General features: G+C 52.3%; 43 protein-coding genes and 2 pseudogenes. 19 read left to right on the plus strand and 26 right to left on the minus strand.

Annotated features, from left to right (window positions below; all coding sequences use genetic code 11):
* Positions 1-246, plus strand: a pseudogene (locus DK872_RS00005) (methyl-accepting chemotaxis protein); the annotation flags it as partial.
* Positions 247-1,066: 820 nt separating this feature from the next.
* Here the strand turns inward: DK872_RS00005 and DK872_RS27805 are convergent.
* Positions 1,067-1,201, minus strand: coding sequence for a hypothetical protein (locus DK872_RS27805; protein ID WP_007374857.1), 135 nt, complete (start codon positions 1,199-1,201; stop codon positions 1,067-1,069).
* A 63-nt stretch (positions 1,202-1,264) separates the two neighbouring features.
* On the opposite strand from DK872_RS27805, the gene DK872_RS00010 reads away from it, so the two are divergent.
* Positions 1,265-1,630 carry a hypothetical protein gene (locus DK872_RS00010; RefSeq protein ID WP_035890526.1) on the plus strand — a complete coding sequence of 122 codons (366 nt, stop codon included), beginning with the start codon at positions 1,265-1,267 and terminating at the stop codon, positions 1,628-1,630.
* A 103-nt stretch (positions 1,631-1,733) separates the two neighbouring features.
* On the opposite strand, the gene DK872_RS00015 is transcribed toward DK872_RS00010, so the two are convergent.
* The gene (locus DK872_RS00015) at positions 1,734-1,994 is read right to left on the minus strand and encodes a hypothetical protein (protein WP_035890523.1); all 261 of its coding nucleotides are present in this window, start codon (positions 1,992-1,994) and stop codon (positions 1,734-1,736) included.
* A 212-nt stretch (positions 1,995-2,206) separates the two neighbouring features.
* Here DK872_RS00015 and DK872_RS00020 point away from each other — a divergent pair, with 212 nt between their 5' ends.
* Positions 2,207-3,184 (plus strand): FecR family protein, encoded by a 978-nt coding sequence (locus tag DK872_RS00020; protein WP_007374854.1) that lies wholly within the window; start codon positions 2,207-2,209, stop codon positions 3,182-3,184.
* 31 nt (positions 3,185-3,215) lie between these two features.
* On the opposite strand, the gene DK872_RS00025 is transcribed toward DK872_RS00020, so the two are convergent.
* Both DK872_RS00025 and DK872_RS00030 read right to left on the minus strand, forming a co-directional pair.
* Positions 3,216-4,964 (minus strand): ABC transporter ATP-binding protein/permease, encoded by a 1,749-nt coding sequence (locus DK872_RS00025; protein ID WP_161517837.1) that lies wholly within the window; start codon positions 4,962-4,964, stop codon positions 3,216-3,218.
* A 37-nt stretch (positions 4,965-5,001) separates the two neighbouring features.
* Complete coding sequence (locus DK872_RS00030) at positions 5,002-6,774, minus strand: ABC transporter ATP-binding protein/permease (RefSeq protein ID WP_161517838.1); 1,773 nt, start codon at positions 6,772-6,774, stop codon at positions 5,002-5,004.
* 148 nt (positions 6,775-6,922) lie between these two features.
* On the opposite strand from DK872_RS00030, the gene DK872_RS00035 reads away from it, so the two are divergent.
* Both DK872_RS00035 and DK872_RS00040 read left to right on the plus strand, forming a co-directional pair.
* Positions 6,923-9,601 carry a pitrilysin family protein gene (locus DK872_RS00035; protein WP_161517839.1) on the plus strand — a complete coding sequence of 893 codons (2,679 nt, stop codon included), beginning with the start codon at positions 6,923-6,925 and terminating at the stop codon, positions 9,599-9,601.
* A 91-nt stretch (positions 9,602-9,692) separates the two neighbouring features.
* Positions 9,693-12,290 carry a TonB-dependent receptor gene (locus DK872_RS00040; protein WP_079517990.1) on the plus strand — a complete coding sequence of 866 codons (2,598 nt, stop codon included), beginning with the start codon at positions 9,693-9,695 and terminating at the stop codon, positions 12,288-12,290.
* Between the two features lie 151 nt (positions 12,291-12,441).
* Here the strand turns inward: DK872_RS00040 and DK872_RS27810 are convergent, their stop codons facing one another.
* Positions 12,442-13,695, minus strand: coding sequence for a co-chaperone YbbN (locus tag DK872_RS27810; protein ID WP_144135601.1), 1,254 nt, complete (start codon positions 13,693-13,695; stop codon positions 12,442-12,444).
* A gap of 51 nt (positions 13,696-13,746) precedes the next feature.
* Entirely contained in the window at positions 13,747-16,449 is a 2,703-nt protein-coding gene (locus DK872_RS00050; RefSeq protein ID WP_161517840.1) for a pitrilysin family protein, read from the minus strand.
* 385 nt (positions 16,450-16,834) lie between these two features.
* Here DK872_RS00050 and exbB point away from each other — a divergent pair, with 385 nt between their 5' ends.
* Genes exbB through DK872_RS00065 form a run of 3 tightly spaced genes read left to right on the plus strand, consistent with a single transcriptional unit; the run spans position 16,835 to position 19,100 of the window.
* Positions 16,835-17,806 carry a tonB-system energizer ExbB gene (exbB, locus tag DK872_RS00055; protein WP_083596707.1) on the plus strand — a complete coding sequence of 324 codons (972 nt, stop codon included), beginning with the start codon at positions 16,835-16,837 and terminating at the stop codon, positions 17,804-17,806.
* A gap of 2 nt (positions 17,807-17,808) precedes the next feature.
* A complete protein-coding gene (gene exbD, locus DK872_RS00060; protein ID WP_161517841.1) occupies positions 17,809-18,246 on the plus strand; it encodes a TonB system transport protein ExbD in 438 nt (145 codons plus the stop codon).
* Positions 18,243-19,100, plus strand: coding sequence for an energy transducer TonB (locus DK872_RS00065; protein ID WP_035890168.1), 858 nt, complete (start codon positions 18,243-18,245; stop codon positions 19,098-19,100). Before exbD ends, DK872_RS00065 begins: the two co-directional genes overlap by 4 nt.
* A gap of 170 nt (positions 19,101-19,270) precedes the next feature.
* Here the strand turns inward: DK872_RS00065 and DK872_RS00070 are convergent, their stop codons facing one another.
* Entirely contained in the window at positions 19,271-19,777 is a 507-nt protein-coding gene (locus tag DK872_RS00070) for an RNA polymerase sigma factor (RefSeq protein WP_007374843.1), read from the minus strand.
* A gap of 240 nt (positions 19,778-20,017) precedes the next feature.
* Between DK872_RS00070 and DK872_RS00075 the strand changes: the two genes are divergently transcribed.
* Positions 20,018-20,326 (plus strand): hypothetical protein, encoded by a 309-nt coding sequence (locus DK872_RS00075; protein WP_035890166.1) that lies wholly within the window; start codon positions 20,018-20,020, stop codon positions 20,324-20,326.
* A 335-nt stretch (positions 20,327-20,661) separates the two neighbouring features.
* Here DK872_RS00075 and DK872_RS00080 read toward each other — a convergent pair whose 3' ends face one another.
* The 7 genes from DK872_RS00080 to lpxP all read right to left on the minus strand — a co-directional run bounded on the left by DK872_RS00080 (position 20,662) and on the right by lpxP (position 29,102).
* Positions 20,662-20,961, minus strand: coding sequence for a DUF1737 domain-containing protein (locus DK872_RS00080; RefSeq protein ID WP_237656144.1), 300 nt, complete (start codon positions 20,959-20,961; stop codon positions 20,662-20,664).
* A 331-nt stretch (positions 20,962-21,292) separates the two neighbouring features.
* Entirely contained in the window at positions 21,293-22,600 is a 1,308-nt protein-coding gene (locus DK872_RS27945; protein ID WP_072438677.1) for an ATP-binding protein, read from the minus strand.
* Entirely contained in the window at positions 22,597-23,328 is a 732-nt protein-coding gene (locus DK872_RS00090) for a response regulator (protein ID WP_072438675.1), read from the minus strand. The genes DK872_RS27945 and DK872_RS00090 overlap by 4 nt, the downstream gene beginning before the upstream one ends.
* Positions 23,325-26,459, minus strand: a complete 3,135-nt coding sequence (locus DK872_RS00095; protein ID WP_144135611.1) for an efflux RND transporter permease subunit — start codon at positions 26,457-26,459, stop codon at positions 23,325-23,327. The genes DK872_RS00090 and DK872_RS00095 overlap by 4 nt, the downstream gene beginning before the upstream one ends.
* On the minus strand, positions 26,452-27,483 hold the full coding sequence (locus DK872_RS00100; protein ID WP_161517842.1) for an efflux RND transporter periplasmic adaptor subunit: 1,032 nt from the start codon (positions 27,481-27,483) through the stop codon (positions 26,452-26,454). The genes DK872_RS00095 and DK872_RS00100 overlap by 8 nt, the downstream gene beginning before the upstream one ends.
* A 65-nt stretch (positions 27,484-27,548) precedes the next feature.
* A complete protein-coding gene (locus tag DK872_RS00105) occupies positions 27,549-27,803 on the minus strand; it encodes an EF-hand domain-containing protein (RefSeq protein ID WP_007374836.1) in 255 nt (84 codons plus the stop codon).
* A gap of 390 nt (positions 27,804-28,193) precedes the next feature.
* A complete protein-coding gene (gene lpxP, locus DK872_RS00110) occupies positions 28,194-29,102 on the minus strand; it encodes a kdo(2)-lipid IV(A) palmitoleoyltransferase (protein WP_161517843.1) in 909 nt (302 codons plus the stop codon).
* A gap of 674 nt (positions 29,103-29,776) precedes the next feature.
* Here lpxP and DK872_RS00115 point away from each other — a divergent pair.
* Positions 29,777-30,010, plus strand: a complete 234-nt coding sequence (locus DK872_RS00115) for a hypothetical protein (protein ID WP_007374831.1) — start codon at positions 29,777-29,779, stop codon at positions 30,008-30,010.
* A 13-nt stretch (positions 30,011-30,023) separates the two neighbouring features.
* On the opposite strand, the gene DK872_RS00120 is transcribed toward DK872_RS00115, so the two are convergent.
* From DK872_RS00120 to cspF, 3 genes are all read right to left on the minus strand, one after another.
* On the minus strand, positions 30,024-38,612 hold the full coding sequence (locus DK872_RS00120) for a GH36-type glycosyl hydrolase domain-containing protein (RefSeq protein WP_161517844.1): 8,589 nt from the start codon (positions 38,610-38,612) through the stop codon (positions 30,024-30,026).
* A 156-nt stretch (positions 38,613-38,768) separates the two neighbouring features.
* Complete coding sequence (locus DK872_RS27435) at positions 38,769-38,939, minus strand: YnfU family zinc-binding protein (protein WP_370520818.1); 171 nt, start codon at positions 38,937-38,939, stop codon at positions 38,769-38,771.
* A 75-nt stretch (positions 38,940-39,014) separates the two neighbouring features.
* Entirely contained in the window at positions 39,015-39,227 is a 213-nt protein-coding gene (cspF, locus tag DK872_RS00125) for a cold shock-like protein CspF (RefSeq protein ID WP_071532062.1), read from the minus strand.
* A 280-nt stretch (positions 39,228-39,507) separates the two neighbouring features.
* Here cspF and DK872_RS00130 point away from each other — a divergent pair, with 280 nt between their 5' ends.
* Both DK872_RS00130 and DK872_RS00135 read left to right on the plus strand, forming a co-directional pair.
* A complete protein-coding gene (locus DK872_RS00130) occupies positions 39,508-39,726 on the plus strand; it encodes a cold shock domain-containing protein (RefSeq protein WP_007374827.1) in 219 nt (72 codons plus the stop codon).
* Between the two features lie 395 nt (positions 39,727-40,121).
* Entirely contained in the window at positions 40,122-40,349 is a 228-nt protein-coding gene (locus DK872_RS00135; RefSeq protein WP_035890158.1) for a hypothetical protein, read from the plus strand.
* A gap of 442 nt (positions 40,350-40,791) precedes the next feature.
* Here DK872_RS00135 and DK872_RS00140 read toward each other — a convergent pair whose 3' ends face one another.
* From DK872_RS00140 to DK872_RS00155, 4 genes are read right to left on the minus strand one after another with little or no spacing between them, the layout of a single operon-like run.
* Positions 40,792-41,565, minus strand: a complete 774-nt coding sequence (locus DK872_RS00140; RefSeq protein WP_079518000.1) for a DmsC/YnfH family molybdoenzyme membrane anchor subunit — start codon at positions 41,563-41,565, stop codon at positions 40,792-40,794.
* A 2-nt stretch (positions 41,566-41,567) separates the two neighbouring features.
* Complete coding sequence (locus tag DK872_RS00145) at positions 41,568-42,122, minus strand: 4Fe-4S dicluster domain-containing protein (protein WP_035890156.1); 555 nt, start codon at positions 42,120-42,122, stop codon at positions 41,568-41,570.
* Entirely contained in the window at positions 42,119-44,416 is a 2,298-nt protein-coding gene (locus DK872_RS00150; RefSeq protein ID WP_161517845.1) for a molybdopterin-dependent oxidoreductase, read from the minus strand. The genes DK872_RS00145 and DK872_RS00150 overlap by 4 nt, the downstream gene beginning before the upstream one ends.
* Complete coding sequence (locus tag DK872_RS00155; RefSeq protein ID WP_202625899.1) at positions 44,409-45,044, minus strand: molecular chaperone; 636 nt, start codon at positions 45,042-45,044, stop codon at positions 44,409-44,411. The genes DK872_RS00150 and DK872_RS00155 overlap by 8 nt, the downstream gene beginning before the upstream one ends.
* 166 nt (positions 45,045-45,210) lie before the next feature.
* Here DK872_RS00155 and DK872_RS00160 point away from each other — a divergent pair.
* Both DK872_RS00160 and DK872_RS00165 read left to right on the plus strand, forming a co-directional pair.
* A pseudogene (locus DK872_RS00160) lies at positions 45,211-45,538 on the plus strand (DUF4113 domain-containing protein); the annotation flags it as partial.
* A 164-nt stretch (positions 45,539-45,702) separates the two neighbouring features.
* Positions 45,703-46,248 (plus strand): hypothetical protein, encoded by a 546-nt coding sequence (locus tag DK872_RS00165; protein ID WP_161517846.1) that lies wholly within the window; start codon positions 45,703-45,705, stop codon positions 46,246-46,248.
* A 60-nt stretch (positions 46,249-46,308) separates the two neighbouring features.
* On the opposite strand, the gene smrA is transcribed toward DK872_RS00165, so the two are convergent.
* On the minus strand, positions 46,309-46,872 hold the full coding sequence (gene smrA, locus DK872_RS00170) for a DNA endonuclease SmrA (RefSeq protein WP_007374821.1): 564 nt from the start codon (positions 46,870-46,872) through the stop codon (positions 46,309-46,311).
* A gap of 527 nt (positions 46,873-47,399) precedes the next feature.
* Here smrA and ogt point away from each other — a divergent pair.
* The 3 genes from ogt to uspE all read left to right on the plus strand — a co-directional run bounded on the left by ogt (position 47,400) and on the right by uspE (position 49,970).
* A complete protein-coding gene (gene ogt, locus DK872_RS00175; RefSeq protein WP_007374820.1) occupies positions 47,400-47,915 on the plus strand; it encodes a methylated-DNA--[protein]-cysteine S-methyltransferase in 516 nt (171 codons plus the stop codon).
* A gap of 208 nt (positions 47,916-48,123) precedes the next feature.
* Positions 48,124-48,876 carry a fumarate/nitrate reduction transcriptional regulator Fnr gene (gene fnr / locus DK872_RS00180; protein ID WP_007374819.1) on the plus strand — a complete coding sequence of 251 codons (753 nt, stop codon included), beginning with the start codon at positions 48,124-48,126 and terminating at the stop codon, positions 48,874-48,876.
* A gap of 146 nt (positions 48,877-49,022) precedes the next feature.
* Positions 49,023-49,970, plus strand: a complete 948-nt coding sequence (gene uspE, locus DK872_RS00185; protein ID WP_007374818.1) for a universal stress protein UspE — start codon at positions 49,023-49,025, stop codon at positions 49,968-49,970.
* 78 nt (positions 49,971-50,048) lie between these two features.
* Here uspE and DK872_RS00190 read toward each other — a convergent pair whose 3' ends face one another.
* The 3 genes from DK872_RS00190 to pntA form a co-directional block, all read right to left on the minus strand.
* Positions 50,049-51,158, minus strand: coding sequence for a mechanosensitive ion channel family protein (locus DK872_RS00190; protein WP_071920710.1), 1,110 nt, complete (start codon positions 51,156-51,158; stop codon positions 50,049-50,051).
* A 107-nt stretch (positions 51,159-51,265) separates the two neighbouring features.
* Complete coding sequence (gene pntB / locus DK872_RS00195) at positions 51,266-52,654, minus strand: Re/Si-specific NAD(P)(+) transhydrogenase subunit beta (RefSeq protein WP_007374816.1); 1,389 nt, start codon at positions 52,652-52,654, stop codon at positions 51,266-51,268.
* Between the two features lie 10 nt (positions 52,655-52,664).
* On the minus strand, positions 52,665-54,194 hold the full coding sequence (pntA, locus tag DK872_RS00200; protein ID WP_161517847.1) for a Re/Si-specific NAD(P)(+) transhydrogenase subunit alpha: 1,530 nt from the start codon (positions 54,192-54,194) through the stop codon (positions 52,665-52,667).
* Between the two features lie 510 nt (positions 54,195-54,704).
* On the opposite strand from pntA, the gene ydgH reads away from it, so the two are divergent.
* Positions 54,705-55,649: a DUF1471 family protein YdgH gene (ydgH, locus tag DK872_RS00205; RefSeq protein ID WP_035889269.1), complete on the plus strand. Its 945-nt coding sequence runs from the start codon at positions 54,705-54,707 to the stop codon at positions 55,647-55,649.
* Positions 55,650-55,843: 194 nt separating this feature from the next.
* Positions 55,844-57,226, plus strand: a complete 1,383-nt coding sequence (locus DK872_RS00210) for an amino acid permease (RefSeq protein ID WP_161517848.1) — start codon at positions 55,844-55,846, stop codon at positions 57,224-57,226.
* On the opposite strand, the gene DK872_RS00215 is transcribed toward DK872_RS00210, so the two are convergent.
* Entirely contained in the window at positions 57,223-57,558 is a 336-nt protein-coding gene (locus DK872_RS00215) for a GlpM family protein (protein WP_007374812.1), read from the minus strand. The two genes, DK872_RS00210 and DK872_RS00215, sit on opposite strands and share 4 nt — an antisense overlap.
* Positions 57,559-57,671: the final 113 nt, after the last annotated feature.

Here is a 57,671-nt window from a genome sequence, read left to right on the forward strand (position 1 = left end):
GCCGGAAATAATATCGACGAGATGATTGAAGCCGTGCAGCGTGTTTCGGACATTATGTCGGAAATCTCCGTCGCGACGGATGAGCAGAGCATCGGGATTAGCCAGGTCAATGAAGCCATCGTACAAATCGATTCTGTCACCCATCAGAACGCGCAACTGGTTCAGCAGGCGGTTATTGCCGCGAATGCGCTGGAAAAACAAACCCGGCGGCTCACGCAGACCGTGGCGTTCTTCACTACGGCTTGATAAAGGGGATAAAGTTGGGGCCGTTATATTACCGGCCCCGCCTTCTTCGCCGTAATTTCTGCGAAAAAATCTATGATGTGAACCACGCGCAATTACCCGAGCGTTTAATAGTACAGCGTGGCACTTTTCGCTCATATTTGGTTTAACGATTTTATTATTTCAGAAGCGAAATGCGATATTAACTCATCGCTGTGTTCGGATAGTAACGAAAAACGGGGGAGTTCGAAGATAAGACGCTCTCTGGTTGGCTCGAAATAGTCGGGAACATTCGGTCCTGTCTCTACGCAGCACTGAGCGAATCCCCATAAGATATCGAGTATTTCAACCGTAAGTAACTCATCTGCGCTATCAAGGATCTCTAATATAAATGGAAGGGCAATATATCCTGCTGGCGCCATAGAAACATGCTGATGACATAGTCCGCACCAAAGCTTATGACTGGCGGTCTTTGCTCCTCGTGATCATCAGATGCTAATTGTAATAATAGTTCAGGAACATCATTTGCGGGTCCATATGCTGTATAGGATGAATTCCAGTTTACTGCATAAATTCTGTCCTCGAGTGATGTATTATTCATCGATAATTTCCTTTACTATTAATGAGCATAGTTAATTGATTGTTCCACATTAACTATAAGTATCCCTGCAAACCGGCCCATTCACTTTTAGAGATCTTCCGACATACTAATTATGTCCCCGTGAGGAGATCGCCATGCGTAAGCCCGATTCACTGAGTTAGTTCACTGAAGCACGTTTTCGTTACATTACCCTCCCCCTTATGACGGCAATTTTAACACTTCCCGGGTTCCACTAACGGCATGTCAGCATTCCGCCATCGGAGCCATCCCCCATGATGTCAGCGCCAGAGGATGGTGCTCCTGACATTTCAGACTGACCTGCACCAGAAGATCGGAAGTGTCTGGATTATCAGTATCCAGTACGATTGAAATAGTCATTTACCGCCGTGGTAAGCATATGATGTAAAAGCCAAACACCGGCATACACACAGGTATTTTGCCATGAAAATTTTATTCAAATCCCTGCTGATCGCTGTTGTCTTATCCTCTGTCTCTGCTCATGCGGGCACCACAATCTACCATGATGGCGATACAACTTATGTGGACAGCGACAAGGGCAGCACCACTTATAAAAAAATAGGGGACAGAGTTTTCGGTAGTGATGGCAGCAACACCTACCAGGCTGGTAACAGGACCTTTAGAGAAAATAAAGACGGACCTACAATTTCATATTACGAATCTGCCGGCATAATTTTCGGAACCGATGGCAGTAGAAAGCAAACCATTGGCAAATATACTTACATTACCGACGCAAACGGCAAAACCCAGACTTGTTATGACGAGGGGCCCCGGACGTTTTGTAACTGAACACGACCGGTTGGGTTTGACCTAATCTTCCCCTGCTCCTGTGCAATAGTGCCAGGACTGACACAGACCGGCACGATGCCGGTCTGCTGCACAGGATCGTTTGCTATATCATTACCCTATACGGAAACCCGGACGGACCGGGTGCGTTCAGTTCTGCGCTTTTTGTATCGCGGAAAGGTTCTGCTGTGATGAGGGCGAATACCGTGATGTTTTTCGGTGTCGCGTTCTGTGCTGGCATCACAATCAGACCAGGTGTCCCTGGACAGCCCCAGCGCATCATTTTTCCAGGACCGCCATTCTCATCTTTCGGGCTCTGCTCTTCCGCCAGCTTCCGGACAGCGACCTTTTCCTGAACTTTTTTCATTTTGATTGATGAAAACCCCTACGTCACACGTTTCTTCATTGAATCATACTTTTCCTGGTTCGCCAGCCTTGAAATGCTGTGAATCATGCTACGATTGTGTTTTGCCAGCAGGACGCTGGATTTGTATAACATACCGTAATCAAAAAGCTTACCTGTCTGCCAAAGGGAATTACCGGATGTCCACTCAATGTAATGCTGACCGGTGCTGAGCCATGCCAGCATCCGGGTACAACACAGAGCACACGACGGAAATCAATACGCAGGCCGTAACCTGGCTGGTGCGATTGACCTCGGGTGATATCACCAGCGATGAGCTGGCCGCTTTTGAGCGCTGGCGCCGCGCCGACAGCCGCCATGAAGCCGCGTTGGTCGATGCTCGCAGTCTGTGGGTCAGCATGGGAATGTCGCTGGAAAACTACTATCAGCCGGATGCTCTAAGCGGTATATCTCCGCATGAGCAGGCACGGCGCCGCTTCTGGCGGTGGCAAATTATGCTGCCCACTGCGGGCCTGCTGTTATTCTCGGCTATAATGACCCAAAACTGGCTTTCGCGCTGGCAGTACGACCACTACACTTCCAGCGGAGAGCAGCGCATGCTGTCGCTGGATGACGGCAGCCGCATGTGGCTGGATGCTGACAGCGCGGCGGATGTGCGGGTGAATTCCGGGCAGCGCTTCGTACGCCTGGCTCGCGGTGAAGCCTTTTTTGACGTGGTACATAACCCGTTGCAGCCGTTTATCGTTGATGCTGGCGTCGGGGAGGTGAAAGTGCTGGGCACCGCCTTTGGCGTGCAGCGCGACGGTGACGGTATGGTGGTCACAGTGGAGCGTGGCAGAGTAGAACTGAGCCGCAAAGATCATCCTGATATGCAGCTCAATACCAATCAGCAAACAGAACTACACGGCGGGCAGGACAGCGTAAAAATTACCACGGTCAATGCCAGGCAGGTTCTCTCCTGGCATCAGGGGAAACTGATATTTGAAGAGCAGCCGCTGGGGACCATTCTCACCACCCTAAAGCGCTACGATAAGCGGGTGATTGTGTTTAACAGCGATCGCCTGGCCGCCATTAAGCTTAATACCATTATCGATATCAATCATCTCGACGACTGGTACGACGGTCTGCAGAAGTCTCTGCCGGTGAATATCAGCCGGGTAGGTCCGGTAGTCTGGCTGCGTGAGCGCAAGTAAGCGCTAAGGTCACAGCCTTAGCGCGCCGCTATCAGTCTCGATCCGCCATCGCCAGCTCATTCAGTTGCTCCATGGTCAGCAACTCCCAGCTTCCCCCTTCATGTAGTCGCAGCGCCTTGCGGTGAAAGCGCATTACGCTTGGCCGGTGCCCGACGCTGATCCACGCCGTTCCTGCTTCTTCCAGCAGTTGATACAGCGCCGCCTCGGTCTGCAAATCGACGGCGCTGGTAGCCTCATCCAGAAACAGATAACGCGGCTTAATCAACAGCATACGGGCGAAGGCAATTCGCTGCTGCTCGCCCAGCGAGAGCACGCGTGACCAGTCGGCAACCCGATCCAGCGGCCCGTGGCGGGCCAACAGATCACCGAGGCACACCTTTTCCAGCAGCCCCGCCAGTTCGCCGTCACTGACTGGTGACTGTGCAGCGGGATAGCATATTTGGCTACGCAGATCGCCTTCAAAGGTATAGGGGCGCTGGGGCAGGAACAGGCAGGCCCCCATCTCCAGCGGCAGCGTCACGCTACCCTGCCCGTTCTGCCACAGCCCACCGATAGCACGCAGCAGCGAGCTTTTCCCCACGCCGGTACGGCCAACGATAATCAGGCGGCTGTCTTCCGGCAACTTCAGGTTGAGGTTTTGCACCAGCGACTGCTCACCGCCGGGCGTTTTCAGGCTAACGTTGCTCAACTCAATGGTTTTACCGGGCTTCATGACCAGGTTATTTTTATCGTCGACCTGAGCTTCCTGCAACCTGAGGAAGGTTTCGTGTATTTCCGCCAGCCGCACCACGTTCGGCACGGTCTGGCTGAGTAACGGAATATAGGTGGTCAGCACCGACAGGCTGTTGAGGAGCATAGTGGCAGAGGCGGTTGCCTGCGCAATGCTGCCGTAGCTGATATCGCCACGGAAATAGACCGGAACGAGGATAATCAGCGGCAGATAATTCCACACCTGGCCAACGCCCTCGTTCATCAACTGCATATAGATGCTGTAGACATTTGCCCGCATCCGTTTGCGGATGGCGTTCAGCAGTCGGGTAATGATATGCTCCACCTCCACCGCTTCTCCGCGATAAAACGCAATGTTCTCAGCATTATTCCGCACGTGGGTCAGCCCATAGCGTAAATCAGCTTCGGCCACGGTGACATCGAAGTTTTGCTTGATGGTTGGCCGGTTGATGTAATACATCGCCACCGCCTGGAACAGCGCAAATCCGATAACCCCAAAGAACATCGGGGTGGAGATGCTCATCATGATAGTGGTCTGTATGCCCATATCCATCAGCGAACCAATAAACTGGCGGGGGAATGCGCCCACCGTGCCGCAGAAGGGTTCCACCTCCTGCTGAATACGCTGGTCAGGATTATCGATCTTCTCATCCTGCAATATATAATAATAGGCGTGACGGTAGAGATAGTTGTCCATAATGTATTCTGTCAACCAGCGCCACCAGTGCATCGCCAGCATCGAATCAATCAGCTGCTGCACCATATCCGCGCCAAAACGCAGCACGCCGAACACCGTCAACCAGGTAAACAACTCCCAGTAGAGATCGGTCCGTTTATCCACCAGCGCATTAGTGACATCGGTGGTGAGCTGGGTAAGCTTTGCTCCCGCCAGACTGAAGCCGCCCATCATCAGGCAGAGAATGCCCACAGTCAGCCAGGATTTCCAGGCATCTTTGCGGGTCCAGTATGGTGCGGCCAACTGCCACACGCGGCGGAAGAACAGGCGATTTAACCGGTGCCGGTTTTGATCGTTTTTTAGTTCCGATAACATCACAGCCATCCGTTATGCCCTTCAAAAAATAAGAGGATCAGACCGCCCGGGCCTGAATATGATATGAAGCTGCATCATCCCCCTGCTGTTCCGCTTCACTGTGCTGCGTCAGCCGCCACTCGCCGTGGGCCATCAGGTGCAGCTTTTGCGGATGGAACTGCATCAGCGTTTCGCGATGCCCGACGCTGATGCAGGTGATTTTCGCCTCGCCGAGCGCGAGATAGGCCAGGTGTTCTGTTTCCACATCCATCGCGCTGGTGGCTTCATCCAGAAACACATAGCGCGGTTGATGCAGTAAAATACGGGCAAACGCCACCAGTTGCTGTTCACCCAGCGACAGTACTTTCCGCCAGTCTTTAATGCAGTCCAGCCCACCCTGCTTCGCCAGAAAATCCGGCCTGCCAAGGCGGGTAAACGCCTGTTGGATGAGCCGGTCATCCCCGTTTTCTGTCGGTTTCGGGTACAGCAATTGGGAGCGTAAATCGGTGAGGACCATGTAAGGTTTCTGTGGAATAAACATCATTTGTTGATGTGGCGGCAACTGTATCTCACCTTTGCCGCGCTGCCACAATCCGGCAATCGCGCGCAGCAGCGAGCTCTTCCCTACCCCAGTCTGTCCGACAATTAACGTATGCTGGCCTTCGGCCACACGCAGGGAGAGGTCACGTACCAGCTGCTGCTCGCCGCCGGGTGTGGCAACATCAACATGTTCCAGAGTGACAATCTCCCCTTGACGGCAATGAATGTGAGTCTCCTCGTGGGTTCTCTGCGGATCGTTTAGCTGATTGAATTTTTCCTGGATCTCGGACAGCCGCACCACGCTCGGCATGGTGCTAGTCATAGTGGGAATGAAATTAGAGATCACCGACAGGCCAGATAGCACCATGGCCGCCGCCGCCGCAACCTGATCGATAGAACCATAGGCCACCTTGCCGCTGAAGTAGAGCGGCACAACAAAAAAGATTGGCAGCAGGCTGAAGATCAGGCCCATCACCTGATTCACTACACTCATGCGGATGCCGTAAAAAATCATCGTCATTTTGACCTTCGCCACATCGTGTAGCCGTTGATGCAGTCCCTTTCTTTCGCTGTTTTCTCCGCGATAGAAAGCGATAGTTTCCGCATTGTCACTCAGGTGCATCAACCGCGATCGCATGCGCGCCTGAGCCACGGTCAGATCCCAACTCTGCTTAATCGTCGGGTTATACAGCCACATTGACACCAGCGTATTCACCCCGGCATAAATCACCACCGCCCAGAACATATTTGGCGATACCTGAACAATAATGTTGGCCTGTACCGCAATGGTCATCAGCGAGCTGAGAATAAACTGCGGTATGCCAATCACCGTCTGGCACACCGACGGCACCTCCTCCTGCAACCGTTGATCCGGGTTATCGATAAACCCGTCTTTCTCGATTTCGTAGTAGGTGCGGTTGTGCATATAGGCATTCAATAAATGCCGTGTCATCCATTTACGCCAGTCCAGCAAAAGCCATGAACTAAACCAACTGGTCATCTGCACCGCCAGCGTCTGCATCAGACCGACAAAGGTCATCCAGATCATGATGCGCCAGTAAATGCTCTGTCTCGCCACCAGCGCATTAGTGGAGTCTGCCACCAGATTGGAGATATAGCCGCCAACCAGGCTGAAGGCTGCAGCGGAGGAGAGCAGCATCGCCATAATTGCCCACGCTTTCCACGCCTCAAGGCGGCACCAGTATGGCGCGCTTAGCGTATAGAGCCGACGAAAAAACAGCGCGTTCAGTTTGTAGCTGCGGGCAGCAGCGGGTTGTTCATCAACTGACATTGCAAATATCCACACGATTTCCAGATACCCAGAGAACGAGTAAGGAGCCGTAAATCCACAAACGTGCAGCCAAATTGTGGAAAAGCTTTACCTGACTCGTTCTATCGGCACTGACTTTTTTCGATACATCACCTGTTTTGGAGCCTGCATGAACGACGTAACGACGGCCGTCCCCACTCTGACGGCCACGCTGCCCGAGATCCCCTTTCAGCGCTTTACCCTCGATAACGGCCTGACTCTGCTGGTGTATGAAGATGCCAATTCACCGACTGTTGCTGTCCACCTGGCCTATGGCGTAGGTGCGAAGGATGAGCCCACCGGCCGATTTGGTTTTGCTCATCTTATGGAACACCTCATGTTTTCCGGCAGTGCGGCACTGCCGGGCAGCTATATCAGCCACCTGGAACGGGCAGGAGCAGAAGGGCTAAATGGCGTGACCAGTGCTGATGTCACCCAGTTTTTCCAGTCGGTGCCGCCGGGATCGCTGGATTATGCGCTGTTTGCCGAATCGGATCGGATGGGATACCTGCTTGGTGGCCTGGTCCCGCAGGCACTGGAGGTACAGCGGGATGTAGTTACCCGTGAAATGGAAGAAAACGAGCTTCAGCCGCTGGGGGCTGTACAAGGACTGATCCTGCGGCATCTGTTCCCGGAGAAGCATCCTTATGCCCATAAAGTTGCAGGTGAACGGGCTGATTTACAGCAGGTTAGCTTTGCTGATGTAAAGGAGTGGTACCAGCGTTATTACCGGCCCAATAATGCGGTAATCACTCTGGCTGGCGCAATTACCCCCGAAGAGGCGCGGGAAAAAGTACAACGCTGGTTTGGCGACATCGCGCCGGGCGAAACACGGGAAACTGTGCAGCGCTGGCTACCTGAGCTCAGGCATGAAAAACGCCTGCACCTGCAGGATCGCATTGACAACCAGCTGCTACGAATCTGTTGGCCAATCCCACCCTACGGTGAGAATGACACTACGGCGCTGGAACTGTTTGCCGGGGTGCTGGCCGATACTGCCTTGTCGCCGCTGGTGATCCGACTGATGGTCGATAATCAGTTTGCTACCGCAATATCAGCCTTTGTTGAATCCGGCATGCTGGCGAGCTATTTCAATCTGCGCATCGAACTGCATCCGGGCGTCAGAGCTGACGATGTGGAGCATCACACCATGGCGGTATTGGAGGAGATGCAAACCACGCCGCTGAACCCCGATCTGCTCCAGCACAGCCAGCAGTTGCTGCTGGAAAACTCACGGTCTGACTGGGCCGATCCCCTGACGCTTGCCGCAGCTCTGGGGCGACATGAACACTTGCCAAAACGCGCCGAAGGTCTGCGCCAGCGCGTGGTCCAGGCGCTGAATATGTCTGCCGAAACTGTAGTCGCGGCGGCACAGCGATGGTTAAAGCAGGGGCGGCTGGTCGTGCAAGTCGATCCGTTTACCGCCGTGACCGGCAACCATCATCCTGCGCCAGCACGTATAGCTCCGCCAATTATTATCGCGCCGCTAGCTCCTGTGCCTGCGGCACAGCGGCGAGTACTGTCAAACGGACTAAATATCGTCGTCATTCCTGCAATTCAGCAGGGATTGCTTAGCGCCAGTCTGATCGTCGAAGCCGGATCGCAGTTCGATCCGCCGGAATACAGTGGCCTGGCACAACTGGTCGCAGGACTGATCGCCAGCAGGGAAAACGACGGTATAACCCTTGAACAATGGCTGTGGTCGCAGGACGCGGGCATGGTACTTGACGTCGGTGTGAGCAGTATCGCGCTCAGAATGCAGATGCCGGAGCCGAGCGCCGAACTGGTTTTCCATCACCTGAGTGATGTACTGCGCCGCTCTCCAGCCTCGGCGGAGAGCATTGAAGCACATCGCGATCATTACCTGCAGGTGCTAAACGATCTGGACAGCGCAGCATGGGCCCTGCCTGCCATTTGTTTCCCTCCGTCACATCCGTTGCGCCGCCCGGCGTTTACCCAGGGCACCGCCGCCAGCCTGGCACTAATCACGCCCAAGGCGGCGGATGCGTTTTATCGGCAACACTATCAGCCACACAACGCCACCCTACTGCTTTGCAGCTCGCTGCCCATTGAGCGGCTGAGCGCGCTGCTGGAACGCAGCCTGGCGCAGTGGCAACCTGCAACTTCGGCGGCCCCAACACCACCAGCCATTCCCCCTGCCGATACCGCTGGCTCACTGTTGCTGATCGATAACCCCACAGCGGCAGTGACGACGTTAATGGCGTGGTTTGTACTGCCGGGCATCGGATCGCCACACGATGCCGCTGTGCAGTTGATCCATCCTTTACTGGTCACCAGCTTTGCTTCGCGCATTAATTTTTCCCTGCGCGAAGTGGATCGCCTGACCTACAACGTGACGCCGCTCAGCCAGTCACTGCCAGGCAGTCGCCTGCTGGGCTTTGAAATGACTCTGGCTGCCGAAAATACTCTGGCAGCGGTTAAAGCTATCCGCCGCGAATGCGATGCACTGCTGGGCAATCGACCGCTTACCCGGGAAGAGATCCTGGGACTTATCCAGATAGAACAGCTACGACTGAGCCGACCAACAGGCAGTGATTATGAAGCACTATGCCGACAGGAATCGCTACTGCGTGAGGGACTAACAGAAAATTACCGTCAGCAACTGATGGATTCTCTGACTGCACTCAACGAGGTTCAGATCGATCCTCTGCTACGCCAGGCAATCGCACCAGGATGTGGAAAATGGCTTATCGAAGGCCCGGTAACCGCCGTAGCTGACAAACTAGCGGACATACTCGCGCTGCCTGCCGGGTATTATCCCCATAATCCCGAGGCGTTTTATAAATAAATTCCTTCACCACACGTTTTCCGTTGCGATGTTTTCACCGCTAATTCGTTTTCTCTGAGATAACACTAACTCATGACTGGAATCACACTTTATGGCATCGAAAAACTATCACTCCTGGCTGATGCTGGCGGTGCTGGGGGGAAACCTGGCGGGCACCTCATCCACGCTGGCGCAGCAATCTTCACCAGCCGGAGACAACGCCAGGCAGGTACAGCGATATAATTTCAGCATTCCTGGCGGCGGTTCGCTGGCCGAGGCGCTACTGGCCTTTGGTCAGCAGAGTGGCCTTCAACTCATTGTGCCAAGCGAACTGACCAACGGGCTTTCGAGTGCGGGCTTCAGCGGCAACTATTCGGCTGATGACGCCCTGCGTACGCTGCTGTCGGGCACCCCGTTGAGTTTTAAATATGTCAACACCAATACCATCCAGATCTATAGCACCGCACAGGCCTCAACCGACGGTACCGAAGTTTTAGGTACGGTTCAGGTAGATGGCGCGCTGGATCAGGGCAGCGACACCAAAGGTGTTAATGGCAGCACGGACATTACCGCAACCGAAGGGTCCGGCAGTCTGAATGGCGGCATGCTTACCGTCGGTTCCAAGGGAGCAACCAGCGTTAAAGATACGCCACAGTCGGTCAGCGTTATAACCAGTGAAACCATGCAGCAGCAAGGTATTCGTACCTTGAACGATGCGATGCAAAAAGGCACTGGCATCACAGTGCAACAGGGCAATAACTCGCGCGAGAAAAATTTTTACTCGCGTGGATTTCAGATCACTCGAGCCAGCATCGATGGTGGATCGCCGATCGATATCACCGGCGGCACCAACTATAACAACCGCTTTTCTCCTTCTTTTGATATGTCGATGTACGATCACGTGGAGATCCTGCGCGGTGCCGACGATCTGTTTAACGGTTTCAGCACCACAGGCCCGGGCGGGACCGTTAACCTGGTACGTAAACGCCCGCTCGATCACTTTCAGCTAAAGTACGACGGCTCGGCGGGCAGTTGGGATAACTATCAGAACTCGCTGGACCTTACTTCTCCGCTGAATGACGCTGGTACGCTGCGCGCCCGTGCCGTCTTAACCCGCAAAGACAGCCACCATTTTTACCGCACGGCAAAAGATGAAAATACCGTGGCCTACGGCACGTTGGAAGCCGACCTGACGTCATCCACCTTGTTAACCATAGGCGGCAGCTATCAGCGCATTCGCGGCGTACCACTTACTAACGGCCTGGAGCTTTACCCGGATGGCAGAGATCCCCATTTCAGTCGCAAAACGGCGTGGGTGTTTCCCTGGGAAAAGTCAGACTCCGATACGCGTGAAATCTTTGCTAAGCTGGCTCAGAAAATTGGCGACCGCTGGAACTTCAACCTGAACTATACCGGGCTGTATCAGCGTAACAGCACTATTTACTCTAATGTCGCCGGAAATATTATGCCGGATACCGGCTTGTTCTCAGCCGAGCCCATCTCCGCCGACGGCAGCAATAGTAATAACAAACAGTTCTCTTTTGACTCCACGCTGACCGGAGAGTTTGACGTCTTTGGCCTACCGCAGAAGCTGACTTTCGGTGGGAATTATTCCAAAGAAAACTACTGGATGACCTCCCCCGATGCTGCCAGCATGGTCAACGGCTGGTTCGGTACCACTGGCCCGATAATGGACCCGTGGCACTGGGATACCTCGGTGCCTGAACCGTCAATTCCGGCGGGCTATTATGCGTATATGAGCAGCGGCTCCTCAGTAAACTGGGGGATGTACTCGCAACTGGTACTTACCCCGTGGAAACCACTGCACTTTGGCCTCGGTCTTCGGCTGAACGCCTATAAAAGTAATACCCATACCAGTACCGCCAGCGATCAGAGCGACATCAGCGAATCCACCCGTAAGTGGGAAAGTCCTTACTACTCGGTCAGCTACGATATTAACGATGACCTGAGCTGGTACGGCAGCTACACTAAAATCTTCATCCCGCAGAGTAATATGATCGCACCTTCAGGACAGCAGATCGATCCGGAGACCGGCAGTAATCTGGAGACCGGCCTCAAGTACGCCCAACCGGGAGGTCTGCTGAATGCGTCGCTGTCGCTGTATCAAATACGTCTGGTGAATCAGGGGCAACTGATCGGCGCTGATTCTGTAAATCTGGGCGGCGGACGTACGGGCTACTACCGCAACGCGCCGGATGCGAATATCAGCAAGGGGGTGGATCTTGAGATCACCGGTACCGTACAGCCGTGGTGGCAGACCTCGTTAGGATATACCTATAACTTTAACAAGACCTCTGATCTATCGTCGGACGGACTTAACGACAGCATCACCACCTTCACACCAAAGCACACTATTAAATGGTGGAACGACTTCCAGTTTAACAATGCCGGGGAGACGTTAAGCAAGTTCAGCTTTGGCGTTGGCGTACAGGCACAGAGCAAGACCAAACAGATTGGTAGCTGGTACGACGATGATTTTAACCAGCACAACTACAACGCCAATACTGCATTCTATGCGGTGTATTCCGCCAGAATCGGCTACGCTATTAACCGCAACTGGAGTGTTGCCCTGTTGGGCAATAACCTGTTCGACAAAACTTACTACTCCACCGTCGGCAACTTACACGGCGGCTACTGGTACGGCGATCCACGTAACTTTGTGCTGTCAATTAGCGGGACCTTTGACTAACCAACTTATCGCCTGCTGCTGCACCCCGAATCATGATTCGGGGTTTTTTATGCGCCGGAAACGGCACAAAAAAAACCTGCCCCGGGAACTGATGCCGATCGGTGAGGATAGATGGCGTCATGCCCGCAGGCAGGTTTTTGATTTCAGGTCATTATGCAGCGTCAGGCGCCTGCTTCATCAATTGCAGGAAACGCGTTCTGAATACCTGTATGCGCTGCGGCTCTCCCGCCGCAAAATCTTCGTTAAAAAGCGCTTCTTTCTGCACATAATCAGCAAACTCAGGTGACTGCTGCCGCCATTGCAAATGCAGCTTTTCTAATGCGCCTTCTGATTCCTCCTCCGGGATTGCCGCCAGTTGTGGTTCAATCCACGCCCAGCGTCGATCCGCCATCGCCAGTTCATCCCTGCTCCAACCTGCGTTAATTTGCTCCAGATGGAACTGGATCTGATACCAGTGATGCTGAATAGTACTCGTCGCATGCGTATCGTTGAGCGCCGACGGCGGCGAAAGGATAGACAGCAGAGAACAAAGATGCTGTTCAAGATCCTGCCCACTCTGGCAAGAATCGTGATGTTCTCTGGCTTCCTGTTGAATCTTCAGCCATACCTGCCGCGGTGTCTCCCGCCCGGTCAGATAGTGGTGGGTCAGTTCAATCCAGTGTAGCCGTAGCGTATTCAGCGAAGACGAAAGCACTGCAGGCCAGCGGAGATCCGCATCTTCCAGCCACTGCACCAGTAAATGCAGTGGAACATCGCCGTAGGCTTTTCCGCTCGCCAGAACGGCGATCAGTTCGTCGATCTGCTGCGGGGTGACAAAATCGAGAACCTCCAGCCACAGCGCCAGTGCGGGTGGCAGGCCGGAAACACGTTCAAATACATCCAGCGATTCCTGTCCTGCCAGCACGTAAGGTGCGGTCAGCAGATCTTTCGGGCGCGGGAAGGCATAGTGAGAGATTTCAGCGGCCAGTGCTTTCTCTTTCAGGCGCCCGGTCAGGAACCTCCGCAGTTCGTCGTCACCGTAGAAAGATGGCCAGGGCTGTACCTCGGGCACCACCACTTCTCCCTCAGATTCAATTACAATCCCTTGCGATCTCAGCCAGTTATTAAGATCTGAAAGTGAATCCACGCCCACTTTACGCGCCACTTCGCTACCGTTGCGGAACAGGAGTAGCGTAGGGATACCGCGCACACGGAAACGCGGCAGCAGATGTTCATACTCCTCCACGTCCAGTTTAGCCACCGTCAGTTGCCCTTCCGTTGCCGCCGCCACTTTCTCCAGCAGCGGAGCAATAGCCAGGCAGGGGCTGCACCAGGGAGCCCACAGGTCCAGCAGCACTGGCTGCTCAGCATGGTTCAGGGCATCGTCCAGCGTGCGGTCCGTCAGGTTAATAATGAGATCAGACATAGTAACTCCATGATGTTGGAAAAAGGGCTGCGCGTTGTGCTGTGGTCATGCTTAGTCATAAAGCGCATCGCCGCCGTCGTTGATAACGTGCAGATTGCCGGGGAACATCGCGGCAAGTTCTTCCCGGAACAGACTGGTATCCCCGGCAATCACCCAGGTCAGCCGTTCAGGGGAGAACAACTGCTGTGCCAGATCGTTAATCTGCTCCAGCGTGATTTCGCCGATACGCTGCTGATGAGCCTGCCAAAAATCATCGGGCAACTGACTGCGCAGCAGCCAGGAGATCATATTGTTCAGTCCGGACAGGCTTTCGGCGCTACTGCTAAAACCCAGCAGACTGGTACGGCGAACCTCTGCCAGCTCATCCGCCGTCACCGGCCGCTCGCCGATCAAAGCCCGGTATTCCGCCAGAATTTCACTGATGGCATCGCAGGTACGATCGGCCTGGACTTCGGTTTGTACGTAGTGAACCCGTTGTTGAAAATCGTTAATCAGTCGCCCTTTTACGCCATAGGTCCAGTTTTTATCTTCCCGCAGGTTCAGATTTATACGGGAGGTAAAACCGCTGGCGAATACTGCGTTCAACAACTCAAAGCCGGCTTCATCGGTGTCGCTAACACCCGGCAGCAGTGAAGCTGCGGCGATGGAGGTTTGCTCTGCACCTGGGATATCAAGAATCCAGACACGGGGATGCATCGGCGGGTCTGCCTGCGGTATCGCAGCATTATCCATTGGCAGCCCCGCCAACTGCCCTACTGAGGTATTCAGTAGCGGCAACAGCACGTCCAGGGTTATATCGCCGGTGACAACAAGTGTGGCCCCCTGGACATTAAGCAGTTGCGGTAGAGCCGCCATTAACTCGGGAAACGTGGTCTGTGTCAGCCCGGCGTGGGTGCCTTCTGACCCGCCAGGCACCCGGCAAGGATGACCTGCGGGATAGAGCAGGCCCGGCAGGACGCGCACGACCAGCGCACTGGCAATCTGCTGCTGTTCGGTCAGCGCATCAAGCTGGATTGCTCGCTGCCGCTGGAAATCTTCCTCCAGCAATACACTATGCGCCAGGCGATCGCTGAGCAGCGCCAGCGAGGCAGGCAACTGCGGGCTGCGACAGGAGAGCAAAAGCGAAAAGTGTCGCAGCCGCCGGCGTAGCTCCATGCGGCAGCCCAGATCGCGGCAGGCCTGGTTGAAGGAGAAAGCATCCCGTTCACCGGCTCCGGACTGGTTAAGCAGCTCGCTCAGCAGTTGATGCTGACCGGGTCGCGGTAGCGCAGCTGTAGGCAACAACAGATCGAGGTAGATATCGTTCTGACCATGCCGTTCCAGCAGCACCAGTCGAATGCCGTTAGCCAGCCGGGCATGCTGCACCTGCGGCAACACCAGTGGCACCGGAGGCTGGATTGCTGGCGGCGGCGTGCGCTGGGCGGCGGTTGCCGTTTCATCCGTTCTGGCGGTGAAGGGTTCTATCTCCAGCGTATAGTGCGGGCGGCTCAACCAGCGCCGGGCGACCTGATGCAGATCGTCAGGCGAGGCGTTGTCCAACTGGCTGAGCTGCTGGCGAAAGGCATCGGCATTGCCCAGCGTCACCTGGCAAACCGAGAGCAATGCGGCTATCTGCGCCGAAGTCTTATAACTATCGCGGAACAGGTTAAGTGCATCATTCTTCACCTCACACAGACGTTGGTCATCGCATGGCTGCGCAAGAAAAGCGTACACTTCCTCCAGCAGGCTCTGCTCCAGCGCGGACAGCGCCTGTCCTTCGGCAACGGTAGCACTGATAATAAACTGGCTGCACAATGCACCGTCAGCGACCATAGCCTGCACACTACTGGCTATCTCCCTGACGTACACCAGATTTTTGACCAGTACGGAAGACAGCCCTGATGCGAGATAATCCGCCACCAGCGACAGTAACGTGGCATCCGGATTACCTGCCGGAGGAATGTTCCATACCAGTTGCAGTGTACCGTTGGCGACTTTCGCCTGGTAGCGATCGCGGCGCTGCGGAGTGATATCGGCGATCCAGCTTTCAGGACGGGCCAGCGGCTGTCCGGCAGGAATATCGCCAAACCAGTGGCTGACTTTCTCCCGCGCGGTAACGAGATCGATATCGCCGCACAGCGCGAGCACCGCATTAGAAGGCGTGTAGTATTTCCGGAACCAGTGCTGCACATCTTCCAGTGTAGCGGCTATCAAATCCTCTTTTTCACCGATAACGGTATGGGCGTAGGGATGCTCAGCGGGGAAACAGCCCCGCGATTTAAACTCGTAGAGCTTGCCGTAGGGACCGCTCTCGGTCTCCAGTTTTTCGTTGAGCACTACCCGCCGCTGCTGATCCAGCGACAACTGACTGATGCTGTCGCAGAAATGCCCCATACGGTCCGACTCCAAAAACAGTGCATAGTCAAACGATCCTGTCGGCACAGTGGCGTGATAGGTGGTGCGATCGGTGCTGGTATAGGCGTTGAGGTTGGTGGCTCCAGCATGAGTCATCTTTTCCAGAAAGGAACCGGGTGCATGTTCGCTGCCTTCGAACATAAGATGCTCAAAAAGATGGGCAAATCCGGTCATCCCTGCGAGTTCATCTTTAGAACCAACCTGGTAAATTAGCTGATATGACACCAGCGGCACATCGCGGTTTTCTGCCACGATAACCGTTAGTCCGTTATCCAACGTGAAGGTACTGGTGGGGAAAGCGATATCGGCCAGAGGCTCGCGCTTATCCGATATGGGTCGTAGCCTGTACTGCGTTGTCAAAATCTATCCTCTCTCGGTTATGCATGACATATCAGAATGCCGCTCAGCGGCATTCTGGGAAGACCCATTCAGGGGCCGGACGAGAGAGAAACGACTGAACAACAGAATTTTCGCAGCCGGTAGTAAAAAATATTTTCTGTTGCCAGCTCATCACCTTCATATACAGGCGCTGGCGCTACCGGCTGACTCAACAAGAATAATTATCTGGCCATTAATTTTAATTTGGCAAAAAAAACTAAAAATCACACGACATTAAAAATATCGAGTTTTTTTGCTGCGGCGGGTGATGAAAACGGCAGGTAGGGTCGTTTTCATCGTATCACCACAGCGTGCAGTGCTGACCTGCGGTATTCCGAATGATTTATGCCAGTGTAATGAGGAGTGAATGAGCGTGCATACCAATTCTGAAAAATCTGACGATGCGTCGGGTGCGGCAAAAATCCGCGTCAACTTCAGCTTACCATTGCTGTTATTGATCGCAGCATCGATGGCCGTACGGGCTGAACCGCAGGCCATTCCGGTCAATGCGGTTTCCGCCAGCGCCACCAGCGAAAGTGTTCAGAGTCCAGTTCAGCCACACCTTATCCCGGCAACCACCGAAGCTACACAACCCGCTGGTACAACACGACCTGTCGTCACCGTAGCCGCAAAACCGCCGATGCTGACAGACTTTTCACCTCTCGCCCTCTATCACCACGCGGACCGGATTGTAAAAGCGGTGATCCTGATCCTGATTTTTTCCTCCGTACTCAGTTGGAGCATCTGGTCCGGTAAAACCCTGGAGTTGTTGGTGCGTGGTCGCCGCCTGAGAAAAAATCTCCTGCTGCTGACCGGTAAACGCTCGCTTCACCAGTGTGGCGAACTCTCCGCGAAGAGCTGTGAACAAATGCGCCAGGTTGCGCTGAACGAGTTGGATCGTGCGAATGATCGCCTGTCGACTCAAGCGGTACAAGCGCTGCGCGACCGCGTTGTCGCCCTTATCCAGCGCATTGAAGCCGCGGAAGCGCGCCTGGCCACACGGGGTGCCAGCATCCTCGCCACCACCAGCGCCGTTGCGCCGTTTATCGGCCTGTTTGGCACGGTTTGGGGTATTATGCACAGTTTTATCTCCATCGCGCAGTCGCAGACCACCAACCTCAGCGTGGTTGCACCCGGTATTGCCGAAGCGCTGTTTACCACCGCGCTGGGGCTGGTGGTCGCCATTCCGGCGGTCATCCTCTACAACGTTATCGGTAGGCTTATCACCGGCTATCGCCTGCTGCTGGCCGAATCGATGACCCTGACCCTGTGCCTGCTCAGCCACGATCTGGATGCGCTGGAACAGAACTCTCATCCTCTTCTGACGAGAGCATCATAGCTATGGCCTTCTTCTCTCAATCCGCTGGCGGCGACGATCTGAACGCGCTTGCCGAGATCAACGTTACGCCAGTTATCGACGTGATGCTGGTGCTGCTGATCATCTTTATGGTAGCGGCGCCGCTCTCTACGGCCAATATTCCGCTGGATCTGCCGTCAACAACCTCCAGCCAGCCGACGCCTGCGCCGGAGCCAATTACCGTCAGCCTGAAGAGCGATAACCAACTGTACATCGGTGATAAACCGGTGAGCCGGGAAGATTTTATCGCCGATCTGGATGCCGGAACCCACGGCGATAAGGACGCGCGGATTTTCTTGCGGGCAGATAAAGATATCGACTATGCACGGCTGATGACCTTTATGGATCTGCTGCGCGATGGCAGCTATACCAAAGTGGCATTGATTGGCCTGCCCAGTGAGGCGGCAGGGAATCATCCATGACCAGCTTTATTCTCAATAATGTCCAGCCCCTGCGCGTAAAGCCGCGTGGAGAAAAGCTATCGTGGTCAATCGGTCTGCTGCTGGCGGTTGCTGTACATCTGTTAGTGCTGATATATCTGCTGCGGAAACCGCCGGCACCACCGATGGTGATGCCCAACCCGGCAGCGGCACCGATGTCGGTTATTATGGCGGTGATGCCAACCACCTCGCAGATTTCCAGCCAGGAAAGCGTTGCACAGCAGGCTAGCCAACCCGATGAATCAGCACCGCCACCTTCGTCCGCCAAACTGGATGTGGCGGCGAAAGAAGTGAAAAACGCCGAGGTCAAAGCGGTGGTCCACGACAGCAAGCAGAGGCCGAAAGCGGAGGCTAAACAGCCAAAACCACAGCGAACCGTTAAGCCACGCGAAGTTAAACCACTGCCCAAAAAAGTTGAGGTAAAAAAACCGGCATTAATCACCACGCCGGACTCAGTGCGCAGCAACAGCAGCGAACGGCTTTCACAACAGAATCAGGCCCCGCAGGTCGGCGCCGCCAGTAATCAGGCCGCCACGGAGAAGCAGAACTGGCAGTCGATGATCCTCGCCCAGCTTCAGCGCGAGAAGCGCTATCCCGGCTATGCGCTGCGGATGAAACAGCAGGATACAGTGATGGTACGCTTCACTATCGACCGCAATGGCAATGTACTGGAAACTGCTATTGAGAAAAGTAAAGGTTATGTTACGTTGGATCGTGAATCGCTCCAGCTGCTGGAGCGAGCATCTCCGCTTCCAAAACCACCGGCCAGCGCGTTTACGCAATCGGATAGAATGGTATTAGTGGTGCCAGTTTCATTTTCTATTCGCAATGTTTGACTGAAGCCTAAAATAAAATTACCGCCATCGTCGTAATGCGAAGGTGGCTATTTTTTATCGTCTGCGCAAAAGTGAATAAATTTAAAAAATGGGAGTGAGAAGTTTTACTGGATAAATAAAATAACAAGGATGGAATAAAGAATAAAAGGGAAGTGATAATCTATTTTAAATTACGACTGATTTTTCAGCAAAACTTCCCGACAGTGCAGCACTGCTTTAACCGCATATTTCTCTACCAGGCTACGGGATACGCCAAGCTTTTCTGCTATCTGTGCATGAGTCATACCCTCAACGCGGCTCATGTAGAGGATTTCTCGAGACTTTTCAGGTAAAGAGGATAAAGCATCATCTATCTCTTTTATTTGCTGCTTATAATGCAGGTTTTCTTCCGGGGTTGGCATGTAGTTTTCAAATAGCTCAAAAGCGCCTTTGAGTAGCTGGCTACGGCGTTGTTCGGTACGAACATAGTCCGTTGAGGCATTCATGGCGATGCGAATCAGATAATTTCGCGCGTCGTCATGAGTCGGAAACTGATTAGCCAGATTAAGTATACGAAAATAAATATCCTGCGTCAGATCCTGAGCAACCTGCCGTGAACCGGTGCGATAGGTGATTATCCGCTGCAATGTCGGATGGAGATCAACAAACACATCGAGAATATTATGAGTTGCTATCACCGTTATAACTCCAGATGGACAAGGATAATTTAATATTAAACTAAATATAAACGAATTCAGCACACGACACTAATAGTATTTCCATATATAGATACTCTGAGAGTGAGTAAAGATTCGCGAAGATTTGGACATGAGGAAACGGTATGAAAAGTACGGGCTGACAAAGACAGCCAGGATGTCCCTCTCTCAGCGCAAGTTCTGCCACATTTATAATGGGTATTTTTTCAGAGGAACAGCATCATGAACGCGATAAAAGTCATTAGCATCGATCTGGTTAAATCAGTCTTTCAGATCTGCGTCTGGATGAATGACGGGATTGCATTTACCTGTAAGGTTTCCCGAGCTAAATTGCTGGACTGCATTCTCCAGTTTCCTGCCGGTTTGATCGTTGGAATGGAGGCTTGTGCAACTTCACGTTCCTGGGGCACACTTTTCAAACAATGGGCTTTCCGTCCAACTTATCCCCACCCAGCACGTAAAAGCATTGACGCATCACCCAAAAAAGATGCGAATGATGCACTGGTAACTTGTGAGACGGCCTGTCAATAGACCCGTTTTAGTTCCATGTATTTTTTGAGTTCCCGGCCAAATAATGGTGCTGTCGGTATTTCTCCAGTATCAGATAGCAGGTGAGGCCACCTGAATTACAGAAAACGAGATCTGATGTTGATAGCTATACATCTGCCTGATAATGGTTGAATTGGTTGATTTTTGCTTCCTGAATACGCCAGTCAAATCTGTCTTTCCGTTAATTTGCACCCGACATCTCGTTGATTAAAGCACGGAGTGGGATTACTGCGGTCCACAGTTCTGGCAAACAGTGAAAGACAGAACGAATAAGAAGGCCTGCGTAAAAAAAAATGTGTCTCGGCGAGTGATGCAAATTACCTTACAACAAACACAGGCGGTGAAGAACAGCTCCGGGCGGATTCCTGACACTGTGAACCGACGCCATTGCTACGAAGCCTGATCCGGCTGCACCTCAGGCCATATGATACCTGTGCAACAATCACATCCTGCCCATTAAACGTCGCGGCGGGGGAACCATACAGTTGATAACCAAGCGCCAGCGCTTCTGAAACCCGATGACAAAATTTAGCGTCATCCTTACCTGTCAGGAGACGGTAACGAGGAAGACCATCCGGAGGTTCATGGCCCTTATTTTTTATTTCTGGATTGATCATGGTAGTACTCCTCTTTCAAATTTAGCCTGTTAGGCTCTGTCGTTATTCTCATCTTCACAAAACCGTAAAATACCACGATGGCCAGTCTGACCACAAAGCTCACGGCATGTTCAAATGCATTGCCCGGGTAATTGCGCGTGGTTCACAACATAGATTTTCTCCCGGCAATTTCGGTTAAGGTGCATGTCCGGATGCTGGAGGAGTGGAATATCGAATCAAGAAGCATTTTAAAATGCTCTCGTATTGTGAAAATACACGTATCAATAATATTGAGACACCGATCTGAAGGAACGATAAATCGTGCCACTACAGACTGTGGCAAACTGGAATCTCAGACTAAAGGCAGCGTAACCATCACCTCCAGCCCGCCGCCTGCCCGGCTGTTGACGCTGAGATCCCCGCCATGCTGCCGGGCAATCTGGTGCGCGATGGCTAATCCCAGACCGGAACCGTTATGCCGGGCGGCAGTACCAGCTCCGCGATGAAAGGGCTTGATAATCAGCAATAAATCCTGCTCTGAAACACCGGGACCGCGATCGCGTACCGCAATTTTGGCGACATTTTGTTCCCGCCAGCTGGCAACCTCTAATCCAGTCCGGCCATATTTGGCTGCGTTTTGCATCAGGTTTGTCAGCAGGCGCATCACGCTGACGGGGCGGAAAAGGAACACCGGCAGCGGGGCAAGGTTCAGGCTAAAGTTCTGTCCCAGCCCGGTAAAATCATGTGTCAGCTCGGTAATTATCTGGTTGATGTCACCGGGCTGAGTTAACTCCGTTGCACTGCCACGGGCATAATCAATAAATTGCTGAAGAATGTTATCAACGTCATCAAAATAACGACCAAAATCATCCTGGGTGGATTTCCCCTGCTCACTCATTGCCAGCGACAGCCTCAGCTTGGTCAGTGGCGTTCGCAGATCGTGAGAAATACCGGCCAGCATCTGCGCCCGGGTATTCTCCATCTCAGCCAGACCATCCAGCATGTGATTAAATGTCAGGCTGACCGTCTTGATTTCAGTCGGCCCTTCTGGCGATAAGGGACGCGGCCATCCTCCCTTTCCGACGTCAGTTGCGGCCCGAGCCAGTGATGTCAGTGGCCGGTTGATGCGCCGTTGCAGGGCATAAGCGGTGAGCAATGCCATCAGGGACAAAACGACTGACAGCAAAATCGCGCTTATCAGGCCAGAAAGATGGTCCGAAGGCTCCACGGCCAGCGCAATCCAGTACGGCTGCCCGGCGGTGTTCACCTTCACCCATAATTTTTTTCCGGGTGCCTGCTCCCAGCGCAACTGAATGCCCGCCGGAAGTTGCTGATGCAGACTATCAAGAAAGACTTTCAGATAATAACGACGATAGAACCCAGCCAGTCCCAGCGTGGGTATTTCTATGGAATGCTGTGGTGGCTGAGCAACGCCCTGCACCGCCTGCACATAGCGATCACGATCCCTGGCTGGCACCGTTGCCAGCAGCTTATCGAGCATTACGATCTGCGAGGCAATCAGCGAGGCGGCGTCATTGACCCGGGGTTTCTGGATAAAAACCAGAAACACCGCCAGCGTGGTGAATTGCGTCAATGTTACCAGCAATATCAACAGGACACTGTTGCGTGCCAGCAGGGAGCGAGGCCAGAATTTTTTCACGTTTCGCTATCTACAATCAGCATGTAACCCACGCCCCAGACGGTCTTCAGCCAGCGGGGCTCGGAAGGTTGCACTTCAAGTTGCTGGCGCAGGCGTAAAATCTGCACATCGACGCTTCGGTCCAGCGCTTCATACTCGCGTCCTCTGGCGCGGTTCAGCAGATTCTCCCGGCTGATCGGCCGGTTAGGCGTGGTAGCCAGCGCAATCAACAGATTCATTTCAGCAGAATTTAGTGCCAGCGGTTGATCTGCGCGGTAAAGCGTCTGACGGGTGATATCCAGGCGGTAAGGGCCAAAACAGACCTCTCCCGAACCGCTGGGTGTTTCACCACGCTGCAACGCCTGCCGCCGGAAGATTGCTTTAATACGCGCCACCAATTCCTGCGGCAGGAAAGGCTTGGCGAGATAATCATCAGCGCCGGTTTCCAGACCAATCACCCGGTCTATCGGGTCACCGCGCGCAGTGAGCATCAGGATAGGCAACGTGTATTTCGCCGCGCGCAGGCGGCGGCAAACGGACAGACCATCTTCCGGTTCCATCATCAGATCCAGCACCAGCAGATCAAAAGGTTCACGCTGCAAATACCGGTCGAGTCGCGCGCTGTTTTCCGCCGTTCTGACTTCAAACCCCTGATCGCTTAAATAGCGTTGCAGCATGCTGCGCAGTTCATTTTCATCGTCCAGAACGAGGATTTTCTTCGCCTTATACCCGGGTTTCGCGTCACTCATAAATCATTCCCCCGACTGCGTCGCGCCTGCCAGGCCTCTTGTGCACGTTGCAAAACGACATAAAAACAAGGGACTAACAGAATGGCAAGCAAAGTCGCTGACAACATTCCCGAAAAAACGGTAATCCCCAGTGATTTTCTGGCGCTGGCGCTGGCACCGCTGGAAAAGATCAGCGGTACTACGCCCAGGGTAAACGCCAGCGATGTCATGATAATCGGCCGGAAACGCGTTCTGGCCGCCGTCAGTGCAGCATCAATGATGCTACTACCGGCCAGGCGCTGCTGACGGGCATATTCGACAATCAGGATCGCATTCTTGGCGGCAAGACCGACGAGCAATAACACGCCAATCTGAGTATAAAGATTGTTAGCGATATTCAGCGCTAACAATGTGATTGCCGTACCTGATAAGGCAAGTGGGACACCAAGGATTACGCTGACAGGTAACCAGTAGCTTTCATATTGTGCCGCCAGCACCAGATAAACCAGCAGCAGTGACATGGCGAAGGCAATATAGATACGGTTTCCGGCCACTTTTTCCTGATACGACATATCGGTCCAGGACAGGCTGATATCCGGCGGCAGAGTGGCTTTAGCCAGTGTCTCCAACGCCTGCATCGCTGCCCCACTACTGTAACCCGGTGCGGGCATACCGGTGAGCGTGGCAGCCGGGTTGAGATTATATAAAGAAGCAACAGCTGGCCCCCGGGTCGGGGTGAAACTGACCAGTGTCGCCAGCGAAACCGGCTCACCGCTGGCATTTTTTACCGTCAGTGCGGAGATTTGCTGTTGCAGCAGACGCTGATCTGACTGCGCCTGCACATAAACTTTCACGCTATGGTTCTCGCGGGTGATTTGATTGACATAGCTGGCACCAAGATACTGTTGCATCGCATCAAAGGCATCACCGGGAGATACGCCCATCGCTGCCGCGCGCGTTCTGTCCAGCGTGACATTGATCTGCGGCACATCAGCGCGCAGTGTGCTGAACATGCGCGACACTTGCGGCAGTGCCATCGCCTGTCGGGCAAAATTGTCACTTACCTGCTGCAGATGTCTGTAATCACTTTTCCCGTCATTCTCGCTCAGGATCATCTGCATACCGCCGCCGTTACCGACGCCCTGAATCGGCGGCGGCACAATCACCAGTGCATTGGCATCGGGAATTCCTGCCAGCTGTTTATTCAGGTTGAGATAGATTGAACGTAAATCCTGGTTCCTGCCACGCTGGTTCCAGGGCTTCAGGGTGATGTAAATCAGCGCCGCGTTGGACAAGGACGCATTATTGTCGAGCGGTGACAGTCCACCGATGACCACGACGTGATCTACCCCAGACTGCTGATTCAGCATGCCCTCTACCTGTTGAGTAACATTGGCGGTTTTTCCCAGCGAAACTGCGTCTGGCAGTTGCAGCGATACCAACAGGTAACCCTGGTCTTCCAGCGGAATAAATCCGGTAGGAATTTTGAGGAAGGCAGCTAACGCCAGCACGATCATCACCATGCCACCGATAAGCGCCGCTTTGCTGTGGCGGATTAAGCGGCGAACACCGTTGAGATAAACGTTCTCCAGCCAGCCGAAAACCTGGTTGAACTTCCGGTAAACCCAGGGCCTGGTTCCCTCTTTCACTGGTCGCAGCCACTGTGCGCTCTGCACCGGTTTCAGCGTCAACGCATTAAGAGCGCTGAGCAAGGTCGTCACGGCAATCACCAGCGCAAACTGACGATACATCTGGCCGCTAAGCCCCGGTAAGAAGCTGGCCGGGAGATACACTGCCACCAGCACCAGGGTGATAGAAATAATTGGCGGCAACAGCTGGCGCATGGCACGCAGCGTCGCCTCGCGCGGCGTATATCCCTGTTCTATATGATGACTCACGCCTTCGACCACCACGATCGCATCATCAACCACGATACCGATCGCCAGCACGATGGCAAACAACGTCAGCAGATTGATGGAAAAACCCATCAGGTAAATGGCACCGAACGTGCCGATAAGGGTGACAGGTACCGTGGTGGCGGGTACCAGCACCGCCCGCCAGTTTTGCAAAAATGCCACGATCACCAGTAAAACCAACAGCCCGGCAATCAACAAGGTGCTGTAGACGTCATCGACTGAACTCTGAATAAAGTTGGTGGTGTCGAATGGCAGTGAATAGTGCATACCTGCCGGCAGTTGGGTTGACATTTTTTGCATCTCTGCAGCGACTGCTGCGCCAACGTCCAGCGCATTGGCATCCGGTAACTGTGAAATAGCAATCCCTGCTGCAGGTTTACCGTCCATGGTGAAAAATTGCGAATAACTCGATGAACCCAGTTCGGCATGGCCGACATCCTGTAAACGCACCAGCCTGCCACCATCCTGGGTGCTGCTTTTAATAACGATCTGATTGAACTGGCTGGCATCGGTCAGCAGGCCATTAACGTTAAGCGTCAGTTGCCTCTGCTGGCCACTGTCGACGGGTGGAGCGCCCAACTGCCCGGCGCTGACGCTGCGGTTTTGCGCTTTGATAGCGCTGATGACGTCATCCGGTACCAGGCTGTATTGCTGCATACGCACCGCATCCAGCCAGATGCGAATGCTGTAATTTCCGGTACCAAACACCGTGACATCACCCACGCCAGGTATGCGCGCCAGTGAGTCGCGCAGATGATTAGTGGCGTAGTTGCTCAAAAACAGTGTGTCCTGAGCCGGGTCGCTCGATTGCAGGCTATACAACTGCAAAATGGCCGTTGATCTTTTACGCACCGTTACCCCCTGCTGCTGCACCGCATCCGGCAGTTGGGAGAGTGCAGCCTGGACACGGTTTTGCACCAGGATTTGAGCCTGGTCGCTATCGGTGCCGATAGCAAAGGTGATATTCAGGGTATAGGTACCATCGTTGCCGGTGGTGGATTTCATATACAGCATGTTCTCGACACCATTTACCTGCTGCTCGATGGGGAACGCCACCTGCCTCTGCAAAGTCTGTGCATTGGCTCCTGGATAGTGAGTCACCACCTGAACCGTCGGCGGAGTGATGGGGGGATACTGCGACACCGGCAACACCCATAACGCAACAGCGCCGAGGATCAGGATAATCAGTGACAACACATTGGCGAAAACTGGCCGGTCGAGGAAGAACTTAATCATGCTGGCTTTGCGCCTCGTTGCTGACGTTCACCTTTCTCCCCAACAAATCCGGACGGGCAAAGGTCAGGACGCGTTGCGTGTTGTCAATTGCGCTGAGCAAAATGACATGCTCACCGCTACCGGGAGCCGTTTTAACGCTAAGGCGGCTAACCGTGCCATCCGCGGCAACCGGGAAAATACTGTCGCCCTGCACTGCCGTGGCCGGAAGTTGCAACTGGCTCACTGGCGCTGCCGCATGCAGAGTGACCTGGACAAACATACCCGGCAGCAGGTTAACTGGCGGCTGATGCAGAGTCGCGCGCAGGGTGATATTGCCGCTGGCGCTGTCAAGCTGGTTATCGACAAAATCGATGGCGGTATGCAGAGGCTCACTTAGTCCGGGAATGGTGATATCTAACGGCTGATGCGCGACAGCATCGCTGCGTGCGGCGATAATGCCAAAACGCGTCGCGTCTGACTGATTAAGGCTGAAAGTGACATACAACGGGTCGATTTTATTCAGCGTGGCTAACACGGTATTACCGCTGGTACCCACCAGATTACCGACATCAACGGTGCGCCGCCCGATGCGTCCGGTGAAAGGTGCGGTAATACGCGTATAACCAAGATTAATTTGCGCAATATCCCGCTGTGCCAGGGCCTGATCTCTGGCGGTTTGCGCGTCCTGCAAGGTTGACAAGGAGATAACGCGTGACGGATAGAGTGCCTGGTCGCGGTCGGTTTCACGCTGGGCATTTATCAGCGTGGCCTGATCCGAATTAAGCTGTGCCTGTAAGGCAGCCGGGTCTAACGTAAACAACACTTGTCCGGCCTGTACCAGGTCGCCGTCTTTAAAATTGACAGATTGCAGCGTCGCAGCGACGCGCGCTGCAATCTGCACCTGCACTGAAGCACTCAGTGTCCCGGTGACGGTAATTGACGAGTCAAATGTGAGTTTTTGCGGCACGCTTACCGAAACCACAGGAACCGACTGCCGGGGAGCGTTTTCCTGTGGCTTACAGCCCGCCAGAAAACAGCCGGCCATCAACAACAGTCCATACCCGCATGTCACACTAAGCGTCTTCATGGATAGCGCGTTCATGGGGTTGATTATTTTTTCGCAGCCATAAATGCACTGAGTTGCGAGAGGGTGATATAGCCATTTTTCGCGGTATCTATTTCTGAAAAGTGCCGGGCGACGCGTGGCATACCAACCTGCGCCTCGGCCAGAGTCAGTTTTCCATCATGATTGGTATCCGCGGCAGTAAAGCGATTTTGCATACGTTGTGCGAGGCTATCCGCCGGTGCGGCACTGGCGGCACTGATAAAGACGAAACCTGCAGCCAGCATCAGGAACTTTTTCATTTATTACCTCGAGTTACCGTTAATGAGAGCGTATCGGGAAAAGCAGAACTTCACGGAAAAAGAATATAGAAAAGCCAGCCAGGAAGGGTTTCTGAATTGTTCCAGACTTATGTCATCGCATGTCATCGGAACACTGAGCAGACTCCCGCTCAGTTCAGGATGCGCGGCGTAACCATGTTGGCGGAGATGTGCATTAAGGAGATGATTGGCACCAGGTTGGGAGATGCAAGCGCGCAATCGCTTCGTCACTGAGTTTTTCGGGGAAGGTCATCAGCGCGCATATTGAATTTGCATGCGCCACAATTAACGCCGTTTTACCGACTCGTAATTCAGATACCACTATCTGTTGCCAGTAAGGAGGTATCCGATGCGGGTCACAGGTTGATGTGATTATTCGTATAAGGATGTTTCACCTGCTGGACGGGTTTTAAACCGGCGGTGCATCCACAGGTATTGTTCAGGGGCACGGAGGATTTCATTTTCGATGATTTTATTCATGTAACCAGCTGCGACGACCTCGTCGCCCTCGGGATAGCCTGATAACGGATTACTGATATACATCTGATAACCTTTTTTATCGCTCCGTCGGATCATGCTAAGAGTGATCAAATCTGCGCCAGCGAGTTTTGACAGTGCATATGTTCCATTCGTCGTGGCTGCATTTTTTACGGAGAAAAAGGGAGCGAAAACGCTGCCCTTAGGCCCATAATCTTGATCAGGTGCAAACCACACAGCTTCACCGGCCTTAAGAGCATGAACAAAGCCAGATAAATTACGTCGATTAATCATCGCTTTATTTGAACGCATACGCCCTTTTGTCTGAACCCATTCCATCAATGGATTATTGTGTGGGCGATACGTTGCCATCATAGGATGACATAACCCCATGACTCTTCCGCACAATTCAAGAGACATAAAATGAATCCCGACAACCATTACCCCTCTGGTTGCATTGGTCAGGTTTTCAACCCCTTCGACATCAAACCATTTCTTGACTCTCGCATCGCTCCAGAACCAGGCCATGCCCGTTTCCATCAGTCCCAGACCGAGAGAAACAAAGTTTTTATTGACCATCTGGCTTCGGGCAAATGGTGTCATTTCGGGAAAGCAGAGCTCAATATTTTTAATCGCAATACGTTCCCGGCGTTTCAGAAAGTGTCTGGATATTTTTCCAAGACCAGAGCCCAGAATATGTAAGACCGGGTAAGGAAGTTGAACTATAAGCCACAGCAGGCCCAAACCAGACCAGGTAAACCAGTAGCGGGGATAGAGTAAATTATGATTAAAGGGTTGTGACATAAATTTCCTTAATGCTAATGAAAGTTGTAACGCATAAGGAAAATAATGAAGAATTCGTCTTTAGCGATACACATCGTTTTAGACAGTTGCAGACTGTTTAAATTCAGAAAATAAAACAATCCTGCAAGTAATGGTAAAAAATATGGAGAACCGGGAGAAAATAGTGAAGCAGTAATTTTTTTTGCCATAAATTTATGGGTTGATTATTGGCATGCAGGAAGTTGTCTTCTGGATTCATCATCCTCAGGATACTCAAAAGCGAAAAGGTGAATTTGGGTAAGGTTATAAAACCATAACCTTTTCGTTGAATAACTTTGCCCGGTTTGAAACATACCCCTGATATTTCACGAATAATTGCATAGTGGCCATTATTAAATCTGGCCCGGTGGATACCGAATACAGAAAGATTGACCTGCCTGTCTGTGACGGCTGTTCGAAAGGATATCTCCTTCAATAAAAACAGATTTAATAGATTTCATTATCATGGCCTCTACCACAGCAGTATAAGAGAAATGTTGTCATTCCCGGCATCGTTTAGATTAGGTTGCGGGGCTGATAAGCCCCCAATATATCCGCATTCTGATGATCTGAATAATAGCCAGCAGGCAGAACACCAGATATTGAAAATTGAATGTCTGATTTATGATACAATACCCTTCCATGAGAAATTTATGATGAAATCAGAAGACACCCTTGACTGGTACCCGGCACAGTTGCCGCCCGTGAAAATTATTCTTGGTGAAGCCGTGCTGGCTGTGGGTAAACAGGGCCGACCGATTAATACCCGAACGTTGCTTGAATACCTTCAGGTTATGCAGGGCAAGCAAAAAAGGCGGGATGACAAAGTCGCCATGCAAACTGCGATTGATGTTCTCAGGGATAATCAGCGCATTAACGGCAGACGTTAATGCGCGTCTGAAATCAGTATCCGTTCTGAATGATTTCAACCGTATGGTTTTGGCCATCATCCCGCAGTGGGATTCTGTCATCAGGGAGGAGAACGCCATCCAGCGTAACCCGATATTCTCCTTCGCCGCGTGAGACACTAATCTGATAATGGCTTTCGCCATATTGATATCTCATAGAAAAAGACGGCCACTCATCTGGCAACCGGGCATGAACAGTAAAGGCAGCACCGGAGCGTTTTATCCCCAGTAATTCATCAGTAAGTAAACGCAAGGCCCAGCCTGCGGAACCGGTATACCAGCTCCATCCTGCTCGTCCGGTATGGGGAGCGACACTGTAGACATCAGCACTCATGACATAAGGTTCAGCTTTATAGATCCCGACCGAGTCCGCATTCAGGGTATGATTTATCGGGTTGAGCATTGACCAGAGTTGCCAGGCGCGTTCTGCATTCCCCATTCGGGCAAATGCCATCACTGCCCAGATAGCGCCATGTGTATACTGTCCCCCGTTCTCCCGCACTCCGGGCAGATACCCCTGGATGTAACCCGGATTAGGACCGTGCCCATCGAAAGGAGGTGTTAAAAGCTTTATCAATCCCCCCTCATTATCCACAAGGTGCTTATCCAGTGCCTGCATGGCCTGCGCGCAGCGAACCGGGCTTGCGGCCCCGGACAATACAGACCAGCTCTGTGCAATCGCATCAATCCGGCAGTCCTGCGAGGCTTTCGATCCCAGGGGCGTACCATCGTCAAAATACCCGCGCCGGTACCATTCGCCATCCCAGGCATGGGCTTCGAGATTGTTTTGCAGGCGCAGGGCCTGTGAACGGCACATCGAGGCGACAGTGTCATCCTGCCTGCGCTCCGCCAGCGCTGCAAACCGCTGCAAAATATCGTACAGGAAGAAGCCCAGCCAGACGCTTTCACCTTTGCCTTCGATACCTACCTGGTTCATCCCGTCATTCCAGTCACCTGCCCCCATCAGCGGCAGGCCATGCTCTCCGAACCGCAGACCATGTTGAATCGCTTTGACGCAGTGTAACCAGAGTGTCTCTTCGGTGCCGCTGATGACCGGCGTGTCATAGACAGACTCCTCACCAGGCTGAAGCGGACGTCCCTCCAGATAAGGGATGAGGATTTCCAGGGCATCCTTATCCCCCGTCGTTTCAACATAGTGGCAAACGGCAAGTGGAAGCCACAGGTAGTCATCAGAACAGCGGGTACGAACACCGTTGCCATGTGGAGGGTGCCACCAGTGTTGCACATCTCCCTCGATAAATTGCCGTGATGCACACAGTATTATCTGTTCACGCATCCGGTTCGGATCGGCATGACTCAGTGCCAGTGTATCCTGCAGCTGATCGCGAAAACCAAATGCGCCGCCAGACTGATAGTAACCACTGCGGGCCATAAGGCGACAGGCGACTGTCTGATACATTAGCCAGCCATTAACCAGTAAATTTACGGAAGTGTCGGGGGTGTTAACCACGATTTTATCGAGCACATTGTGCCAGTGGTTGTGAACCCGGTTTAGCTCCTGGCGGACCGTATTCTCATTCATATAATGGGCAAGCGTCTCCTGAGCACGTGCGTGATTTTCATCTGCGCCGAGGATAAAAATAAACGTCCTCTGATCCCCATCAATTAATGTGACCGCCGATTGTACCGCCCCGCAGGGATCCAACCCTGCCCCCGTCTTACCCGAAAGTTTGCGCAGTTTCATAGCAGACGGATCGTGCAGGGAACCATTACGGCCGATAAACTCGCGACGGTCGCCTGTCAGTGAACAATCATTACCGCTGACGGCAAAAAATGCAGTACGCCCGCCACCGTTATCACCGTAAAAATTGTTCGCCAGCACCCCGCAGCCGCCAGGGATACTGGCCGCCTGTGTCACAATGTGAGGTGCTGAGCGCGTTCGGGCTCCACCGAGTGTCCACTCCACATAGCCAGTGACAGAGAGTTTTCGTGTTCGTCCCGAAGTGTTACTGAGCGTCAGGAACGCCAGTTTTACCGGCGCTTCTTCGGCAACCAGAACCGTCAGCTCGCTGTCTATACCGTTCTCACGATGGGCAAAAACACTGTAACCAAAACCATGGCGGGTCAGATAATCACCGTGTCCGCGAACAGGCAAAGCCGTCGGTGACCAACACTCACCGCTCTCTTCATCGCGCAGATAAAACGCCTCGCCGCTGCGATCGCTTACCGGATCGTTCTCCCATGGTGTTAACCGGTATTCATGCGCATTCTCATACCAGGTGTAAGCCTGTCCCGCCTCTGAAATCACGCTGCCAAAACGGGAATTTGCCAGTACATTTGACCAGGGTGCCGGTGTCAGCGCATTTTCCCGCAGGACAATCTGGTACTCCCGACCATCCTGCGAAAATCCACCATACCCATTGAAATGGCTTAACTGACTGATGTCGGGGATCCAGTCCGTATGTTGATTACGCTCCCGCACAGCACGCGGAACGAATGCTCTTACCGGAGGTTTCAGGGTATGAATACGCTGGTTAAGCTGCTCATTAATTCCACCTGCGCGGTCATCAAGATAAAGACAGGCCACGCTCATCAAAAGCAACTTATCCTCAGCGGAGAGGTGCTCACCGTTACGGACGAAAAGCCCGCCCGTTTTATCCAGCAGGCTGGCTTCAGACCCGGCATAAATTAAATCCATAATCTTATTTTGTAATCCCTGCTGGTAGCCGCCGGGGCTGTTATTCAGGATCACCAAATCAACATCCAGTCCTTTCTGTCTCCAGTACCGGTGTGCCTGAATCAGTGTGGTAACGGAGGCGATACTTTCCTCACTGGTAATACTAAGCAGCACTATCGGCAGATCACCTGAAATTGCCCAGCCCCACAGACCGGACTGACCACGCCGGTTACGGCTGATCACCTGACCTTCGGCGCGCAACTCCGGGACAGGGTAAAGCACTGCGCTGGCGAGACGATTAAACAAAGTGGCATCATCTTCACTGGCGTTCATCTGGCGTAATACCACCAGACTGTGCGACCAGGCCAGTTCAAAGACGCGATCGGCAATAGGGTAATCGCGATATTTCTCCAGCAACGCCAGACTCTGCTGGCGGGTATCGCTGATACCATAAATGATATCAATCGTGACCGGCTGCCCCGGCTGCAGAATGATGGTGTTGCGTATCGCCAGTATAGGGTCCAGTACTGGCCCCGACGTGTTGCTGAGCGGCCCTCCGCCCTCTATTGCCAGGGCATCAGCAGGGGTTCTGCCACGACCAAGAAATTTTGCCCTGTCCGTTTCAAACGAGACGTTATGACGGTTATCGCCATGCACCACCATCATGTGAAACAGGCAAGGACTCGGTTCATCCGGTGAGCGCGGGCGCCGGTGGCAAAGAATAGCGTCACGCTCAGGATTCAGCTCAGTCTGAATAAACAAATTGCTGAATGCCGGGTGTGCCAGATCGCTGGCATCAGGCGCCAGTACCACTTCGGCATAGGTTGTCAGCGCCAGGGCTCGGGGCTGGCGACCACGATGAATCAGTGTGAGCCGTCGCAGCTCAATATCATCCTCAGGGGAGATCACAACCTGAGTTTTGACGCTGAGCCCAGCGAAGGTTCGTCTGAATTCAGCGCTCGCATCGGTGAAGATCACTTCCTCGTCGTGTTCGCTGGCGTTGCCTGTCGGCTGCCAGGTATTGCTCCACACGTCGCCCGTCTGCATATCGCGGATATAGCAGAATGTTCCCCAGTTATCGCGCGTGGTATCACTGCGCCAGCGCGTAAGAGCAATATTATTCCAGCGACTGTAACCTCCCCCTCCCGCTGTCAACATCAGATGATAATGGCTGTTGGACAGCAACTGAATATCCGGGGCGGGTGTGTCCACCCCATTGAAAATTCGGGGTTCATAGCGAACGGGTTTGACCCTGCCCTCATGAGATTCAAAATGACGGCGTGGGCTGTAGAGATCGACCGCATCCGGCACGCGCTCCTGTAACAGCAGACTCGCTGACCGGAAAACTGTACTGGACATGAATCGCTCAGCCATGGGGGCACCAAGCAGCACATGGGCCAGCGCCTGAAAAGCCATGCCCTGGTGATGTGCCATCCATGACTGCACAACCGCATAGAGCTGACCGGTTGCGAGGCGTGAGGGGGTATAGTCCAGCGCTTCGTAAAAACCGTATTCGCCACGCGCACCATTTTTTTGCAGTCTGAACAGATTCTCACAGGCTCTCTGTGGTGAGACTATCAGCGCCAGCAGTGTGGCGTACGGGGCGACAACCATGTCATCGGCAAGTCCCCTGCGCAGACCGAGCCCCGGCACGCCAAATGCCTGATATTGATAATTATGCTGAACATCAAAAGCATGATAACCAGACTCTGAAACGCCCCATGGTACCCCGCGTTCTTTCCCCCAGTGAATCTGGCGCATAACCGCCGACTGACTCATCTCATCGAGCAGACTGCCAGGCCAGGTGGGCATCACCAGATTCGGCATCAGGTATTCAAACATAGACCCGCTCCATGACATCAGGGCAGTTTCATTATCAATCGTGGTAAACAGCCGCCCCAGCGCGTACCAGCTTTTAAGAGGCAACTGATTAGTCGCAATGGCGAGAAAACTGGTCAGGCGGATTTCAGATGGCAGGAGATCATAATGGCTCTTATCAGGTGTATTCGTGTCACAGTTATAACCGACACTGAGCAGACTGGTTGTTTCGCTGTACAGAAAGGCGAAATCCATCCGGGCATGCTCATTCAACCGCTGTTCAAGCTCGGTGATAATATTCAGTCGCATCCGGGCCTGCTCCGTCGCTGACGCCGGAGGTGTTCCCTTACCGGTAAATGTCGCACGGGCAAGCTCGCTCAGAGTCGGCAGCGGCTGTTCGTTCCAGGAAGCAGGTAACCAGCCAAGCAGCAGCGACCACTCATGGCAAAGCTGTACCAGTTGATGCGCCAGGTGCCCTGCCCAGCGCATCTGAAGAGGAGACCCCTGATGACATTGCGTTGTCAAATGGTTGCACTGGGTGCGCATTTTTTTCAGCTCGCTGAAAAACGCCTGCGGAGGTAGCAACACCGCGCTCAGGTAGTGTTTGCGCAGCAGTCGCAGGCTATCAGGCGGGTTCTGGCCCCACTGTTTTTCCAGAATATCCAGCGTATCGTTCACTCCTGCCAGTATCCGTTGGATGTTTAAAACGGGCTGATGACGCATGGCGGACAGCCCTTCACGCAGTGTCAACAAATGCCCCGCCATGTTTCCGCTGTCGACGCTTGAAACATAGCGTGGGCTGAGGGGGGCCAGCGTACGGGTGTCATACCAGTTATAGAGATGGCCCCGGTAATGCTCCATTTTATCCAGTGTGTCGAGGGTGAGCGACACGCGCCGAAGCACCTCTCCACCGGGCAGGTAGCCAAAATCCCAGGCCGTCAGGTTAGCCATAAGGGAAAGGCCAATATTGGTAGGAGAAGTACGATGGGCCACCGTCGGTTGCGGTATTTCCTGGTAGTTATCAGGTGGAAGCCAGTTTTCTTTTTCTGTGGTAAAGGTCTCAAAAAATGCCCAGATTTCACGGCTTGTCTGGCGTAACAACTGTTTTTGTTCCTGATTTGGCGAAAACACCTTACGCACAGGCTGGCGACTCAGCCAGCTCATCAGCAGTGGTGCCAGACACCATAACAAACCGATCGGCAAAGCAATCGCCAGCAGTGGCGGTGCATATTGTCCGGTCAGTATTATAAGCGTCACGCCACCTGCAACATTCAGCCACATCGCCTGATAAAAACGCGCAACAGAGGGTTTGTCCTGATTGCTGTCCAGGCTGTGACTGACCCACTGGCTGAGGTGACGCCTGCTGACCCCCAGTCGCCATAGCGTCACGGCAATTGCCTTGAGCGAATATCCGGCTTCATGCGGCAGTACCGCAAAATTAAGGCCGATGCCTGACAAACGCTTCAGCGCGCCTGCCCCCACCAGTAACAGATGCGGCTTCAGGCGACGACGCAGAGGTTTATGCAGAAAGTTGTGGGCGATGCTGAGGATTGCAGGTAACAGCCATATCAGTGCCAGTACGCCAAGCCAGTAAAATGGATTGGGTACCCAAATCAGGGAGAAGAACAGCAATACCAGTAAAGAAGGTGCGACCAGACTGCGACGCAAATTATCGAGTAATTTCCAGTAAGAAAGTGTGGACAGCGGGTTCTTATCCCGGGTTCCATCAGTTTTTCTGACGCGTGGCTTCAGCCAGTTAAGCAGTTGCCAGTCGCCCCGGATCCAGCGTGAACGACGCGCGACGTCCGAAAGGTAATTATTGGGGTACTGCTCGTAAAGTAAGACCTCACTCAGTAGCCCCGATCGTGCATAGCACCCTTCAAGTAAATCATGGCTGAGAACCAGATTTTCCGGGCATGTGTTGGCAGTGGCCAGCACAAAGATATCGACATCATAAATCCCTTTACCGACGAACGATCCTTCCCCAAAGAGATCCTGATAGATATCCGAAGACATCATCGAATAAGGATTATTACCGGGCACGTTACTGCGTATGGCGGCATAACGTCCCTGACCGTTGCGTGGTATCTCCTCCGCGAGGCCGGGTTGCAGAATGCCGAATCCTTTAATGACCCTCTGGCGTAGCGGATCATACTCTGGCTTATTCAGCGGATGCGCCATTGTCGCGACCAGCTTGTGTGCCGTATCGCGCGGCAGCACCGTATCACTGTCCAGGGTAATGACGTATTTAATGTGACCCGGTAAAAGATGAGCTGGTATATCCGCAACACTGACGAATTGAGTCCCCGGATGACGCAACCAGCTGTTCAGCAACGCCAGTTTTCCCCGCTTGCGTTCATAGCCCATCCACGTTCCTTCAGAGGGGTTCCATTCAGGTTCCCGGTGTAGCAGATAGAAACGTGGGCGGCTGGAGGGATAGCGGCGATTAAGCGCCTGCATATCGGCGATAGCCTGTCTGAGCAGGGCGTTATTTTCCGGCGAGGGTTCATTCTCAGAATCAGCGAAATCGGTGAGCAGAGCGAACCTGAGATTTTCGTTTTGATTCCCCAGCCAGCAGACTTCAAGGCTGGTGAGGAGCTTGCTGAAACTATCGTGGCTGGTCAGCATGCAGGGAATAGCAATCATGGTTGCGCTGTCAGCAGGAATGCCGGTTGAAAAATCCATCCCTGGCAATGGATGAGGAACGCGAAAACGGGTGGTTGCGTCACTGAGCAAATCACTCATTAACTGAGTTAAAGCGATAATCAGAGGCAATGCCACCGCGATCAACAGCCAGTCTGCGCCCTGTAGAGCAGTTTCGTGCAAAACTGCCGCTGTCGTTGCTGTTGTCAACAACGCCAGGCTTCCAAGCCAGGACAACAGAGTTATTCTGTTGAAACTGTGCCGCAAACGTATGAGCCTGGAGGTGTCAGCCAACAGATGAATCTCCAGCTGCTGTCGACCTTCGCCCGCCAGATAATAGCCAACGTGATGTTCCTGTGTGTCGGGAGCACTCTCCCCCGAAAGCGCCAGCACCCTGCCCGCAACCTCAGGCTCACTGAGACCACTGTCTCTGGCAAGGATCTCAACAACGTGGCGGTAATGATCCCGGGTATTAAAGTGCATCCGGGGATAGATACCGGCAGGATCATTGCGTAATGCCTGTTCGACGACACTGATCGTTTCGGCGAAATCAGCCCAGTCCGTTTCGCTCAGTAATCGCAGACCCGCGATGCTGTTACTGACGGATAGCTGGCTGGCGGCAAGCTGTTGATTGAAGCTATGTATGAGAATGTCGGTGGTGACTCCCTGTTCCCGGAGGCACTGATCAACCCAGGTAAGAGGTAACGACAGCGCGTTGCCATGTCCCTGCAGGCGCCGCACCAGCTCTGCGACAAACGCACTGGTTAACGGAGGACGAGAGCGCGCCATATCGGCCACCACCATGATTAAATCACCAGGCTCGTTCTCTGCACATTCGAAAATCCTTGTTATCCACGTATCGGCCAGGTTTCTGTCCTGCTGAGCTTTTATCACTTCCATGCTGATACGACGAAGATTTTCAATCAGCGCCAGGCGCAGCATCCCCGGCAAGGCCCAGACTTCACCTAATGTCAGCGGTGCCACCTGTTGATAGGCGGTGAGGTAGCTGGTCAGACTGGCGGTATCCCAGCGGCCATCACCGTGAGCAATGGCCTCTGATGCAATATTGTAAATTCGCGGACAATTCAGTGGTGACATCAGCGACGGGAGACCTTTGCCAAAGCTTTTCGGCAAGTGCTGACGGACAGTGCGGATTTGCTCCTCAATCAGATAATAATTGTCCAGCAACCATTCCCCGGCGGGCATGATACTCGTCTTTTTACCCGCGTTAAGCTCATAGCAGTTTTGCGTGATGACGATCTCATTGTCGGCGAGCCTTTTCAGCAGGTAATAAGGAAGTTTATCCGGCGATAATTTATGTGTGCGCGCCAGTTTCTGACCGTAGCGTTCCATCTGGGCAGTCGAAAAGAGCTCTGACCGCGGATTGCTTTCACCGTAAGGATCGTTCGCAGAAAACGTCATGTTTTCTGCGTCATTCGTAGGAATACGGGAGTGGTTAAACCACGCTCTGGGGTTCATTTTCATAGCGTTGCTCTGATGCGACGTTAGCGCGCAGGAGCAGTTGCGAAATCAGTTCAGAAACGTTCTCTCAGGATGGGCGTAAGGCATCAGGGATTTAACAGCTGCTGGAATTTAACTTAGGTATAAAATGTGGGCTCTGTCTGAGGTTTTTCGGTCGGACTAGCGTCGGGAGATAAACAGGGCTTTACACCCTGGGCACATCATGGCCTGATTGCGACGGATTTTTGACACCGGTTGAGCTGATTTCAAGCCACAAGCAGGGCAAGCGGCAGTGGCGGTAGAAGCACCGCTGAAGAGTTTCATTGCGTAATCGATAATGGACATAATCATTAACCTTTCAATGAATGAGCCTCACCGTATCACACTTGGTTAAGTTTTAATCCATTTATTTTGGTGCACTGAAATTCAGGAAAGATAGATGTTCGCAGCCACAGGCCCCCTGGGACCGTGAATCCGACAAAATTCAATACGGCTTCCTGGAATGGGTAATTCCGATTCGCGTGAATTAACGGCTGAAATATGAAGCAGAACGTCTTTTCTGCCATCTGAAGGGGTGATGAAACCTTTACCGCTGAGAATGTCAAAACTTTTGACAATTCCTGTCATTTTATGGGACAAGTCAATTCCTTATTGAAAACACGCAAAGACTATACCCTGAAAAAATTATATTGCCACTTTTAATTTTCCTTGCAGGACCTCTGGATGGCTAAAATATAATTTGCTTATTATGACTTCCCGTGCCTTAATGAATCCCATCAGTTCGATGTACAAACGAACGTTAAACATTTTCCGGGCAGTCCTCATTACCAGGCGTTATCGCTGATATCCCCTCTTTTGAGTCCATACGTTTAATACTATACGTTTACTATCAATACTATAATTTGTGACGGGAATCAGTATGACCTCAAGAATTAAAGGCCTTGTAAAATGGTTTAATGAAGACAAAGGTTTTGGCTTCATCTCTCCTCTTGATGGGAGCAAAGATATCTTTGTTCATTTTTCAGCGCTTAACGGAGACAACTTTAAAACCTTATTTGAAGGGCAGAAAGTTGAATTCGCAATACACAGTGGAGACAAAGGTCCTGCTGCGGCAAACGTAATACTTTGCGATAAATAAATCTTTGTGGGTCTGCGACAACGATGAAGGATTATTCCTGAGTAGACAGATCCATAAATTAATTTAGCGAAAGGCAGTTTATTCTTAATATCAGGTCAGCATATTTTTGCACATCGATGAGTGTGCTGACCGATGTGATGAAGTGCAGGTCTGCTGCATGAAAAGTCTAAAAGCAGAAGCTAACTGCTTGTTAAATAATAAAGTGCGTAAGAGGTCAGGCAGCCTCCGAAAGCATCACGTCCTTGATTCTACCCTGTTTTAATTTTCTTTAGCCTTCAAAATTTAAAAAAGAAGAAAATTGCCAGACTTTTGTAAATATCACATAGTCCGCGCAGGTTGATCACAAAAAATTATTTCCTGTATCGAAGAGATTGCCTTATGGAAAAAACCAACAGATGATAAAAGTCCTTGTGTTTTTTAATGCTGAATCCTGTAAGGTCATGACCGTTCTTGAAGGTATATCCTCTATTAAGCAGGAATATCCAAACGGTGAAGAAACTCATCTTCGGATTATGTCAGCAGGTTTTCCTTCTTTGACCGGAGATCATGGTGTTGTTCACGTGGCTTCTGACAGGGAATTGACTTCTCAGGAGATACTTGATGCTGCCAGGAAATATTTATAGCATTTCATTAAGTTCTCTGCTTCACATTTAATTGCGCACGATCACTTACCCTATTCAACAGATACAACTAAAAAAATGAGTAAAAACCCTTTATCGCCTGCTAACTGCAGGCTTTTTTTTATAACACATTCAAAATCTTATAAGCGTTTACCCTGAGAAGTGAAAATGACTCTTTGTGTACTGACAAATTGTCGATATCGCTCTAATCCCCTTCATGCTATCTTGCCTTTTATGGTGAATCCTCCTAAGCGGCGGGGCTAATTAACCTGATGACACTTTTGCTGGAATGTTCATCATGCACGACTGAAGCAGCGAGCCATGGGGGGTTACCCAAAGGCTTACCGGGAGGCACCCGGCATCATATGTATAAGCCCCTGCAGCAATGCGGGGGCTTTTTCACAAATATGACCGGTATAAATTCAGAAAGCCGGTTGATGTGGGATCAGTACGGCTGACCTATATTAATAATTGTGCTCACCGTATCACCAAAGAATGTCAGTCGACTCAGGATAATACCTGAAAGTGCAATGATAACCGTTGCAATGGAAACTGACGCTTTCTGGCGCTGACAGGACAAGACGAGTGTTAGCGCGAAACAGATTAAGCCGGACCAGAAAAAAGGAGATGAGCTCCATTGTTCTGCGGTCATACGTGCAATCGTTCCACCGCTGCGCCAGATAACCGGTGCGATAACCATGGCCAGAATCAGTAACACCAGCCCCTGGCGTAAGGGAGAAAGTGCCGGAGACTTATCCAGCAACGGGAGCATTGCCGCCCCCATTACCCATGCCGTTAACAGGTAGAGAATCATCGGCAGCCCGTTATTGATGGCGATCATTGCGGGTGCTGCATATGTCAGTCCCTGCACTGCAATCAGAATGATCCCCATCACTGCCGCTGCAATCACGGTCACGACTTTTCCATCGGTGAACAGTGCCAGCGCAATCGTGACGGCAAAAAGGCTTGCTGCCAGAATTTCCCTGCTAAGCCATGAATGTCTTAAGTTAATAAAAGCATTATAGCCATGGAACGGATCGGCCAGATGGAAGGTTGCTCCAATCAGGGATATGCCCAGAACCACGCCCGTGATAAACCATGACCTGCGCTGCGGTATATCACGGTTATAAATGCGCCGCCAGGCAAGAAACAGGGCCATTCCGACAGACGTCTGGCTCAGCGATGTAAAGAAAACCAGTGGTAACTCATAGTGTTCCATGATTATTCTCCAGCCTGATGCGGTGTGCGGGGCATAATGAAGCGGGTCCCGGGGTTCAGGGATGGCATAACAGGGTATCCGGGGGGATACTGTATGGCATTTCCGGGGGCACCCTGTCCATCCAGATCTATCATGGTTAATGCACCGACAGGGCAAGCATCAATGCAGGCTGTTTGTAAACCTGCATCTAACCGTTCATAACACATACTGCATTTTTCAGCCTTATGAGTGACTTCGTTAAATCTGGGGGCACCATAAGGACAACTGCGCAGGCAGTTTTTACAGCCTATACAGCGAGCAGGGTCATGTACGACGATACCATCTTCGCGCAGGGTATAGGCCTCAACCGGGCATGCATCCAGACAGGCGGGATGCTCGCAGTGGTTACATGCCAGTGAGTAGAAAGCCCTTTCTTCGTGCGGATAGATGGAATTCCCCAGCGGGTAGACATAGCGCCAGAAAAGATCAGGCTCCAGTTGATTAAAACTTTTACAGGCCATGGCACAGCCACGGCACCCGATACATTTTTCACTATCGACCAGGAATGCACGTCTCATGCTTTTGCTCCTTGTATCGATTTATCCTGTGCTGGCATTTTTGTTAACTCTATATCAGCAAACTGACAATGGATGGCGGAACCCGGTGAACCGGTTTTCATTTGCCCCATGTCTGATGAGGTATCATCGACCACATTCTGAACGTTAAAACTCTTTTTCGGGAACCAGGCCTCATACATCACCAGCATATCTTTCGGTACGTTCGTAGTGAGTCTGGCCCTGACAGTCACATCACCAATGCCATTAAAGACACGAACCCAGTCCAGTTCCTTGATACCCTTGCGTTGTGCCGCTGCGGGATGGAGGTAAACAAATGGTTCCGGGTAAAACACCTTCATCCAGTCCAGATTAATGAACTGTGAATGGATGCCAAATAATGCATGCGGAGTAAAAAGCTGGAATGGATGGGTCTTCGCCCTGCCCGGTTTATATTCAGGTAAGCGTGAGTGGCCGTTCTCCTGACTCAGCGTCGAAGCAAATTCGTATTTACCGGATGGTGTTTTGAACTTGAAGTCGTGCCAGGCCGCAGGATGTGGCAGTTTAGCTTTGACAGGGCCATTGAGCAGCTCTTCCCAGGATGAGATGCCAAACAGTTTGTAGATCCCTTCGTTAAATTCTTTCGCCACCCATTCTTTACCGTCAATCTCCTGCGGGAATGTACAGGAGCCAGGAGACAAGCGATTCATGGTTCGGGAGAGTGCCGCCGCTATCTCAATATCCGATTTCGACTCATACATTGGTTTAATCGCCGGCTGGTTAATGGTTAACCAGTAATGCCAGTACGATACCGAGACATTCCACTCCTCCATTTGGGTTGTGGCAGGTAAAACAATATCGGCCTGCTCCACGGTTTTATTGAAAAAATGGTCCACGCACACCACCATCTCCAGCTTTTTGAAAGCCTTGAGCATTTTATTATGATCAAAATCCTGTGATAGCGGGTTCTTACACGCCACCCACAACATACGAATGGGCGGATCATTCGTGTCCAGTATGGCCTGCGCGGTTTTGTTTATATTCACACTGCGGTCGGTATAACTGGCTTCCGTTTTTGCCGCAAAATCAAACTCCCCTTTTGGTCCTTTTTGTCCGGTAAACCCAACCGATCCCTCAGGTTGTTTTTGCAGCATGGCGTGATAATTGAATCCCCAGGTATAAAGGTGACCATAACGTGCGCCTCCCCCTTCCAGACCGATATTCCCCGTCATGGCGACCAGCGCATCAATGGCACGCACATTTGCGCCACCATTGATATGGCGTTGCATACCGTAACCGATCCAGATAGTCGCTGGTTTTACTGCAGCAAAATCTTCTGCAAGCTGACGAATGGTGTCGGCAGGAAGGCCGCACTGCTCCGCTGCCCACTCCAGGGTGATGTTTTCCTCTAAATACTGTGCAAAATCAGAAAAACCGACGGCATACTGGGTAGTAAAGTCTTTATCCACCAGACCGTTGTCTAATAAGTGGCGAGCCATACCCAGCGCCAGCGCGCCATCGGAGGCTGGTTTTATCCGTAAGTACAAATCGGCTTTGGCTGCTGTCTGCGTCAGGAGGGGATCAATGACAACCACTCTGGCGCCACGCTCGCGCGCCTGATAGATGTATTTCATGCTGTGCATGGAACACCAGGCAGGGTTAGCGCCCCAGATAATGATGTACCGGGACTTGACCATATCTTCGGGATCGTTACACCACATATCCCCCATGTCATAGCTCTGGGCATCAATTCCTGCAGGCCAGCAGGGAGTGCCGACAAAACGGGTGGTGTAACCCAGCGAGGACATCATGCCTTCAACACCGTAATTAAGAATGCCCAAATTACCTGAATATTTCGTGAGGCCCAGTCCCAGAAGCGAGCCATCTTTCTTTTTAATCTCCAGAATTTTGCTGGCAATGCGTTCCATTGCGTCTTCCCAGGAGATGCGACGCCATTTACCGGAACCCCGGCCATCCTGAATCATCGGGTATTTAATCCGGTCAGGACTGTAGACCCGGCGGGGATAGGTCAAACCTTTTATACAGGGTTGACCATGCGTGAAAGTCGACTCTTTTGCTCCGTCAATATAGTGGATGACACCGTCCTTAACGTGAGTTCTCAGGCTGCAGGTGTCATAGCAATTGCGGGGACAGGAATTTCGATAAAGGGTGTAGTTATCAGGATTGTAAGGTATCGGGGGCTGTGCTGCAGCCCGGCGAGGGGTCAACAGCCCGCCTGGCAGGCTGGTAGCAACGCCTGCGATGGCAAGATTTTTGATAAAGCGCCGCCTGGCGGGGGAATCAGGTGTGTCAGTCATGGAGAATTCTCCGCTGTAAATCGAAAAACCAAAGCGAAAGTACGTCAGCAACTGAGTCAATCAGCGGCGTTGATACATGGGCTTTGATACGGGTAATAAAGTCCGGCAACCATTTACTCAGGTGCTGATGCGTCAGCCAGTTTAGTACTTCTCTCTGTTCTGGCGTCAGTTCAGGTAACGATACCAGTAGCAAACAGGCCTCAATTTCATAACTAATTGAATCATCAGGAAATTGATTTTCCAGTGAAACTTCGAAACCCAGTTCGTGATAACACTTGCGTATTTCGAGCGTACTTTTTCCCATCACTTGCGGCTCTGTATGCAGATATACGGAAGCATAAGGCGGAGCCAGCAAAGCCATGGGACCTACAAATAGACGGTTAAAATCGTATTCGACTTCAAGCCAGTCCCCGGAGGAAGGGATCGCGGGTAACCCCGGCTGGCGCAGGCATAAATCCTGGAGTCTGTTACTGATTTCAGCCAGTGAGCCTGATTGCGGGAAAGCAAAAAAGTCGCGGAGACAGATCCCTGTTGCTATCCATTCTTCACGAGAGAAGGACACGGTTAAGGCCAATAAAGAGGGAGGAAGTGTTTCACCCTGCTCTTCCCTGTCTGAAGAAAAAAACATATGAAATATCCTATATGCTTAAGAATAATCTCACTGTAAAACTACCGGCAGAGGATGTTTTTTGATCATGGATACGTTTTTATTGTTTTTTTGAGGCCGGGAGGATAAATCGTCACACAGTGTGCTGACGCTCACGATTAAAGCGTGGAGCAGGTCGCGATGAGTTCAGCAGATCATCTGTAGCCGCTCATTTGGTCACCGCATCACTCAATATAGCGATATGTATCAGGCAGGGTGCGCCTATGCGGAGCGTGCGGCGGAGAAACTCCAGGCTGGAAGAAAACGTTGCTGCGTAATAAGCGTTTTTATACGCACCAGCCCACATGACGAAAATAAAACCTTCTATAACCCGCAGGCCAGCGGCCGGCTGACTATTCCCACGAGGCACCGTCTGGTTTGCCGGTCAGGGCATTCAAAAAAGCTGGGCCATGAAGCGAGAGATGCTATCGCCGGGTTATACAACACGCTACGTTGATTTACCGATCGTCAAATAAAAACGCTGTCGATATATTTATACAGGCGTTCTTTCAATCTATTTATTTAAGATCAAAAAGAGATAAATATTATTCTTATTAAGAGACAAAAATCATTCTCTTTGTATTATTAAACAGGTTTCCCGATCTGAAAATAACATTCACTACGTAATGGAGCTACTGAGATGAGAGTTGTCGTATTTCAAGGACAATATGGTATTTTTAAACGCGAAGGTTTAGACCTTTCTATGCCAGCGGTACAAAGTTGTTTGGGGTTGTATGCATTATCCGATCAGCACGATTATTTGCTATGCGCGCATTTTGATACGGCTCTGGCGCTACAACAGAACCTGGAAGATATTCAATGCGCGCTGGAGCGGAAAGGGATCAGTATGAAAAGCCTGCACTGTATGGTTTTTGGTGGCGACGGAAAGCAGAGCTACCTGCGCTGTTCTTCACCCAGTAGCGATATTGGCAATACCATTGTTAATTTTATAAAAGCCCGGGGCGGCACCGCTGAATATTCAGCCCAGTATTATTCCGGTGTGATTCCCCAAACGTTTAACTTTTACTACAAACGACGTTACGGGATCACTGAAGGCCGAAACGCCAGAGATTTTATGGGCGGTCATCAGCAGGCCGAAAATATCGCCAGACAGCGGATAAAACTCAGGCCGTCGGAGTATTCGCCAGCGCAGGCAAAAATGACGGATATTAGTCACTTATATTAAACAGCGGGTTCCATGCAGAAACCCGCCAATGAAAGGCAACACGAAAATCACGCCAGACCATCAGCGGCTGCGTTTGGCGTGGCGCTCCCAGTTTTCCTGCTTTGCCTGCTCCGACTTACGCAACGCCACGTAGCAAGCACCGTTGCCACCATGATGCGGCAGCGCCGCACAAAAGGCCTGAACATCATCAAACTCGGTCAGCCAGCGCGCCAGATAACTGCGCACAATATTCGGATGCGAGCCATCTTCCCGCCCTTTGCCGTGAATGATGAGCACATTACGCAGACCATCAAGCCGCGCCTGGTGCATAAAGCGGAACAGCATCTGGCGGCATTGCTCAACCGGCTGGCGTAGCAGATTAAGGCTTGCCTGCTGGCTGTATTTCCCCTGCCGCAGCTTATCCAGCACGCCGTTCTGCAACCCTTCGCGTTTAAACTCCAGTGGCGTACCAAGAGGGATAATGTCAAGAAAACCGGTGGTGAGAAAATTATCGAGCTGCAGGGTATCGATACGCTGCTGCGCGCGAGGATTAGGTGTTCGCTGCCAGTGTACATCTGCACAGCGCTTCAGGGGCTGAACGTCCTCCATGGCGTCAAGAAAAAGCGATTTGTCGTCAGGGTTCATCAGGCACTCCTCCATCAACTTCTGCTCATGTACTATAACGGGCGTACCCCGCCCCTACAATGGCTCTCGAGGATTTACCTTAAGTCGGACAAACAGTTAATGTTCTCGCCTGTTTAATTGCAGCCAAAAACCATAATAAATTTGTGAGTACAAATTTAACTTAACTAAAATTATTATCGCACTGGCGACCTGAATTTTAGTTAAATTATCGTGAAATCAATCACCATTTCTTACTGGAAATATTTACGCGCATCGCTATAACTATATTTACCGCACACGGAGGACACTGCAGGAAATAACGAAAGGAAGCGTCATTGTGTGTACTGTAGAGCCTGACGGATGTCGGCAGGCTCTATTTTTTTATCAGCGGGAATAGATAATATATGATCTATTAGATAACGACACATTGTCTGTTTATTATTCTGTTCCTCGCCTTGACATAGTGGAATAAACGTACTTTTGGGGTATGGTGGCACAGCAAGTCGTCTGCTAGGATTGGCGAACTTTGCCGCGGTTAAGGACGCCAGATGTTAACGTTACTTGAGGACAAAATATCCACCCCGCTTGGCCCGCTATGGATAGTGTGCGACGAAAGTTTTCATCTGCGCGCCGTGGAGTGGGAAGAGCACAGCGATCGTATGAATAAGCTACTGGATATTCATTATCGCAGTGAAGGCTATCAACGCATCGCCGCAACAGATCCTGGCGGATTGAGCCAGAAACTGCAGGACTACTTTGATGGCGATCTGGCTGTTATCGACACCCTCCCCACAGCGACCGCTGGCACCCCTTTTCAGCGTGAAGTATGGCAAGCGCTGCGCACGATCCCGTGTGGCCAGGTGGTGCATTATGGCCAATTGGCAAAAACGCTGGGACGCGCAACGGCGGCGCGGGCTGTGGGAGCCGCCAATGGTTCAAACCCGGTCAGTATTGTCGTACCCTGTCACCGCGTCATCGGCAGCAATGGCACCCTGACCGGCTATGCGGGCGGCGTACAGCGCAAAGAGTGGCTGTTACGCCATGAAGGCTACCTGCTATTGTGAGAAAAAGCGCATAAAAAGGCTTTTTATCAGGACGTATTGCGATAAAAACCTTAACGAAGTGAAGGAATTTCAACGAGATGATGTAGATTCATTTCGTTGAGGCTCGCCCGCCTGTTTTAATAATCGTGAATTGACGTTTTACCAGACTTACGTGCTCAAGAAAAAGATGTTAAAATTGACAAATATCAATTACGGCTTGAGCAGACCTATGATCCCGGAAAAGCGAATTATACGACGCATTCAGTCAGGCGGATGTGCAATCCATTGCCAGGATTGCAGCATTAGCCAGCTTTGTATCCCTTTTACTCTCAATGAGCACGAGCTGGATCAGCTCGACAACATTATTGAGCGTAAAAAGCCCATCCAGAAAGGTCAGACGCTGTTTAAAGCAGGGGATGAACTGAAATCGCTGTACGCTATTCGTTCCGGTACGATTAAGAGCTACACCATTACCGAACAGGGCGACGAGCAGATCACCGGGTTTCATCTGGCGGGCGATCTGGTCGGCTTCGACGCGATTGGTACCGCTCATCATCCCAGCTTCGCACAGGCGCTGGAAACCTCGATGGTCTGCGAAATCCCGTTTGAGACGCTGGACGATCTCTCCGGCAAAATGCCGAACCTGCGTCAGCAGATGATGCGTCTGATGAGCGGCGAGATCAAAGGCGATCAGGATATGATCCTGCTGCTGTCGAAGAAAAATGCCGAAGAGCGTCTGGCGGCGTTTATCTACAATCTCTCACGTCGTTTTGCCCAGCGTGGCTTCTCACCGCGCGAATTCCGTCTGACCATGACCCGTGGCGATATTGGTAACTATCTGGGGCTGACGGTAGAAACCATTAGCCGCCTGCTCGGTCGTTTCCAGAAGAGCGGAATGCTGGCGGTGAAAGGTAAATATATCACCATTGAAAACAGCGATATGCTGGCGCAGCTGGCTGGCCATACGCGCAACGTCGCCTGAGTTTTTTCTCCTGCCTTCAGACCTTTTGCCGGACTGTGTAATTTTCGTGATTTATTGATCTGGCAAAAGGTTTTCCCTGTTTCATTCAGTGCTTATAGGTTATCTTTTATTTACAGACTGTGGTGACAGATGTAAGGAGACCCTGTATGGCTAAGTATCAAAACATGTTGGTCGCCATCGATCCTAACCAGGACGATCAACCAGCATTACGACGTGCTGTGTATTTGCATCAACGGATTGGTGGCCGCATTAAAGCCTTTTTGCCAATCTATGATTTCTCTTACGAAATGACCACCCTTCTGTCCCCCGATGAACGCACCGCTATGCGGCAAGGCGTTATCAGCCAGCGTACCGCGTGGATCCGCGAGCAGGCGAAATTTTACATCGATGCGGGCGTGCCGATTGAGATCAAAGTGGTCTGGCATAATCGTCCCTTCGAGGCCATCATCCAGGAAGTGATTTCCGGCGGTCATGATTTATTGCTGAAAATGACCCACCAGCACGATCGGCTGGAATCAGTCATTTTCACCCCAACGGACTGGCATTTGTTGCGCAAATGCCCTTGCCCGGTATGGATGGTCAAAGATCAGCCCTGGCCGGAAGGTGGCCGCGCCGTGGTGGCGGTCAATCTCGCCAGTGAAGAGCTGTACCACAATTCGCTGAACGAAAAACTGGTCAAAGAGACGTTGCATTTGGCCGAACAGGTCAACCATACCGAAGTGCATCTTGTCGGCGCTTATCCTGTTACGCCAATCAATATCGCCATCGAACTGCCGGAATTCGATCCCAGCGTGTACAACGACGCTATTCGTGGTCAGCATCTGCTGGCAATGAAAGCGCTGCGGCAGAAATTCGGTATTGATGAAAAATTGACACATGTAGAGAAAGGGTTACCGGAAGAGGTGATCCCGGATCTGGCCGAGCACTTACAGGCCGGGATTGTAGTGCTGGGTACCATCGGGCGAACCGGGATTTCTGCGGCATTCCTCGGTAATACGGCCGAACAGGTAATCGATCATCTGCGCTGCGACCTGTTGGTCATCAAACCGGATGATTATCAAAGCCCGATCGAACTGGACGACGAAGACGATTAAATAAAAACCCCGCCATGAAGTGAACCCCATTTGTTGGAGTATCCAGCTTTCGGGGTTCACTTCAGCAAAGCGGATTTTTTATACTGCCGGTTCACCGCGCTGCTCAGCCGCCGGGTTTTCTACCGCCAGCCCACCTTTTACTACCACGCACGGCAGCGCCAGCGCGATCCCCTCTTCTGCCAGCTTTTCCATAATACGGATATTAATTTCCTGCTGAATATCCATGTACTTGTTGTAATCCGCCGTGTTGACGATATGCACGACTTCAACATTCAGCCTGTCGGCAGCGAATCCCTGAAAATGTGCGCGGTCAAACTTCGTTTCACCCACGTCGGTAATGATGGCCCGCACCATTTCACTCACTTTCCGCAATTTGTCTGGCGGCGTACTGACGGCCAGACCGAAGGTGAAAACGATACGCCGCGTCTGCATGCGCTTATAGTTATGCAGCGTTTGTTGCAGCAAAATCGCATTGCCGCAGACGATTTGCTCGCCGCTCAGGCTGCGGATACGCGTGGTTTTAAGACCAATATGCTCAATGGTGCCGGCAACATCGTTAAACACCACGAAATCGCCAATTTCGAAGGGCTTATCGAAGCCAATGGAGAGCGAGGCAAAGACATCGCTGAGGATGGTCTGCACAGCCAGTGCAATCGCAATACCGCCCACACCAAGGCTGGCAACCAGCGCGGTGATATTGACGCCCGCGTTTGCCAGAATCGACAACAGCATGATGGTCCATAGCATCATGCGCAGCAACAGACCGGCAATCACCATAGTCACCGGATTTCGGCTTGCACCAGGCGTATACATCAAATGACGCATCCACGACACCACGCCCTGATCAAGCCAGATGGCAATCTGAATCGCCAGCACTAAAAACCAGGCGTGTCCGAGGGTATTAAACAGGCGGTCGGGAAGATCGATGAAACGCAGACTGAAAAGTAATGCAGCAATAAAGAGCAGGAATTGACTGGTACGGCTGAGCATATCGACCAGCACATGCTGCATTTTGCCAACGCCACGCTGTTTCTCGCTCCAGTTATGCGCCCCTTTCATCACCATCTTCAGTAAGCGCGTAAACAGCCAGTAGACCACCAGCGTGACCACTACCACTGTCGCCAGACCTGCCCAGAATGCGGGCGACATCAATAAGGATATAAAGTCAAAATGAGGCAAAAACGTCATCCTTCCTCCACATAAAAACATGAAGAAAGAAGTATAGTCGCTCTGCTCATGCTGGTTACGGGCAAAAAAATACCGCTCCAAAGAGCGGTATGTATAAGCGGTATAACTTACAGCGCTTTGAGGATAGCATCGACGCTGGCTTTGGCATCGCCAAACAGCATCTGCGTATTCTCTTTGAAGAACAGCGGGTTCTGTACGCCAGCATAGCCGGTGTTCATCGAACGTTTGAAGACAATCACGTTCTGCGCTTTCCACACTTCCAGCACCGGCATCCCGGCGATGGGGCTCTTCGGATCGTCCTGAGCCGCCGGGTTAACGGTATCGTTCGCGCCGATCACCAGCACCGTATCGGTATCGGCGAAATCATCGTTGATCTCATCCATTTCCAGCACGATGTCGTACGGCACTTTCGCTTCCGCCAGCAGCACGTTCATATGGCCCGGCAGGCGACCGGCGACCGGGTGAATACCAAAGCGCACTTTCACGCCGCGCGCGCGTAGTTTTTCGGTGATTTCCGCCACCGGATACTGCGCCTGCGCCACCGCCATACCATAGCCCGGGGTGATGATTACCGAGTGCGAATTTTTCAGCAGCTCGGCAGTCTCTTCCGCGTTAATTTCGCGGTGCTCGCCCACTTCTTCATCGCCGCCGGATGAAGAACCGTCGGTACCAAAACCACCGGCAATCACGCTGATAAAGGAGCGGTTCATCGCCTTACACATAATGTAAGAGAGGATCGCACCCGACGAACCGACCAGCGCACCGGTCACGATCAGCAGGTCGTTGCTGAGCATAAAGCCCGCCGCCGCTGCAGCCCAACCGGAGTAGGAGTTCAGCATGGAAACCACCACCGGCATATCCGCGCCGCCGATGGACGCCACCAGATGCCAGCCGAACACCAGCGCGATGATAGTCATCAGCAGCAGTGCCAGAACTTGCAGGCCGACGCTGTCGGTACGGACAAACACCAGCAGCAGAACAAAAGAGACAACCAGCGCAGCAAGGTTCATTTTGTGACGATGCGGCAGCATCAGCGGTTTAGAAGAGATCTTGCCGCGCAGCTTGCCGAACGCCACGATGGAACCGGTAAAGGTCACCGCACCAATAAAGATACCGAGGAACACTTCGGTCAGGTGAATATTTACCAGCACCGGTTCCAGGCCCGCATCGTGATACAGGTAGCTGTTAAAGCCGACCAGCACCGCCGCCAGACCAACGAAGCTGTGCAGCACCGCGACCAGTTCCGGCATCTCAGTCATTTCTACTTTCTTCGCCAGGCGAATACCGATCGCGCCGCCGATGATCATGGCCACCAGAATCCAGGCAACGTTGCCGGTATCCGGGCCAAAGATGGTGGCGATCAGCGCAATCGCCATCCCGGCGATACCGAAGTTATTGCCCTGCTGGGAGGTTTCGTGCTTAGAAAGCCCCGCCAGGCTGAAAATAAACAGGATCGCGGCAACAATGTATGCAGCAGTAACTAATCCTCCAGACATATGTTACCCCTTAGTTCTTCCGGAACATTTTCAGCATGCGCTGAGTGACGGTGAAACCACCAAAAATATTAATGCTGGCAATCAGTACCGCAATAAAGCTTAAGAAGCTGACCCAGCCGCCATGGCCGATCTGCAACAGCGCGCCGACGACAATAATGCCGGAAATCGCGTTGGTTACCGACATTAGCGGCGTATGCAGCGCGTGCGACACGTTCCACACCACGTAATAACCCACCACGCAAGAAAGCGCGAAGACGGTAAAGTGGCCAAGGAACTCTTTCGGCGCGACATCCGCCAGCCAGCCAAACAGAATGATCGCCAGCGCCATCAGCGCATATTTACGCCACGGCGAGGCCGGTTTGGCCTCTTCTTTCGGCGCAGCTGTCGCTTTTGGGGCTGCCTGCGGCTGCGCCGAAACCTGAATCGGCGGGGCCGGCCAGGTGATTTCGCCGTCGCGAACCACGGTCACACCGCGCACCACGACATCATCAAAGTTAACCACTACGTTGCCGTCTTTTTCCACGCACAGCAGTTTCAGCAGGTTAACCAGGTTGGTGCCGTAAAGCTGGGAAGACTGCGTCGGCAAGCGGCCTGGCAAATCGGTATAACCAATCACTTTTACGCCGTTGGCCGTAGTGCTGATTTCATTCGGCACGGTGTATTCGCAGTTACCGCCGTTTTGCGCCGCCAGATCGACGATCACGCTGCCCGGCTTCATGGAATCGACCATTTCACGGGTAATCAGCTTCGGTGCTGGTTTACCAGGGATAAGCGCAGTGGTGACGATGATATCGACATCTTTCGCCTGCGCGGCAAACAGTTCCATCTCCGCCTTGATAAAGGCTTCGGACATCACTTTTGCATAGCCGTCGCCGCTGCCGGCATCCTCTTCGAAATCGAGTTCGAGGAATTCGGCGCCCATACTTTGCACCTGCTCCTTCACTTCCGGACGGGTGTCGAACGCACGGACAATCGCGCCAAGGCTATTTGCGGCGCCGATGGCGGCCAGACCGGCCACACCCGCGCCGATAACCATCACTTTTGCTGGCGGAACTTTCCCTGCCGCAGTGATCTGCCCGGTAAAGAAGCGGCCAAACTCATGCGCGGCTTCAACAATGGCACGGTAACCCGCGATATTCGCCATTGAGCTGAGCGCATCCAGCGACTGCGCGCGCGAAATACGCGGTACGGAATCCATCGCCATCACGGTCACGTTGCGCGCCGCCAGCTTCTCCATCAGCGCAGGGTTCTGCGCAGGCCAGATAAAGCTGACCAGCGTCGTGCCAGGATTGAGCAGAGCGATCTCTTCATCGTCCGGCGCGTTCACTTTCAGGATCACGTCGGAATGCCAGACGTTGCTGCTATCGACTATCGTTGCCCCTGCCAGAGTAAACGCATCGTCATCAAAACTTGCCAGCTTGCCCGCGCCGCTTTCAACCGCAACGCTGAAACCCAATTTAAGCAATTGCTCGACCGTTTTCGGTGTCGCCGCAACGCGGGTTTCATTGGCCAACCGTTCTTTAGGTACACCAATACGCATAGTTTTCCCTTCCATCGGATTTAGATGATGGTTTGTCAGTCGTCCCGGAGGCGTTTTACCTCTGTTTTCACAAAAGCCCCGGAAAATAAAACAGTAACAAACTTTCTATAACCTACTGAAAATAACGCCTGTGATCCACAGCCGAAAAAGAGAAATTGTGCTTTTATCCGCGAATATGAATGGTAGAGGGATTCTGGCAGGGTTATTTTCCTTAAATTCGCTATAACAGGCCGATATTCCGCTCAAGCGAAGCGGCAAAACACGATTAATCTCCAGCGAAGAGTCGTCATTTAACAATGTATTAACGTTAAAAGTTGTATGCTATATCGCTTTTGCTGGTCAAGCGTCTGTTTTTTCAACATATCACTAAAGGTTATCGTTATTTGCCTCCTCACCGCACACTCAGTGAAAAATGACGCAGACAGTAGCGCTGTTTAAATGCAATAATCACCGACGTTTTCCCAACAACAACACCAGTTTATGGTTTGCGCAAGGCGAAGGACTATTTTTATGAAGCTTAAGTACACCCTCCTGGCGTCAGCTCTTTTATCTGCCACAGTGATGACAGCGAACGCAGCCACGGAGTTAACACCGGAGCAAGCAGCGGCAGTAAAACCCTACGATCGTGTCGTCATTACCGGTCGATTTAATGCCATTGGCGATGCCGTCGATGCGGCATCCAAACGCGCAGATAAAGAAGGCGCCGCAGCATTTTATGTTGTAGATACCTCTGATGCGGGCAACAGCGGCAACCAACGCGTCACCGCCGATCTCTATAAAGCCGACGCACCAAAAGCAGAACGTCCGGCCTTCCGCGTGATCAACGGCGTAACAGAATTACCGAAAGATGTCGCCATCGCGCTTGAGCCGTACGATACCGTCACCGTTCAGGGCTTCTATCGCACGCAACCTGAAGTTAACGACGCCATCACCAAAGCCGCCAGCGAAAAAGGCGCCGCGTCTTTCTATATCGTTCGCCAGGTCGATGCGAACCAGGGCGGCAACCAGATGATTACCGCTTTCATCTATAAAGCCGACGCCAAAAAACGCGTTATTCAGAGCGCCGATGCTATTCCACGTGATTCCGAAGCGGGCCGCGCTGCGCTGGCTAAAGGTGGTGAAGAAGCGAAGAAAGTGGAGATCCCGGGCGTTGCCAGCGATGCAACTCCAGGCGTGGGTATTGGCCGTTTCTTCGAAACGCAATCCACTTCCGGCGGGCGTTACAGTGTCACACTGCCTGACGGCACCAAAGTCGAAGAGCTGAACAAAATCACGGCTGCGCAGATGGTACCGTTCGACAGCATCAAGTTTACCGGCAACTACGGCAACATGACGGAAATCTCCTATCAGGTTGCTAAACGCGCCGCGCAGAAAGGCGCGAAGTATTACCACATCACGCGCCAGTGGTCAGAAAGCGGCAACAACATGACCATCAGCGCCGATCTCTACAAGTAAGCGCATTCCTGAATCAGGCGGCTACGGCCGCCTTTTTTTCGCTTTTTTCCCGCTTTTTCGCAAAATTGTCACCGACAGCATTGCATGCCCTCACGACACTCCGTAAAATCCCGCGCCTCAGTGATATCCACCATATTTATGCGCCACGGCAAAATAATTATTCTGGATTAGCCGTATTTGTTGACAGGATAACAATGGAAAAAAAACTAGGCCTTAGCGCTTTAACTGCGCTGGTTTTGAGCTCCATGCTCGGCGCTGGCGTATTTAGCCTGCCGCAGAATATGGCGGAAGTCGCCAGTCCGGCGGCATTGATCATCGGCTGGGTGATCACCGGCGCGGGAATACTGCTGCTCGCTTTTGCGATGCTGATTTTGACCCGAATCCGCCCGGATCTGGATGGCGGTATTTTTACCTATGCCCGCGAAGGGTTCGGCGAGCTGATCGGCTTCTGCTCGGCCTGGGGATACTGGCTGTGTGCGGTTATTGCTAACGTCTCTTATCTGGTGATTGTCTTTTCTGCGCTGAGTTTCTTTACCGATACTCCCGCGTTGCGTCTGTTTGGCGATGGCAATACCTGGCAATCGATCGTCGGCGCGTCTGCGTTGCTGTGGATTGTTCACGCGCTGGTCCTGCGTGGCGTGCAGACGGCGGCAAGCATTAATCTCGCTGCCACGCTGGCGAAACTGGTGCCGCTTGGATTGTTTGTCGTACTGGCGGCGCTGGCGTTTAACCTCGACAAGTTCCGTCTGGACTTCAGCGGCATCGCACTCGGCGTTCCCGTGTGGGAACAGGTGAAAAACACCATGCTGATCACGCTGTGGGTGTTTATCGGTGTGGAAGGCGCCGTGGTCGTGTCAGCCAGAGCGCGGAATAAACAGGATGTCGGTCGCGCCACCCTTCTGGCGGTGCTGGCGGCGCTTACGGTCTACCTGCTGGTCACCCTGCTTTCGCTCGGTGTGGTTCCACGTCCCGAACTGGCAGAAATGCGTAACCCGTCAATGGCCGGGTTAATGGTCAGGCTGCTCGGTAGTTGGGGTGAAGTGGTGATTGCCGCCGGATTGATTATCTCCGTGTGCGGCGCGTATCTGAGCTGGACCATTATGGCCGCCGAAGTTCCGCTGCTGGCGGCGACACATAAAGCCTTTCCACGCATTTTTGCGCACCAGAATAAAAACAGCGCGCCAGCCGCCTCGCTGTGGCTGACCAACAGTAGCGTGCAGATCTGTCTGGTGCTGATCTGGCTTACCGGCTCGGATTACAACACACTGCTGACCATTGCTTCAGAGATGATTCTGGTGCCCTACTTCCTCGTCGGCGCGTTCCTGCTGAAAATGGCCCGTCGCCCGCTGCATCAGGCTGTCGCCATTGGCGCCTGTCTGTACGGACTGTGGTTACTGTACGCCTCCGGGCCAATGCACCTGCTGCTCTCCGTGGTGCTTTACGCGCCAGGCCTGCTGGTCTTTATGTATGCCCGCCACACGCACGAAATGACCGACGCGCTGAAACAGCGGGAAAAAGCACTGATCGGCCTGCTACTGATTGCTGCTGTTCCGGCAACCTGGATGCTGGTGCGTTAATGGGTGCGGCTCCAGACAAAAATTAGCAGCCAGGCGCTGAGGCACCAGCACACTACTGCGCAGCCCAGCGCCGGCCAGACGCGCATCATACCGGTGAAATACCACAGTGACAGCAGATAGACGAAATAGGGAATGATCGCCCACATACCGAACACGATGGTAGTGCGCAACGCTTCCACACCGCGCTCGGTCGCGACGATATAGTGGGCGATCAACGCAAAAGTCGGGAACAGTGGGATCAGCCCGGCAATATAGTAATTTTTTGTTTTTGCTAATACGCCGATCAACAGCACCACCAGCGCGCCCAGCGCGGCTTTAAAAAACAACCCCATAATTTTCCCTTTAATACTTTAACAACAACGACCTACAGCATAACTGAGCGCATATCGTTTAGAAAAGAGTAATGGCAGCTTACCGCAAGGCGGTGTATGTTTACGTTTTTATC

Origin of the sequence: Kosakonia sp. MH5, assembly GCF_009935945.1 — a bacterium.
GTDB lineage: Bacteria > Pseudomonadota > Gammaproteobacteria > Enterobacterales > Enterobacteriaceae > Kosakonia > Kosakonia radicincitans.

What these genes read in the sequence shown, in the direction of transcription:
- DK872_RS27805 (WP_007374857.1), bottom strand. Translation starts at nt 1,201, where the DNA reads ATGACTATTTCAATCGTACTGGATACTGATAATCCAGACACTTCCGAT.
- DK872_RS00010 (WP_035890526.1), top strand. Translation starts at nt 1,265, where the DNA reads ATGAAAATTTTATTCAAATCCCTGCTGATCGCTGTTGTCTTATCCTCT.
- DK872_RS00015 (WP_035890523.1), bottom strand. Translation starts at nt 1,994, where the DNA reads ATGAAAAAAGTTCAGGAAAAGGTCGCTGTCCGGAAGCTGGCGGAAGAG.
- DK872_RS00020 (WP_007374854.1), top strand. Translation starts at nt 2,207, where the DNA reads ATGCCAGCATCCGGGTACAACACAGAGCACACGACGGAAATCAATACG.
- DK872_RS00025 (WP_161517837.1), bottom strand. Translation starts at nt 4,964, where the DNA reads ATGTTATCGGAACTAAAAAACGATCAAAACCGGCACCGGTTAAATCGC.
- DK872_RS00030 (WP_161517838.1), bottom strand. Translation starts at nt 6,774, where the DNA reads ATGTCAGTTGATGAACAACCCGCTGCTGCCCGCAGCTACAAACTGAAC.
- DK872_RS00035 (WP_161517839.1), top strand. Translation starts at nt 6,923, where the DNA reads ATGAACGACGTAACGACGGCCGTCCCCACTCTGACGGCCACGCTGCCC.
- DK872_RS00040 (WP_079517990.1), top strand. Translation starts at nt 9,693, where the DNA reads ATGGCATCGAAAAACTATCACTCCTGGCTGATGCTGGCGGTGCTGGGG.
- DK872_RS27810 (WP_144135601.1), bottom strand. Translation starts at nt 13,695, where the DNA reads ATGTCTGATCTCATTATTAACCTGACGGACCGCACGCTGGACGATGCC.
- exbB (WP_083596707.1), top strand. Translation starts at nt 16,835, where the DNA reads ATGAGCGTGCATACCAATTCTGAAAAATCTGACGATGCGTCGGGTGCG.
- exbD (WP_161517841.1), top strand. Translation starts at nt 17,809, where the DNA reads ATGGCCTTCTTCTCTCAATCCGCTGGCGGCGACGATCTGAACGCGCTT.
- DK872_RS00065 (WP_035890168.1), top strand. Translation starts at nt 18,243, where the DNA reads ATGACCAGCTTTATTCTCAATAATGTCCAGCCCCTGCGCGTAAAGCCG.
- DK872_RS00075 (WP_035890166.1), top strand. Translation starts at nt 20,018, where the DNA reads ATGAACGCGATAAAAGTCATTAGCATCGATCTGGTTAAATCAGTCTTT.
- DK872_RS00080 (WP_237656144.1), bottom strand. Translation starts at nt 20,961, where the DNA reads ATGATCAATCCAGAAATAAAAAATAAGGGCCATGAACCTCCGGATGGT.
- DK872_RS00090 (WP_072438675.1), bottom strand. Translation starts at nt 23,328, where the DNA reads ATGAGTGACGCGAAACCCGGGTATAAGGCGAAGAAAATCCTCGTTCTG.
- DK872_RS00095 (WP_144135611.1), bottom strand. Translation starts at nt 26,459, where the DNA reads ATGATTAAGTTCTTCCTCGACCGGCCAGTTTTCGCCAATGTGTTGTCA.
- DK872_RS00100 (WP_161517842.1), bottom strand. Translation starts at nt 27,483, where the DNA reads ATGGCCGGCTGTTTTCTGGCGGGCTGTAAGCCACAGGAAAACGCTCCC.
- DK872_RS00105 (WP_007374836.1), bottom strand. Translation starts at nt 27,803, where the DNA reads ATGAAAAAGTTCCTGATGCTGGCTGCAGGTTTCGTCTTTATCAGTGCC.
- lpxP (WP_161517843.1), bottom strand. Translation starts at nt 29,102, where the DNA reads ATGTCACAACCCTTTAATCATAATTTACTCTATCCCCGCTACTGGTTT.
- DK872_RS00115 (WP_007374831.1), top strand. Translation starts at nt 29,777, where the DNA reads ATGAAATCAGAAGACACCCTTGACTGGTACCCGGCACAGTTGCCGCCC.
- DK872_RS00120 (WP_161517844.1), bottom strand. Translation starts at nt 38,612, where the DNA reads ATGAAAATGAACCCCAGAGCGTGGTTTAACCACTCCCGTATTCCTACG.
- DK872_RS27435 (WP_370520818.1), bottom strand. Translation starts at nt 38,939, where the DNA reads ATGATTATGTCCATTATCGATTACGCAATGAAACTCTTCAGCGGTGCT.
- DK872_RS00130 (WP_007374827.1), top strand. Translation starts at nt 39,508, where the DNA reads ATGACCTCAAGAATTAAAGGCCTTGTAAAATGGTTTAATGAAGACAAA.
- DK872_RS00135 (WP_035890158.1), top strand. Translation starts at nt 40,122, where the DNA reads ATGATAAAAGTCCTTGTGTTTTTTAATGCTGAATCCTGTAAGGTCATG.
- DK872_RS00140 (WP_079518000.1), bottom strand. Translation starts at nt 41,565, where the DNA reads ATGGAACACTATGAGTTACCACTGGTTTTCTTTACATCGCTGAGCCAG.
- DK872_RS00145 (WP_035890156.1), bottom strand. Translation starts at nt 42,122, where the DNA reads ATGAGACGTGCATTCCTGGTCGATAGTGAAAAATGTATCGGGTGCCGT.
- DK872_RS00150 (WP_161517845.1), bottom strand. Translation starts at nt 44,416, where the DNA reads ATGACTGACACACCTGATTCCCCCGCCAGGCGGCGCTTTATCAAAAAT.
- DK872_RS00155 (WP_202625899.1), bottom strand. Translation starts at nt 45,044, where the DNA reads ATGTTTTTTTCTTCAGACAGGGAAGAGCAGGGTGAAACACTTCCTCCC.
- DK872_RS00165 (WP_161517846.1), top strand. Translation starts at nt 45,703, where the DNA reads ATGAGAGTTGTCGTATTTCAAGGACAATATGGTATTTTTAAACGCGAA.
- smrA (WP_007374821.1), bottom strand. Translation starts at nt 46,872, where the DNA reads ATGAACCCTGACGACAAATCGCTTTTTCTTGACGCCATGGAGGACGTT.
- ogt (WP_007374820.1), top strand. Translation starts at nt 47,400, where the DNA reads ATGTTAACGTTACTTGAGGACAAAATATCCACCCCGCTTGGCCCGCTA.
- fnr (WP_007374819.1), top strand. Translation starts at nt 48,124, where the DNA reads ATGATCCCGGAAAAGCGAATTATACGACGCATTCAGTCAGGCGGATGT.
- uspE (WP_007374818.1), top strand. Translation starts at nt 49,023, where the DNA reads ATGGCTAAGTATCAAAACATGTTGGTCGCCATCGATCCTAACCAGGAC.
- DK872_RS00190 (WP_071920710.1), bottom strand. Translation starts at nt 51,158, where the DNA reads ATGACGTTTTTGCCTCATTTTGACTTTATATCCTTATTGATGTCGCCC.
- pntB (WP_007374816.1), bottom strand. Translation starts at nt 52,654, where the DNA reads ATGTCTGGAGGATTAGTTACTGCTGCATACATTGTTGCCGCGATCCTG.
- pntA (WP_161517847.1), bottom strand. Translation starts at nt 54,194, where the DNA reads ATGCGTATTGGTGTACCTAAAGAACGGTTGGCCAATGAAACCCGCGTT.
- ydgH (WP_035889269.1), top strand. Translation starts at nt 54,705, where the DNA reads ATGAAGCTTAAGTACACCCTCCTGGCGTCAGCTCTTTTATCTGCCACA.
- DK872_RS00210 (WP_161517848.1), top strand. Translation starts at nt 55,844, where the DNA reads ATGGAAAAAAAACTAGGCCTTAGCGCTTTAACTGCGCTGGTTTTGAGC.
- DK872_RS00215 (WP_007374812.1), bottom strand. Translation starts at nt 57,558, where the DNA reads ATGGGGTTGTTTTTTAAAGCCGCGCTGGGCGCGCTGGTGGTGCTGTTG.